Source organism: Brevibacillus jepli, from assembly GCF_047229145.1.
Classification (GTDB): domain Bacteria; phylum Bacillota; class Bacilli; order Brevibacillales; family Brevibacillaceae; genus Brevibacillus.
In genome coordinates this window covers 57672-115342 of the sequence record NZ_JBFEFW010000016.1, presented here as the reverse complement: position 1 = coordinate 115342, position 57671 = coordinate 57672, and the positions used below count along the sequence as shown (strand labels likewise).

Sequence of the window (57671 nt, the reverse complement as noted above, 5' to 3'; positions counted from 1 at the left end):
GCTTTTCAGCAGGTAGTCAAAGAAGACACCAAAAACTATCAGGTAGCACAGGCTAAGATCAAGGAGTTATCACATCAGGTAGCACAAATCAAATTGGAACGAGCGATCGTACTGTACGAACAAGAAAAATATAAAGAGGCAAAAAGTCTGCTTGAGAATGTGGTTGAAATAGACCCAAGCAGTGTCCAAGCACATTTGTATTATGGGCTAGTAAACCTGGAACCTTTTGAGGCAAGCATGAATGGGTATGAACATGTCAATCAGGCAATTGGGGCTTCCGTGATTCTGACTTATGGTGATCTTGCTTCACGGGAGGAATCCATTGAGAAGAATGAAGCCCTGCATAAGCAGGCAAGAGAATACATTAAGGCCATGCAGGATGCAGTAGATTCAAGCAAAAAGAACGTTGCAAAGGCAATCAAAATTGATCCGGCCTATAAAGAAGCACTTCAGACAACTGAGGTATTACAAACCCTAGAGCAATTATTGGCCAAGATGGATCAGTACCATAAAACATACATCCAAATCGCAGATAAACACCAATCCATTCTGACACTGGAGAAGAAATGGAAAAAGACCTGGGATTCAGGTGATTTTGAAAAGCTGGATGAGATTGACCCAGAAATTAGGCAGGAATATCAGGAATTACAACAAGACATTGAGAGAATGAAGGGAGAAGTAGCTACACTTTCCGAGGAGATTTCCGCACTGCAAAAGCAAGGACAAGACAAGATGAAAGAATTGAAAACGCTGTTCCCTAAACTTTGATAAAGCGGGAACCTTGCACTGTGTGCAAAGCATCTTTCGTCTAAACAGTCTGGACCGAAAAAACATCAGAAGGAGATTAAACCATGAAGAAAATCATGTTTTTCGTGATTGTTGTACTTTTGCTAACCGGATGTAGTTCCGCCAAGTATAAAGAGAATATGGAAGCGGGGAAAAAAGCAATCACTGAAGGAAACTATGATCAAGCAGTCACTGCGCTAAATGTGGCATTGCAAGAAGAGCCAAAAGATGAGGAAGCAAAAAAATTGTTCGATGAAGCCACAAAAATTGTTGAAGCAAGAAATCATGCAAAAGAGCAATTTGATAGTGCCAACAAAGCCTTTGTCGATGGCAATTACAAGGATTCAATTGCGAGCCTTTCATCATTGACTAATCAACAGCCAAAAGATAACGAGACGAAAAAGATAGTGGAAGAAGCAAAGGCGCTTCTCACTCAAGCACAGGCCCTTGAAAAAGAGCTACAGCCAATTCAGGAAGGATTGGATAAAGGAAGACAGCTAGTAAAAGAGGAAAAATACGACGAAGCAGTTGTGGGATTAATGAAGATCACAGACTTAAAGCCTCAAACCGAAAAAGGGAAAAAGATGCTGCAAGAAGCGCAACAGCTTCTGGATCAGGCTATCAATGAGTCATATGAAAAGAACAGTCCGGTTATCAGTACAAAGGATTCGATAAGGAGTAACCTCAAAGTTCTTGACCTAAAAGTAGAAAAGAAAAACGGTACATTTGTCATCGGATATAAGATAAAAAATGATTCCCAAGCTCGGGTTAAATCGATTCGACTAAAGGTAACTCTGTTAGATGTTGATAATAAACCTTTGACTTCAACCGAGGGCTTTGTTAATGAGATACCGGTTGGCGAATATAAAGATGGCGGTACTTATATTGAAAATGATGACATGAGTGTTGCGAGTGTTAATGTGGAGATTATTGATTTTGATATATCTCAATAAAAAATATTCGAGTTTTTTGTGATCCAGACGCAATTTCGTTTGGGTCATTTTTGTTTTGTACAAACATTCATTAAGGAGAGAATAACTATGAAAGAAGCTCATGAGTTAATTACCGAAAAAATTAGGGCTGAATTTGAACAGAATGAGTTGAAACCGGATAGTACTGAATTTGATACAAATGTCTGGGTCTTGGCTGTTGCAATCATTCCATTTGAAGAATGTGTTGAAAACTCGCCATTTCTTCCGTACAACATTAAAGGTGCTATAGGGTATGTACAACAAACAGACGAGCCTGCAAGAAGCCATTATCTCTCCCAAGGAACACCTACTTTCATTGCTAGAGTCGTTCTTGGCATGAATTCAAAGGCTGGAATGTTACCATATGTTGATGGAACGGATGTTTACCTTGTGATTGATGTCGAGAAACAACAAGCTGATTTTATATGGGAAGATGCTTGGGTGGAGGGACCACCAATGTTTCATGGTGGGACTATTCAAGATGCCCTGAAGTGGGTAAGGCAGATGACTGAACCGATTTATCTACTGACTGGGGATAGATAGGATCATATCGGTTATAGCGGAAGTAATATAACCCGCCTTTAGGCGGGTTATTAAGCACTACAAGAGAGGAATACAATTTAGGCCATATAGATACCGATCAGATCTTCAAATCGAATATTGATTTCTCGACTAGCTAAACCGTCCTTCTTAGCTTTCCATAGCTTAGTGAGAAGCTCTAGTTTGGCTTCGCCAACCCCGTAATGAATAAACCGATGGCAATTTGGACAAAGAGCAACAATATTTTCCTCGACGTCAAGACCAGCAGAATAACGTTCCTGTAAGGAAATGGGGATGAAATGGTGGCATTCTAAATAAGGTTTGCCTGTAACGCTAATAAACGTGGAGTGAGCTGGATCAGCTTCACATAAATAGTTGGATGCCTCGAGTGCTTTTAAAGCAACGGATGGATTTCTCGGATATTTCAGACTGTTTGAAGCGGTAGGCAATTTAACCGCTGCAGCCCCAATTTCCTTTTGATAGACATCATCTTCATCATCGATATTCTGTTGGGACTTATAGACAAGGCTTGTTTTATCAAGCCCCTTCATTGCTTGTTCCCATTTTTCAGGGTCCATGGCACCAATGTGGGGAATGTTTTCTCCTTCCTTTGTAAATATGTACCAAATATCATTTGTATTGGCCTCAAAGGAATCTTTGGAAAAGTAAAGTCGCAGTTCTTGTCCCGTTTTCTTTGGATAAACGATGGTAACTTGAGTACGTCGTGAATTGTTGTTCAGATCATGTACAAAAAATTCCTTAAGGGGATTGGCAGTTGAGATTACCCCACCTCTACGAGCGAATGAATCAGGTGGATAAACCGAGTAAATAATGTTTTTCTCGTGAATATCCAGAGTAACACTTCGATCACCAGTTGCCTCGCGATTAGTTACTTGTGAGTACGCACCGTCTTTTGCTCCAAAATAGTTTTTCAATGTGCTTGAGAATTGTGCCATATAATTCACTCCTTTGTTTGGTTTCTTTCTTGTTTGTATTATATTCCAAATGCACCGGATAATCAACCGGTATTTACAGGGTTAATAACCGGTTTGTTATTTGGAACATTATCGATTTAGGATAATGAAAAAAATATTGTAGCAATGACTGTGATATAAGAAGATAGATTTATAGAATTAGGCTACCATAATCCAATCATTGCTTTTATCTGAAAGCGATTATGTGATATAATGTAGTTTTAAAATAATCTAATTCTAATGCTTGTTTTGCAATCCATGATAAAACATACATTCAAGGCATAAAATGAATTGGAAAAGGTGATTTAGATGAGAGTTCTTGACCTGTTTTCCGGCTGTGGAGGGTTGAGCGAGGGATTTGTGCAAGCGGGTTTCGATGTAGCAGTATCAGTTGAAATAGATGAAAAAGCATGTGAAACTCAACGTCGAAATCATCCAGATACCATAATTATTCAGGGAGATTTAACTGAGGTAGGTCCAAACGAGCTTATTGAGCAAACGGGTATAAATGAATTTGATTTAATAATAGGAGGACCACCTTGCCAAGGGTTTTCATTAATTGGAACTAGATTAGGTACTAGTAAAACATTTGGGGAGTTTGGTGAAGATCCTAGGAATAAGCTTTACAAAGAATTTGTTAAGTATGTTCGATATTTTCAACCTAAAATGTTCTTAATGGAGAATGTCCCTGGTCTCTATTCAATGCACAATGGAGCTGTTAAAGAAAACATTGAGCAAGATTTTTCTCTGGATGACCCAGAAGGTAACTTTTTAGGGTACAATGTGAAGTCTCAAATTGTCAGGGCAATTGAATTTGGTGTGCCTCAGAATCGGGAACGTGTTATCTTCATAGGTGTAAGAAAGGATATTAATATAGAATTTGATTATCCAATGCCGATATATAATGAGGACAATTATTTTACGGTTCGAGATGCTATTGGGGATTTGCCACCTTTAGACATTAGAGATGGAAACCATGAAGTACAGCATTTTCCACAAGAAAATCCTTATTTGCACCTTTTAAATGGTAATGCCAACACAGTTAACCGAGATAACGGTTTTAGAGAGGGATTTCTTTATAACCACATATCACGCTTTCATAATGAAAGAGATAGGGAATTATTTCGAATACTCGAACCGTTTCAGAAGCTGAAAGATCTCGATCCAGAGGTAATACCTATTCGGCTTAGAAATGGATTTGAGGACTTTTACAGAAAAATGGATTATGATAAGCCCTCTCCTACGATAATTGCACACTTGCACAAGGATGGATTGGCTTTTATTCACCCAGATGGGAACCAAGCACGTTCAATATCAGTTCGAGAGGCCGCCCGGCTTCAGAGCTTCCCAGATAATTTTGTTTTCCATGGTCCGCAAACGGCAATGTATAAGCAAATAGGTAATGCTGTTCCTCCGCTATTAGCATACCATCTTGCAGTTCATATTCGTGGTATTCTAAATGAAATAAATGAGATGACTGAGCAGCTTACCATTGCTATTCGAAACTAAAAATATGTTGATAAACAAACGTTTTTGTTTGTGAATTCATATTTCACATGGCCTTACTAATGTTCCAGACAGAATACGACTCCTGTAACAACTACAGGAGTTTTTTTATTGTCCTGATTTTTCATCTATCTGTGCCCAAAAGAGAATCGGAAACGTTGTCTTGTGGAGTCAAAACAGGGTAGAAAGTTGATGTGAATGTAACAAACAGGAAAAATGGTTGACTTATTTTTGGATTTCGGTAAAATGGGTTTATAAAAATAAAAAAAGAGGTGCTGCTAGTGCATTTTAATCATTCAACAATTCCATTGTCTGATGAATATAAATATTCAATGATAGAAGCGATTTCTAATGCACATAAAAACGATCTGCAAGAATTTCTTATGGAGTATGACTTAGAGACATTTAATAGTGCTCATTTCCTGAAATGGGACTTCACAAATACAAACATTATAAGAAACCTGCAAGGGCACAGATTTCAGTGTTTAAAAGTTAAAAGAGGACCATGGAAGTTTGTATTAATTTATGACAAAGAAACGATGTTTTTATATTCTTTGATGAGAGATAAACGATTTTCACAATTGCAAGACAGAATTGTTAGGGAGAAAGTGCATTATTTAGACTCGCTTGCAAATATAAATCAAGGCTTTGAAGGAAAAGATAATAAAGAAAGATTCTACCAGCCCAATATGTTTGACATGGATGGTGGATCATGGGAAAGAGAAGTTCAAAATGTGCTAAATGAAATGATTCAAAATATAGATGGCAAAATTAAACAGTATGTTCTAATTTCTTTTTCAGTCGAAAGAAATGAGGTCACATCTGTTTCGGCATACATACCTACAGTAGATTTAGGAATTGCATATGAAGAAAACTGGAATGAATTTATTACAGCAGACTTCAATATACCGTACATTGTTGCGGAAATATCAGAGCAGGAAGAGGAAGAAGATATCGAGTTTGGCCTCCGTGAAGGAATCATCCCCCAGCAGAATGATGATCTTGTCCAACTTAGAGATGAAGAGAAAGAGAAGAGTAAGGAGGAAGACTTCTAGCCTTCTCTTGGGAGGAGTATTATAAATGCCAAGTATTAAAGTTTTTAATGGAGACAGGCTAAGAACGGCGAGAATATATAGAGGCAAAACAATTGCTGAATTGGCGGAAGAGGTCTCCGTTACTAAGCAGGCTATTTCACAGTTTGAGAATGGTAAGAGCCCTGGATTAGAGACATTATTAAGGTTAATTAATGCTTTAGGTTTTCCAAGGGAGTATTTTTTTGAAGAGGATAAGGACCAAATAAAAATAGGTAATACGTATTTTAGAGCGCTTTTAACAACTAATAAAAAAGATCGGTTATCACAAATAGAAAAAACAAAAATGGTGGCAAGAATCTATCACTTTCTTAATAAATATGTTGATTTTCCAAAGCTTAATTTGCCTGATCGGAATTTTACTACAAGTGATATTGAGCATATAGCATCTCTAGTTAGAAACTATTGGGGTTTAGGAAATGAACCAATTTCCAATATGGTTCGACTCCTGGAGAAAAATGGTTTTGTAGTTACCTCTTTTAATACAGGCAGAGATAATGTTGACGCCTTCAGTCAGCGACAAGAAGTGAACGGGAGCGAGTATTACTTTGTTGTGCTGGGGGAAGATAAAAATTCTGCAACAAGACGGCAATTTAATGCAGCACATGAGCTAGGTCACATTCTGCTACATGATTGGTCGCAAGATTTAGAGTTAGTTTCGCGAGATGAATTTCGCCAAATGGAAAACGAAGCAAATCAATTTGCAGCTGCGTTATTACTTCCTAGGGAATCTTTTGTAAATGATTTGATCTACCCCAGTAAATTGGACTATTACATTGAACTAAAGAAAAAGTGGAAAGTTTCAATTGCCGCAATGATTGTAAGGGCATACCAACTAAAAGTGATAAACTACAATCAATATCAGTATCTAATGAGGCAAATCTCAAAAAATGGTTGGCGTACTAAAGAGCCTCTTGATAATGAAATTCAGGTGCCAAAGCCATCAGTGTTGAGAAAAGCTATAGACATTCTTATAACCAATAATGTTTTATCAGGTGAACAAATTGTTCAACAGCTAGCGAAAAACAACAATTTAAGTCTTAACAGCAGTGAGGTTGAAATCTTATTGGGCTTGGAAGAGGGCGCATTAATAAACAAAAACAAAGGTAGTCTAGTAGTCAGCATAAAGAAAAACCAAGTGTTATCTGATAACGAATAGTTTGAGTGTAGAGAAGGGGGTTTCTCTACACTCCTTTTAATATTTTTACTTTGTTTTTGGAGGAGAAGGGTTTGATTAATGAAATAGAATTTAACAAAGGAATCAATAAACTGAAGAGGGACTCTTTTCAAAAGTTTTGCTTTTTCGGGCTCGGTTGCGAAAACGAGAAAATAATAAAAGCACACTCAATTCAAGAAAATAAAATTCTCAGTAATATTTCAGAAGAGGGTAAAGTCTTGCATGTGTGTCACGAAATTGATGAAGGTGGTCTATCATTTGATTTTAAAATAATCGGAAAGGGGATAGCTAGTACTTTTACTGGTTTTTGTAAAACACATGACACAAAAATTTTCCAACCGATTGAAATTTATGACTATCAATTTGGGAACAAAGAACAAGAGTTTTTATTTGCTTATCGAGCATTAGCAATAGGTCATTTTAAAAAAAAGTACCATGAACATGTCATAAATCTTCTGTATCGATCGATACTAGCAAATGATTTAGAAGCGATATATAAATATTTTCCACAGTTCAATAATTTAAGTTCAGAATACATGTTTAAGTTAGGACTTGCTAAAAGTGCAATTGAAGAAACGTGTAGGAAGCTTGAAAAGTTGAGATCTTCGTTTAATACCAATCTTAAAAATAAGAAATATCATCACATAGAAACAAAAGTAATTGTATACGAAATCGAGTATCATATAGCGGTTTCTTCATACATTATTCTCCCTTATGATTTTGAGGGAAGAAAATTGAATTCAAGTGTACCAATATTCTTATCAGTTTTTCCTGAGAACGGAAAAACATATGTTTTACTAAGTTATTTAAAAAAGGAATCAAATTTTTTGAACTTTTTAGATAGTCAACTATTCGAGCAGAGTCCAGATTTTCAGCGGAAAGCATTGTCCAATATAATTGCAAGATATGTAAGTAATTTTTACTTATCTCCTATAAGATGGGCTCATTTATCTAGAACAGAAAAGGAAAAAACACTGAGATTATTAAACAAATGCCTATCAAGTACACCAAACGATAATAGAATAGATATTAACTTATTCTATTAAAACTCCGCATCTTTTGTCTTACTTAAAAATACAACCAATTCTCTAAGAAAATTAAGATTGTTAGATTTGTGGAAACAGGGAGAACATCTTTTCCAAATGGAGGATTTATATGAGTAAGTGGGTATGGGAGAAAGGATACATCAGTAAGGCAGTGAAGAAATTAAGTATCAACCGGATAGTTATTGTATCAGCTTTCTTTTCAGAGTATGGGTTCGACCTCATTCGCGAGTTACAACAGAAAAACAACTTGCAAAAAGAAAGTATAACTCTATATTTATCTAAAGAATTCAGCCTGAAGAAACCTGGCGAATTGTTAGAAAAACTTACGGAGTACGCTACAGTGCATATCGTACACAGGTTGAAGTTGCATGCAAAGGTGTTTATCTTTTATACGGCAGAGGGCACACAAGTCTATCACGGATCGGCCAACTTCACTCGTGGTGGGTTGGAAGAAAATCTGGAGCTAACACAGGAATTAACTTCGGCTGACATTTGCCGGTTGAATGAATTCGTAGAGCATTGTGATACAGCCTCGGACAAGGTTGGAACCGAAATCATTCAGCATTACAAAGATATCACTGATGAATTGGAACAGTTCGCAAAGGTTAATCGAGATGCAGGTCGAAAAATCGATGAAATTTTTATTGATAGCGAGGACCCATTTATGGAATCAGACTACGACTTGACTAGATACTTTATTACTTTCGAGGACTACGAGACTTTTTTTCCAAAATATCAGTTAAAAGATGATTCGATCATCCGCAAAAGGAGGGATACGGTCCGCAAAAAATTGATTGAGTTGAATGCCGTATTGAAACACCAAGCAGTAAAGATGAACTTACATAATCATTGGGCATCTGGAAGAAAACCAGAATTGATTACGTCCCAAATCTCCCCCTCCGAATTTAACCACAAGCGTCTATCTTGGATATGTGTTCGTTACGGTAAGCACAAAAACAATGCCAGAATAGGGGGAGGTATGTCAGAGCATTACGAGAGCTTTATCAAGCATGCTTGTATGCAAGTTTCCATCGTAGCTGAGGGAGTACAAATAGGTCTTTTCCACGCAACGGCAAACGGAGCGATTGACAGGGATTATCTCAAGAGCAACATTGATAGGTTAAAAGATGACATTCATCAGCAAATCGCCAACTTAAGAGGAGAGCAACTGGTTTGGCAAATTTATGATCCGAAAACCAATAATGTAATCAAATCATTTAATATTGACGTGGAAGAGCCTAATAGTTTCGTTAATTTTTACAAAACATATGATGCTGAAGGGTACGAATCCTTTTGTATTTATCATATGCAACCTAACGATGAGAATTTGAAGACGAAAGCAAGTCTGGTTCGGATCGCTACGGATAAAATGGCGAAGCTACATCGCCTTTACCAGTTAATTACTTGGACAATTCCCAATTAACTAGTATGTAATAGGTGGGATTTAGAAAGGGTATTTGGGGAAAGTTGGTTGGGTTTTTGTGTCTATGTTTATTGGGTGTACCAGGAATGGTAGTTTTACTCTTAAATATCCCGCTATTTACAAAATACGCTAGGGACCGGTTTTATTCTAGCCACACATATTTTACCATTAAATGTTTAAGTACAGGAAGTTTTTACTCGGTTTCGTTGCTTTAAAGCGAATAATGTAGGGAGAATTTCAATTGTCTAAGTAATCAGTGTTGAACGTGCTACACGTAGAATGCTCGTTCTTTATTTTAGTCCTCGTCGTTCCATTGAAGGAGAAAATTGACCGTCCGACCCGTTACGGTGAACCGTATCACAAGTGATGGTACACAAAATTAAGAAGGAGTTAATATTGGATAAAAATTATATAACTAGACTAAATGATTGTAAGGGAATTGGAGTAAAGATGTAGCTAAAGATGTATATGTCGTTTCGTGTCTATCAGAAGATTACTACAAATGCTATAATTAAAATGGGTTATTTTGGTTAGGCATAAGTATTCATTTTTGGGAGGCACAAAATGAGTAATGCATACGAAATTGTTACTATAAAAATATCTGATTTGATTATTAGCATAGATAATCCTAGGTTTGAGCCAGTATCTAACCAACATGAAGCTATCGAGATGGTTATCGATAATCAAAAAGATAAACTAGTAGCTCTTGTCAAAGACATACTGGAGGAGGGCTTGAACCCATCGGATTTACCAATTGTTACACCTGATGATACACAAGAAGGGCGTTATGTAGTTTTAGAGGGAAATAGAAGGGTTACAGCATTGAAAATATTACTAGAACCTAAATTAATTCCCGCTCGTTTCAGTAGTATCTCAAAGAGAATTGAAGATTTGAAGAAAAAATTTTCCCACATAAAAATTACTGAGATAGATTGTGTGGCCTATGATGATCCGGACGATGCACTCCATTGGATAGAGCTTAAGCATACTGGAGAGGGAAAAGGTGAAGGGACTGTAAGGTGGGACGGTGTAGCAGTCCAGAGATTTAATGTAACACGGGGAAAAGTATCCCTTGCGCTTCAAGTCGTAGATTTTCTCAGTAATTATCAAGAAACTAGTGAAGAGTTGCGCGAGTATGCTAGAAAAGTTCCCATTACAAACTTGGATAGATTAATTAAAGACCCAGATGTAAGAGCCCTGTTAGGTATAGACTTAAAAGAAGGAACACTCGTATCACAAGTGCATCCAACAGAGGTCATTAAAGGGTTGAGTAAGGTCGTGTATGATCTATCAAATAAAGTGATAACTGTAAATGACATAAAATTAAAAGGAGACCGATTTGATTATTTGGCTTCTTTTAGTGAATTTGATTTACCAAACTTGAATTATACAACATTCAAAGAATGGAATTTTATTGAAGGCTATATTCCCGAAGAGCCTGGGGATGATACGACGGGTAAGGGAACAACAGGCGGCGCAACAGGCGGCGCGACAGGTGGCACAACAGGTGGCACGACAGGTGGCACAACAGGCGGCGCAACAGGTGGTACAACAGGCGGTACAACAGGTGGCACAACAGGTGGCACGACAGGTGGCACAACAGGCGGCGCGACAGGTGGCACAACAGGTGGCACGACAGGTGGCACAACAGGTGGCACGACAGGTGGCACAACAGGCGGCGCAACAGGTGGTACAACAGGTGGCACGACAGGTGGCACAACAGGCGGCGCGACAGGTGGCACAACAGGTGGCACGACAGGTGGCGCAACAGGCGGTACGACAGGTGGCACGACAGGTGGCGCAACAGGCGGCACAAGAAGTAGGCCACATTCAACTCAGAGGAAATATGTGATTCCTACTGGTTTCATTCTAAAAATTGATGATAAGAGAATTAACAATATTTATCTTGAACTTAGGAAGTTAAACGTGAATGAGTTCCCGAATGCGGCCGCTGTGTCTCTAAGGGTATTCATTGAACTAAGTTTAGACTATTATATGAATAAGGTTAGTCTCCCCCATGTCACTAATAATAGTAAACTTGTTCAAAAAATACAGGCAACGGCTAAGTATATGGAAGATAATGGTATTCTTACTAAGCATGAACTTAAGCCTGTTAGAACTGCAACGTCATCGCCAGAAAATATTCTGTCTACAGAAACGCTAAATGCATACGTTCATAATAGATTAATGCAACCAATTGCTAATGATTTAAAGATAACATGGGACAACTTTAGCCCGTTTATTAAGGCTATATTCATCTAAGAGAAAAGTTTGGTGGTGGACTATTTAATGCATCAATACTCTCCGTTAAGGTATCCAGGAGGTAAGTCAAAATTAACAAAGTATATTAAAAAGATGATTGAAACTAATAATTTGCTGGATGGCATTTATGTTGAACCCTATGCTGGTGGAGCCGGGGTGGCAATATGTCTACTTATGCAGGAATATGTTTCATCTATTTGTATTAATGATATTAATAAATCTATATATGCATTTTGGCATGCAGTTTTACATCAAACTGATGATCTGTGTCAACTAATTCATGACACTGAAGTCACTGTTGAAAATTGGGATATACAGAAAGAAGTTCAGAAGAATACAGACAATTACTCTATGTTAGAATTAGGATTTTCAACATTTTTTTTAAATAGAAGTAATAGATCGGGAATTATTAAAGGTGGGATAATTGGAGGTAGAAACCAGGATGGCAAATGGAAGATAGATGCAAGGTATAATAAAAAAAACCTCATTGATAGAATTGAGAAAATTTCATTGTATGGTAATAGAATAAAGTTGTATAACCTAGACGCATCTGATTTCATTAGTACTGTTATTCCAAGTTTTCCTGAAAAGACGTTTATTTACCTTGACCCGCCTTATTTCAATAAAGGGCAAGATTTATATGAAAACCATTATAAGCCGGAAGATCACTCTAATGTTTATGAACAAGTGTCAACCAAGTTAAAGCATAAGTGGATTATCACTTATGATAACGTTCAGGAAATAAAAGATTTGTACGGAAAGTACAGACAACAAGTATATTCCCTTAGCTATAGTGCGGCAAACCGATATCAGGGGAAAGAAGTAATGATTTACAGTGATAATATAATAATACCTGAGGAGAATATTTATAAGAACTGATTTTAATAGTTTACTTTTAATAAACAAGATCTTAAAATACAACCAACAAACTAAACACAAACAACTTTACAAATACTTGATAAACTTTTAAAAGCTTATTCCAACTTGAACTATGAGTTAGGAATGAGCTTTTTTTCATGCTCAAAATCAAAGGAGGAAGAAAACAGATGGCAAAGCGGGTACATGAAAAAGAGGGAACGATAGGATTAATTGCAGATGCCCAAGCAGAATATGAAGCGTTAATGGACGAGGTTCATGGATATTGGGAGCAAGCGAAGGAATTGAGAAAGCAGGCTACAGAATTAAAAGCTTCAAGGAGTACAGATTCGAGGACCGCAGTAGAGATCAGTCAACTACTAGAGCGGGCTAAATACATCGATCAGATGGGGGATGAGAAAGAGGCGCTCCCAAGACTGGAAATTCTCAGTCGAATCCATGTATTACAACGTGAGGCAGAAGGATTAAAGGAAACCATCTTATTTAACCACGGTGTATTAGAACGTAAGGAACAGGAACTCGTTGAAGTAGAACGGGAAGCTACTCTAATGGTAAAGAGAGCACAGGAAAGTATTCAGGAAACAAAGCAGTTGTTGGTGTCGCAACGCGCAAAGCTGAAAGAATTGGAGGGAAACAGAATTGAATAAGTATTTGACTAAAGAGCTTGAACCACTAGACGAAATTGTTAGTGCCATCGCAGAAGATGGATTCATTGAGATTGTGAACGATGAGGATATTATTGAATTGGTCATAGGAGGAATAAACGAATGAAACCATTGAGCCCAGCAGCATTGGAAGCACGACGTGAATATAGAAGACAATACGAACGAGAATATCGCCGTAAATGGATACAGCGCCCTGGCAATAAAGAGAAGAAAAAAGAATATGAGCGTAGATATTGGGAACGTAAGGCAAAGGAAGTAATGCAGTAATACGAGCACCAACGAGAGGGGGCAAAGATGTGTTGCGGGTAGCTTGCACCGTATTATTCTAGCCCCCGAACATTGAAACACGACATAAACCAAACTACATAGTTACAGGAGGGCATAACAAAGATGGACGAAATGACACAGCATGAAAAGTTCCTATGGGAACAACTAAGTTTGCAAACAGAGATCAACTTAAACACAGCATATCTGTTAGACGACTATATAGATTACATCAACGCGGCAGGACTGCGTGAAGAGTTTGAAGCATTCAGGAAAGTAAAGGCACAGCAAGAAATAAGTAAAAGCAGTTAATGTTGAAACATTGATATTGATAGAGATTGAGCGGCTGGGGGCGTGTAGACCTCCCCCGGTCAGGGAAACGAACCCCATGAATTGAGGTTAGGCGGTGAAAGTATGGAGAAAAAGCTATGCGGAGCGAAGACGAAAAGCGGCGAACATTGTAAGAAAGCTGCCCTAGCAAACGGACGTTGTAGATTTCATGGGGGAAAATCTACTGGACCGAAAGACCCCAACAAACTGAAAGGGAACAAGAACGCCTTGAAGCATGGACTGTATGAAACGATATGGCTAGATACATTGACGGATGAAGAGAAGGAACTGTTTGATCTGGTTTCAACTGACCCGACAGTGCAAGTTGAAAATAGGTTCAAATTATCGGAGATACGCATACGGCGCATGATGCATCGCATAAATCAAGAGCAGCAAAGGAAAAAACCGAATCCTGCTGTCATACGATCCATTGAAGAAGGAATAACGAGAATTGAAATGAACATGGTGAGCCTCGTAAGAGAGAGTAGCAGGTTGCTTGAAATGAACAAAGGTAAGAATGATGGGTCTTTAGATAAGCTAGCTGAAATACTTGAGCGCGCAAGGAAAGATCATGCAAGGAAGGAATACCAACGCTAACAGAGAGGGACAAACAGGTGACGAAGCTTGTTCGTTCCCTTTTTTGTGATTGAAACAGTAGGATGACAAAATTCAAAATAAATTTGTTTTACCACGATCACGGTAAAAGAACGGCAGGAAGGATAAAAGGAATTGTAATTTCCTTAATCTAGGTCGTATAGTGTTTACAAAAAAGGAGGCACTGGACATGGGAAACATGAAAATGAAGAGAGTGGTTGGCTACGCCCGAATTTCCTCAGATAGTCAGATAGAGAATACTTCGATAGCGGAGCAAGTGAAAAAGATTGAAGCGTACTGTATCAGTCAAGGCTGGGAATTGGCAGGAATATTTAAGGATGAAGGAGAAAGTGGAAGTACGACTGAACGTGAAGGATACAGAGACATGATGCAATATGTCCAGCAGGCTGAAAACGAAGTGACGGGAGTCGTCGTAGTGAAGGCAGACCGTATACATAGAAGGTTAAGAAACTTGATATTATTGATTGAGGATGAACTGGAGCCTAAAGGGGTTGCCTTCATTAGCGTGTCGGAAAACTTTGATACTTCCACACCGTCAGGGATGATGTTCCTGCAAATGATAGGCTCTTTTTCAGAATTTGAACGGAAGACCATTAACGAACGGACAAAAGGCGGACGAATCGCCACCGCCAAGGGAAATAAATATGCTGGCGGCGCTCCTGCCTTTGGGTATCAGGTACAAAATGGTATTATAATCATAAATGAGCAACAAGCACAAACGGTAAAGAACATATTTCAACTCTATGTAGAGGGGAATATTCCATACAAAATCGCTTGCAAATTGAACCGAGCGGGCATTCGCACTAAAACAGGGAAGGATTGGACTGTCGTACAGGTTCAAAACATTTTGAACAATGAGACGTATACAGGTTTCAATACCTACAACGGGGAAAAAGAACGGAACGGTATCAGACAGAAAGATGTTTTCCCTCGTATCATTAGCCGTCAGTTGTGGAACAAGGCAAGGCAAGTTAGCTAATCGTCGACTAACAATGGGAGGTTAGACAAATGAGCAAATTTCAAGAAGCAATGATGATGTGTTCAGAGGACTACGACGAAATGATTGACATGGCTCTAGCTTTGAAGGACAAGGAATGGTTTGAGGAACTAGTCAAAAAGCAAAAGTGGTTGCGTGAGCTGGAAATCCAAGCACGCCGTGAATTAGGCGTACTCGACTAGCACAGAGGGAACAAGTCAGAGACCAACGAGAACCGGGCGAGATAACGTTTTCAGTGGGTATTACCGTTAATTACGCCGCAGTAGGATAGCAAGCGGTGAGAGCGTGAAAGCTCGTTGGTGATAGTAAACAAAATGACTGACTACTATTGACTCCTGTCTGCCCAGATGTCATAATAACCTCACACAATATACGGATTTTTGTTTAGCAAGATTGACCAAACAAACTTGACACTCTTCCAACTTTTCAATTTTCAAACACTTGATTTGCCCGTCATGGGCGACAAGTGTTTTTTTACGTCTAAAGACCTGAAAATAGGCGAAAGCCTGATAATTAATAATTAGTCGAGTAAGTCTTAAAAAATACACAAGCATGGACAGTAACAAGCTAGTGAGAATGGGAGGGCAGCAAGTGATGAAAGCTAAAGTGTCCATCGACAAATTTGTGGTGGAATATACAGATGTTACGTTTGGAGCTTATTACGGCTTGGTGATTCGAGCGGCGAAAAGCGGCGAGCTATACAAACAGACGATGTACCATGGGGATGGATACAGTCATGAATTGCATCTGAGGAAGGCAGACGGAGCGTATTTGCATGTGTTTTATAGAAACTGGAGAGAGCCAGAAGGAAGCACGTATACATTGCGTTTAGAAACCCGCCCGGAATATTACTTTCATTTCAAGGGAGTTTTGGATAGATTGCGCCGTGTCGCAAACGGTATTTATTATGTGAACTGTGACCTAGCATATGATGTTCAAGCTTCTATGAAAGATGTGGTGGTTTTTCCTAATGACGGTCGGCGAAAGATGAAACATTACAAGGGAACACGTTATTTTGGGGATAAGCACCAACGTAAAACGAATGGTTTCTGTCGAAATTACAATAAGAGATTGGAGTTACTAGAGAATCAGAACGTTGTTATTGACCATGAATTAACCCGAATTGAGATTGTAGATAAGCCAGAAAAGAGGATACCAGTAGAAGAGTTACTCCATCACCCACCAAAACAGAACAAGCACTACTTTGCAGCGGTAGTTACTGATTGGGGTAACCTGCCAAAGAAGCGAGCACAACAGGCACGCCAATTAAGAGATGGAGTAGAGATTGAAAAGAAGAAAGATTGGTACACAAGGAAAGTAGTAAAAGAAACCCTTGCTCCTTCGTCTCAAGTGGATTTCAACGAGTTAGCAAGGGAAGCATGGGAGCCGCTATTAGAAGAACTGTGTGGGGTATTGCTTGGGCAGCAGGAACCACAAGTTCAAGAGCGACAGTTACAAATGGCAGTAACAAATACAGTATACGATGAACCGAGAGAAGAAAACGACAGCAAAAACGTAGGTTGTGCAGATTTTGGAAAATATCGTATACTTCGCAACAATACAGGAGTACGCAAACGATTAAACCAGCAAAGAATGACTGGGTTATTTGAGTTGAGAAAAAAGACAGGTGCTCGTTGGAGTGTGCCTTCTTCAAGAGCCCAACAAAAAAATTTCAACTTTTTTTATCCTCCACTTTATGAAAACGCTTTCTTTAATATATATAGGATGTCAGCAAATTTCTTGAAGGAGGAAGCGTTTATGAAAGACAAGCAAATCAAAGGACATTATGTGAGGGAAGAATACTTGAAGCAAAGGATTCAAGCGTTAGACGCTGCCATTGGGCATTTAGTTAGATTCAATGCTAAAGTTGGCGGTACAACTCTAAACCTCTGTGAGGTAGCCGATGTTGTAGACCTGTTAGACGAACAAAAAGCTAAAGCTGAGCAAGAACTGTATCATGTTAGACGCTGCATTCTCGATCTTCATATGAAGCAATCTACGAAAAGCGTTAGTTAAGGGGTGGCATTATGACTGGTAATCAAATTGTCAAGCCATCAGCAGAGAGCGTCAAGAGAACAGAAGTTGTTAGAGTTCTTGCTGAATTGATCAGAAAGTATGCTCATAGGAAATCGAAATAATTAAGTTTTTCAAAATAGGTAGGCGCACGGGTGTTTAGCGCTTACCTATTTTCTCATAAAAGAAATGCTGAGGTGAAAAATATGGGGAACGACAAGGCAGCCATTTATATTAGAGTCAGTACAGAAGAACAAAGGAATGAGGGGTGTTCCCTAGAAGCACAAGAGGAAGAGTTACGAGAATATGCTGCGTCAAAAGGTTATACAGTATTTGATGTGTACTGTGATGGAGGATACTCTGGCAAAGATTTTAATAGACCTGCAATACAACACCTTTTTCGGGATATGGTTCAGGATAAGTTCGAGGCGATCTTAGTGTGGAGGTTAGATCGTCTTTCAAGAAGCAATAAGGATATTCTGACTCTTATAGACAATGAATTAGAACCAAGAGATATGAAATTACTTGTAAAAACCTGTGACATCGATTCATCATCCACAAATGGAAAAATGTTTATTAGTTTGCAAGGAACTTGGGCTGAATATGAACGGAAGGTCACAATTGATAGGGTTAAGTCAGGGATGAAGCAGAAGGCAAAAAATGGAGAATTTAATGGTGGAATACTGTTTGGATATGATGTTATGGATAAACGATTAGTTATAAATGAACTGGAGGCACAGGTAGTAAAACAGATATTTGAATTACGAGCGCAAGGAATAGGCTATAAAGCCATTGCTAATACAATCAACTCTTCAGGATGCAAAACTAAGAAGGGCAACAACTTTGGTATAGACGCAATAAGACGTATCGTACACAACAAAGAGTATGTTGGAATCAATACATGGGGGAAAAAAGAAGACTGGAACATTAAGAGAAGAAAAGGGAAAGTAGAAGAAATGCCGGAACGGGAAGGTAGGCATAAGGAAATTATTTCTCTAGAATTATGGGAGAAAGTACAGGCAATTAACAATATGCATAAACAAACGTTTATGCCAATAAAGTCATACAGCGGGAATTTCTTTCTATCGGGAGTTATAAAGTGTCCACAGTGTGGGGCTGGAATGGTTATGCATAAGATCAAAATGCGAAGCAAGAATGATTACCACCGTTATTATATGTGCCAGAGTTATCATCAGAAAGGAAAGGTTGGATGCTCATCAAACTTGGTAAGAGCCGACTGGATTGAACAAGAAGTTCTGTACGTTTTAAGCGAGTCGATTAGCAATATGAATGTCGTAGATGATGTTCTAAAAAAACTTGAAGAGGATTCATTACAGGACAAAAGACCACTGGAACTTCAACTGAATGAGTTAAAGTTGCAAGCGGCCAAGCAAACAAAAAAGCTTGATTCGTTAGACAAAAAATATTTACTTGATGAATTGGATGCCAACACCTTTAAGAGACTTTCAAGTAAGTTACAGCAGGAAATAGACGAGACTAATGAAATGATGGTAAAGGTAGAAAGGGAGTTAGGTAAGCTTAATAACGGTACCCAGATTAACACTAAGATGGTAATCGAATTGCTCAAGGATTTTGATAGATTATTTGAAGTGGCTGACGAGCAGGAAAAGAAGGTATTGATTCGGTCTGTAATTAAAGAAATAAAAGTGTCGAAAGACAGAAAGAAGTTGGAACGAGTATCCCTTTGGATCGGTGACGATATATGTTTACCAGCAAACAACGAGCGCAGAGCCTTATCATAAATGACGGATAATTATTTTTTCATGACCTAGCAATGTGGTTAGAAATACAATTAAAATGGCGAGTATACAACAAACTCATGGCTTAGAGATAAGCCTATTTTTATTAGAAATAATTAATTGAGTCTGAAATGCAATTTTATCCTAATCACTTAATGTTTTGTACAATTTCACAAAAAGTTGAATAACCAATAGTGAATTTTACCGGTTGGTAATCCTCATCCTCATCCTCATCCTCATCTATTGGCGCATCAAAATCTCCCTTCACCTCTCAAAAAATCTGCATCCTATTGTTTCTGCCTCGTTTTTCCATCGGTCCTTTACCATCTCGACGATCTCATCAGTCACCTTTTGTTTCTCTCTGTTCTCAACAGGGTAAACAGAATGCTGAACAAGTTCTAATATCAGTTCACAGTTTATCACTTTCGGGTTTGGTTATTTCTGAATATTACTAGTCAGCCGTAATTCTACAGTGAGTTTCTAAGTACGAATGGAAATATTTTTAATAGGATTAAAAAATTATAACGATTGAACTGTGATAATTTGACAAGATTCTACATTTTCTACAGGAAAATGATATAATTGTAATAAACAATTACAAGGAGATGTAACAATGTGAATTCTAAAGCTATAGAAGTTTTTGAAAGATTAGCTGTTGATACATGGGAAAGAATTAAGTTTGGTGAGGAATTGGATTGTAGACAATCAGAAGAAACGATAACCGACATTAATTTACTAGAAATAAAGAGAGCAGCATTAGCTAATATCTTGGTATCTAAAAGTAATAAAGATGATGAGGGACTAACTGGATTAGATTGGGAATGGTGGATAGGTTCGAATTCCACAGGATGGTGGAGGTATGCAGTTCAAGCAAAAAAACTCTTCCCAAATGGCAAGTATAATAAGTTACGGCATAAGGTTGGAAATGATTATCAGATAGATATTCTTGAAAAGTATTCTAAAGCAAATAATTGTATTCCCCTATATTGTTTTTATAATTTTTTAGAAGACCCTCAATTATCACAGTACTGGAATTGTAATTTAAATTATGAGGAAAAACAATTAGGATGTACTGTAGTTCCAATTGATACTGTAAGGGTAGCATTTGGTAAAAGAGCTGATAAGAGTTTTAAAGCATTACATAGTGATTCTAGAAGTATTCCATGGAGGTGTTTAATTAAATGTCCGAATATTGGGACGCCTCATTTTACTAACTCAGTTCATCCTTTAGCGTGTAGTGGATATGAAGAGGTAAGGCCCTATCAAATAAATCTTAGTAATCTTCAAAGTGATTTTCTGTTTAATTCGGAGTTATATGATAAAAACATTGAGATCATGCCCAAAAGAATCCTAATTATTAATACTTTCTCTGATTAGTTGGAGATAAATAGAGTTAATTCAACAATAAATGAGTATATAAAATTAAAGTTAAAATTTCACTATGCGGCTATCCGGCTGCTTGAGCATTAGCCGGGTGCGGCATTTTTATTGTTCGAATATTTTAATAATGATAATCGTTATCGATTATGTGAAAAGATGAGAGTCCTCATGCCGGACGATCAATCTCAGGATTACCGGCCAACTACTATTGAAAGGAATGCCTATCATGTTGGTGGAGCCTAGAAGAGTAGTAAACACTGGCGGTACTGAGTCCGAATAATCAATAGATAGTCAGTACCATATGCTCGTATATGGAGATTGGGACTTTCATAGGAATAATGCTTATGGAGGAAACATTCTACTGCCTAAGGAACGGATCGATGGATGGCTTAAGCAGGCAATAGAAGATAATCGTTATGAAACGATAGAGTAGTATGGTGAGAGCATGAATCCAAAGTATAAGCCGGGGTACCGAAATAATGATCGAATATTCAGGGAAGAAGCTGTCCATCGCAGCTTCTTTTTTATTATTTACAGATGTGTTAGATATTGTCTTATGTTTTTTCATGTCGTGTTATGATAAATGGTAGGTAAATTATGTATGTGAAATGAAGGTGCGATATGGATGAGAGCGTATATACAGACAAACAAAAGTGGAGAATTTTACAATGTAAATGCATTTATTGCTTTTGAAGGTTTCACTTCATTAGGATGGGAGATCATTAAGTTTCATGATGTTCATGAAGTGAAAGAAAATAATCCAGAAGATATAGTAGTTGGCGGTATTGGCAACGTGAGAAGACGTCTTGAAATATTGGGGATAGAAAGAAGCCAAGGAGAGATAGATTATCCAGATTCTTTGTCTAGTTATTTTGGCAGGAAAATATGGACGACAACGATTCAACAGCTTTTTGAGAATAAACAGGATTGGAATGTTTTTGTAAAGCCAAAAGACATAACAAAAAAATTCGCTGGAAAAGTGGTTAAAGACTATAAAGATTTTATAGGATTGATTGAACAACATGAGGATACGAATATTTGGTGTTCGGAAATCGTTGATTTTGTGACGGAATGGCGTTGCTTTATACGATATGGAGAAATACTTGATGTCAGGCAGTATAAAGGTGCCTGGGATTCAAAATTAGATCTACGTGTTATACAAAGTGCTGTTAAGGATTTTATTGATGCGCCAGCCGCATATGGTTTGGATTTTGGAATAGATCGAGATGGGAATATGAAGCTGGTAGAGATTAATGATGGTCATTCTTTAGGGACCTATGGAATCGCTCCTATAAACTATGCGAAGTTTCTTTCAGCCAGATGGTCTGAATTAACAGGAACGAAAGATTATTTAAGAAGTTTATAGTTTAAAGTGTTCATGCCGCTCGTTTTATGTACGAACCTTGCTACAAAGCTATTTCGAAATTTCGGTTAGTAAAGCTTTCCTTGCAGATAGGAATCTCATAGGTTATTGATAAATTCAATATGGATCTTGTTTTCAAAAGCCTTGGAAATTAGACCAAATCGTCCGAGGCATAAGGCATAATAAAATCAAAAAGGCTGACTTTTCGCAGTGCCTTGGCACCGGAATCGTCAGCCTATCGTGCAGATTATCCATGTGTGCTTTTTAGAGAAAATCAGATGGAGAAAAGCTTCTCAAGTTTACGTTAACTTTCCCCAGACTCATCATTTTTCTTCTTCTTCTTGGAAACCCATTTCCATATCCCAATCACAATCAAGATGACGAGGGCAATATGAATCGCTCCAATGTGAGCAAAGCTGTTCATTAGCGCCGCAAGAAAAGTCAAATTCGTCCGCTCCTTTTTTAGCAAAGTGTGTGTCAACTTTGGGAAACAAAGGGTGACGCTTGCAGATTATACAAGCTGGCATACTTTTGTTGTAAACGGATCAATTCGGAGTGTGTGCCAAATTCAACGATTCTCCCTTTATCCAGCACCATGATTCGATCAGCATACTGAGCGGATGAGTAACGGTGAGAAATAAAAATTCCCATTCGCTCCTTGGTCAACAGGTTAAATGCATCAAATACTTCTTTTTCTGCCACAGGGTCCAGGGATGCACTTGGCTCGTCGAGAATATAGAGATCAGCATTTCGGAGGAAAGCTCTAGCAATGGCAATGCGTTGCCACTGTCCACCCGATAACTGGAGACCTTCCGTGAACCATTTTCCCAACTGAGTATCCAATCCTTGTTCAAGACCTTCTGCCAAGCTTCGCATGCCTGATTTTTCAAGTGCGTGATAGAGCTTGTCATCATGGTGAAGAAGAGAAAGATCACCGAACCCGACATTACTACGAATAGACATCTCATACTGCATAAAATCTTGAAAGACAACCCCGATTTTTGCTCGAATCTGCTCTAAATCAAAAGCGTTTAAGTCGGTTCCATTTATTAGTATTTGTCCTTCATAATCCTTATATAACAAGGTAAGCAGTTTAACTAATGTCGTTTTGCCAGACCCATTCTCTCCTACAATCGCCAGCGACTCTCCTTTGTTTATCTTGAAAGAGAGATTTTGAAGCACGGATCGTTCTGTTTCCGGATATGTAAATGAAACATTGACGAACTCAATACTTTCAAGGACAAAAGGGTCGTTCGGTTGAGGAGTGGTGATAGTCACTTTCTGTAGCTTGACAGGATCAGACGAATCTCTTTCCAAAAAGAGAAACAACTGTTCCACAAACATGTTGTGCTGAGACAGTCCAATCAGGGAATGCATCAATGACTGCGATGTTGTTTGGGTTAATGTAATCCCCTGAATATAGCTAACCAAATTACCTAGCAGAATCTCTTTTAGAAAAGCTGCTTTTATAGCGATAAAGCTCATAAAACCAATCATCGCAATCGTCAAGCTTTCGAAAACAAGTGAGGTCTTCAAACGAGTTGTGGCGATCTTTTTGTCTTCATAAAAAAACTGTGTGATCATATCTCGAAATTGTGTGATGAGGTAGGAGCCAAGCTTATAAATTTGTACTTCCTTAAATGCACGATCGTGGGTTAATAAATGACTGATGTACCAGCCTCTTCTCTCCCTTTCAGCTCTGCTCCAACGAATATAGAACTCCTGTTGGCTTAATCGCAAATAGGAATAGAAGGAGATAAGCGGAAACAACACCAGGATGAAAACAACCCACCACTTCCAAAAGATCAGAAACAGCGAAGTAGATACCAGAGAAATAACACCGGATACAATACTAAGAACCAGCTCAAAAATCTGATAGGGCCGGTAGCTCGTTTCTTGTTGTGCACGTTTTAGCTGATCTTGCACCTCTGCATTTTCAAAATCAGCTAACCCCATCGCATTTGCTTTTTCCAAGACCATTTCACGGAGGCGATTTGATAGCAGGGATTGAAACAATCCTTCGACATAATTCTGAATGAGGGTAACGAGCTGTTTCACTAAAATGAAGGAAATGAAGAAAAGGAAGCTGATTAAGACAGTATCCCCTTCTTGGCTTGCTCCACTGGAAACAGCGTTAACAAGTTCCTGGGTAACATACAGCATACCAACAGGAAACAGCCCTTGGAGTATATTCAGAATGACAATGGTTACAAAATATCCTTTTTGTACAGTCCAGAAAAGTCGAAAAATTTTTGGCCAGTTTCGAAAAGACTGGATGACAGTCTTTAGGGTAAACAAATCCTCTGTTGGTCCGTACATGTAGTCTCCCCTAACTCAGCTATTTAAGCAAAAAAATGCAGTCCCATTCGGGTTCATCCAAACTCAGGCAGCTTAGTAAGACAAGTGCTACTCCTGCTGCACCGACCAACAATCCTGGCAGGTCCCGAAATTGTCCATGCTCAATGTCTTGAAATCCGTAAGCATGGTTATCATTGAAATCGCTCAGAATCTGGTTTACCAGTTTCTCGCGATATGCTTCAAAAGCATCAGGGCCCGTGTCCATCATCATTCGTTGGAGCATCCAAAGTGTGCCTGCATAGCCGTGACAAAAGGTCGGGGACTCGAAACTGAGTGATTCCACTGATCGCTGGACGAGTGAGTGATAAGTTCGTTGTGCCAAAGACTGGATCTTAGTGTCGCCCAATGCTTCACCAGCCAGCCACAATACTCGTGCTATGCTTGGTTCTCCGTAGCACCATGATGCATTATGGGCAAAATGGTTCTGCATCTGTCCGCATGTTTCTTCTTCAAAACTGATTCTCTCCGGCCAAATAGGTCCATGCTCGTCTTGCGCCATCCATTTACCATAATAGGAACTAAGCTGGCGAATGGCATCTCGTTGTCCCGCCACTTCTACTCCCTCTAGTAAAGCAAGAGAGAGCAAGGCAAACGGACCGGCAATCCCGTGAGAAATCCCGAGATTAAAGTTGCCATTTGGGTATCGTTTTTTTTCAAATTCCAAGAACTGATTCTCACTTCTGATATGCCAGCCAGGAACACTCTTGTCATTCAATTGGATATTTTTAGTTAATTGTATAATATATGACAATACTTTGTTAAGGTTTTCTTTGCATGCAGGGTGCTCTTTAAAGAAAAGAAGATAGCGACCGATACCAGCTAATCCTTCTATTACATCGTAATCAGGCATGTGTACATTGTTCCCGATTCGCCCTCGGGCTTGGTCAATGAACCCATCAATCGCAGGCTGTATAAGAATATGCAGTTTTTCGATGAAGTTTTGATATCTGCCTCGATCACGGGCAAGAATGGAGGCGACCACAGGTGCTGCGGATAAACCACTCCACAGGGAAAACGAGTCAAACATATCTGTGTTAATCACGGTTTGTACATGTACCAAATAGTTATGTGCGACGACATCCCATTGCTCATCGGGGTACAGGCGATCCAATTCCGCATAAAAGAGGACGATGCCCAATGCACCGGAGGCAAGCGAGTCTGTACCAGGAAGAGGTTGGCCCAGAACCTCGTGAGGAAATTGAAGCTTACGGGCTACCTGCTTTACTACGTACTCCATATTTTTAATCAACGTAACGTCTTTAATCGGTTGCCAGCTCTTTGTATTAGAAAGCATGCGCGGTCTCCTTTGTGCGACTTTCCTCTTGCAACAGGGAATATCGCAAGTTGTGCAGGGTATGGCGGGCCAAGGTCATCACTTTCCTTTCCCGTTCACGATCTACTCCAAGCAGCCTATTTACATGAAGATGGATGATGCTGCCTATGATTTGCTCCTGCGAATTATACAGCTCCGATTGGGCTTTCAGTGAATGCATGACCGTAGAAAAGTTTTTGATCGCTTCTGATCTAACCTGGAAGAGCTGATGGAGAACGGAACCACCCTCCAACAGCTTCAGCTCTTGCCAATCATTCGTATAGCGTCCCGCCTTCAGGTAGAACTCTCTGTCTGCGCGGAAATCATCCAGGTAGGCTTTATACGAAATAATATTGTTCAGGAAGCTTAGCTTTTCGTCGATCGAATGCAAGAATTGATGCAAAAGGTCGATGATGCTGATTACCGCAATCTTCTCCAATGGTAGATTCATCTGCTTCGTACGATGCAGTTGTAGCCAATGAGCCACAACCAAACTGTCCATTGAAAATAATTCCTCAGCCAGGGGGATCAATTTAGGTCCACCATAACGTTCAATTTCAGGGTCATAAGTATCGATAGTTGTTTTGGATAGGTAGCCCTGTTTTTGCATTTCATACGTCCATTGATACATTTCTGAGAAAATGGATTGCAGTCCTTCGGTGGATGCCGCTTGAAAACGCAAACGGATATGTGGTTTCGGATCGGTGTACCTCATGAAGAATACCTTTTGACAAGCTCCTTTTGTATGCATCGCTTCGCATAAGGACTGAAGCGGAAAGGCAATGAACTCATCCATTCTTGTTTCGTCACAGTAAAGCTTGTAGAATAGCCAATCACTGCCTGGCATTTTCAACCGTTCTTGATCAGAAATAACTGTGCAACCCGATTTTACACCTGTGGCCACAGAAACGGATTCGGTTGCAGATGCTTCGACTGGCGTATTTTTTACAAGTGGGAAGACACATTCCATGTGAAAGGCACCGTCTTTTCCGTGAACGACACAGTCCTTCAGCTCAGCGCCTACTTCTGTCAGAACGAGAGTCTCGCCAGAATTCAGCTTTTGAAGCTCCCGTATCAACTCGGCCAGATGTCTTTCACTTTTCAGATCGAGCAGCATTTTGTTGTCATGGTCGGTGATATACACGTAATCTGGCACTTGGTATTGGCGTTTCCAGTTTTGCACGGCTTCCATCCAGTCTTCTTTTCCATCTTTTTTGGAAACAGACAATAATTCTGGATCTACATTCCACGTAGCTGGTGCGAATATAATCTTTCCGTAACGCAGACGAGGCAAAAAAGGGGCATGACGAAAGCTGCTCCAGCTAAAAGGCATCCAATTTCGCTGCTTTTCCATCCCTAATTCACACAGAAACCGATAAACATTGGGAACAGAGCCCACGTAGTTAAGCATATGGCCTGTAACAGGAATGACTTCCTTATTCATTGATCGTGATTTTAAATAGAAGGAATGCGATGTAGTCCCTATAACCAAATCAGATAGGGGAATACTCGTCGAGTGATGCTCGTGGGAAGGGGCACCAATCAAAATTTCGTATTCCCGTTTGCTTTTCGAAAGAACGACGTTGGTGACCCTTCCGTGCCTTGGAAAGTAAACAACTTCAGCAAATATACTGTCCGGGTATGCCTTCTGGTGTTCCTGATTGATCTGCTCCAGTTTTTCTTCGAACGACTCTCCAAGCATGTCAGCGAATCGTCCAAATGATTTTCCTGCCAACATGGATCCGGTATTTCCACCTATATGAACAGTGTACTCACCGTTATCCAGGGCTTGTGCTGAAGGGGCAAACAGGGAGGCATACAATTCCATCGAAAGCGGGACATGTTCCCATTTAGGTGATACCGGCTCCAGCTTCTTGATCAGATCGTCTGTCAGTTCTATTTCCTTGCGTCCTGTCAAAAGCGAGTGGGACAACAATTGCAAAAGAACTTTCTCATTTATTTTGTCGTGGCTAGACGGGGTATAGTTTCTTTTGCTCATGGGATTTTCATAGGTGGCAGGAGCACCTAACCCCCTGTTTTCATCTAGCAAGTCAAGCAAGGGAATCTCTCGTTCAAAACCGTATCGTTCAATAAAAGAGTCCCGATATTCCGCCAAATGAGGCCATCCAACATGATTGGGTGATAGTCTCCACAGCAGCTCGGCTGCTTTGCTCAAATCCTTGGCAATCGATTTCGGAAGCGTCACCTGCTCAGTTGACAACGATAAATCTACCTGTAACTGTGACGATGATGACTCTACCGATTTCATTTGGGAGAGCGTGGAGAGGAAATGTGTTTCTCCCTGGCCAATCTCTAACTGGTCATAGGCGATGATTGCCTGCTTGATCGACAGCAGCTGCTGGCACAGTTCATCAATACCTTCAACACGATTTAATACATTCAGCAGATGATCAAACGGCGATGAATGGGTGAGACGCGGACGAAGGCTTGTGTACAGAAGCTCATTTTTAACCAGCTGAAACAAAAAGGATTCGATTCGGCTGTCTTCCGTATCCGGGTATGATTGTTTAATGATTTGCAATAATTCCATAAACAGGTTCGGTTCTCTTGCCTTTTGTAAAACGAGAGCGATCAAATCATTCATCGCAATCGAGGCATTTTCTATTTGATAGCCATTGTGATTCTGACCGTACCGCGTCATATACGGCAGTGAAACCCGATTACCCACTACCTCACACATCGTGTTTGCTTGAAGGTGAAGCTGCTTGACCACATCAAAATTCTCTTCCAGAGATTGAACGATTTTCAGCAGCCATTCCATGTCAGGGCGGCTTCGTTTTTTATGCTGCTCCATTTTGTTTACGAGGAGATTGGTGTTTGTATCAAAATGCCCACAGGCTATTCCGGAAAATAGCCCAAATGGCGTCGAACGCGTACTCATTCGGATTCCATATCGTAGCAAGCTCCTTGCAACCTGCTCATGCTGCTCCCGGTCAGACTGCTCCCGTTTGTTGTTTAGCGATTCAAGCAATGAAGGACTGGCAACGGCAAGGCACTCTCGAATGATAGCTTGTTTTCTAGGATCGAGCTTGTCCAGTTTCCAATCGGCTTGACATAACTCCAAAAACATATGTATAGGTAACAATGGCGTTCGTAGCATGAAAAAATCCATCGTTCGAAAAAAGGATCGGGATTCTTTCTTTGCGTGTTGTTTCACTTTTGACTGACGTTCCACTTTAGATCCCTCCTTTTGTAAATGGGGAAAGGATAGTAAATGCTGGTGAAAGAAACGTCTTGCACCAAGCATTTACTACCCATATAGCTGGGGCTAACTGCCCCAAGAAGATTTGTGCTCCACATTGGTTTTTAGTTCGACGCTATCTTATTTCTCGTCGGAGAATGGGCAACCTGGTGTGCACATAGCCGTACATACGCAAGTGCAAGTACTTCTGCAAGTTACTCTGGTAACCCAGCACAATGCAGTTCTTATTGTGTTTGGTTCAGCATTATTAGTGCCTACTGCGTTTACTTGTACATCCAAATCAAACATGTCTTTGTTCATTTTCGGTTCCCCCAGTTTTTAATAGTTTTAGATGAGTGAAAGAGCTGACAATGTGGAGCACAAAGAGTAATGGGTAAAAGGGAAATATACCCAGTTATTCCAAAATGATTAAAACAAAGAAAATGATAGAATTCAACACAATAATTTCAACATATTTCGATATTTCATAAAATTTAGAATATGATATTAGTTTTTGGAAAAAATATGACGGGAGTGGGTTGATCAGAGAACCGAGTAAGAGCCATAATGGGATCACAGCAAGTTTTTTATGCAGCACGCAAGCTCGACAAAAGTGTTGTAAATGAGAATGAATGGTTAATCAACTGCATGAATTTGTATTTGTATAAAGTTATTTCGGGACAAGAAATAATCAAAAAATGTCGAATAATGAATGGAAATATTACTCAAGAAAATAGAGTAATCGAGTAATTTCGGGGCACTTTACCAGTAAGTTTCCGTTGTTTCTTTTCATACGTGGTATCGTATTTATGTATATTTGGGCAGGAAGAAAGTAAGCAAGATAGGCTTGGCTCCGCCGCACCATGAAATGAAGGGGAAGATGCATCATGTCAAAAACAATCGTTGAGAAGCTGAACCTGCAAAAATATCAAAAAACGGCTGTCTTACATACACCGGAGGGTGAGGAGAGCTTAGCCGTTCTTATAGAAGCGGACCATGAGTTGAAAGACGTGCAATATGAGATGATCTTTGCTTTCGTATTGGATATGAAGTCATTGCAGGAGCTCATGAAGAAGGTAATCGACCATAGCTACTTATTGGAGGGAGGGCTTCTATACGTTGCTTATCCCAAGAAAGGGAATAAAGTCTATCCGACTTATATCCATCGGGATGAATTATTCGATGGATTAGGAGCCGACGAAGATGGCTATATCGGGACAAGCACGATCAAATTTAATCGAATGGTCGGCATGAATGAGGTATTTACGGTTGTCGGATTTAAAAATGAGAAAAAGAAGGCGGCAAAAGCTTCTTCTAAACCGAGTCAATGCGTCGATGATTATATTGACTATGTGCCGAAAATAGAAGAGGATCTGCGCCATGCGCCAAAAGAGCTCGCTTTTTACCAATCACTCACACCCGGGTACCAAAAGGATTGGGCTCGGTATGTATATAGTGCCGTACAAGAGGGGACACGGGCAAAGCGCCGAGCCGAAATGATTGCGGTCTTGGCTGAGGGCTTTAAAAGCATTGATCTCTATCGGAGGAGTAAATAAGACGCTGTTTGAAGATGAAATACAAGAAGAGCCCCCGGATCGTGGGCTCTTTGTTGTAAACTCGCCAGCTAGCGTTTTTCTTTAAGAGAATCTATCATATACACCCATCCAATCAACCCACATAAAACAAACCCAAACGCATGCAGCGATCCGTAAATCGGAATGAAATCGTGTATGGTTAAGGAAAACAGGTTTTTCAGTAACGGATAGCAAATGGAAATGACGACAATTGTGTAAAAGGAAATGCAAGAAAGGACTAAAAAGAAGGCTGACTTATTGCGAAAAGAGCCTTTCTTCAAGTAAGCAAGCAGATAAGTGGTGTAAATCGCAATATTACAGGCGAACAAGGTGACTCCAATATACTCAATCGGCTTCGAGAAAATAATACCGACAGCAATCAAAATCGGCCCGATGATATCGATGGCAACGACCCAGGGATACCAGCTTTTCTTCGTCATGATCCGACCCAGTAAGCCGATAAAAATCGGAACGATGGCAGAGGAGAAATGAAAGTGGACCGAGCTCAGGGCGTGCGTTTCGTACTTAACTTGGTAGAGGTCAACCTGATACTGATACAGGGTGAACCAAATGCCCCCGATAAAAAAGTAAACGAGCCCTGCGCCAATTGCTATTTCGGCTGCTCTTCCCTTGCGATTCACTATAATGGACAGGCCATAGATGCAGAGAAGTAATGTGAACAGTAGCCACCCGAGGGAGAGGGTTCCTGGTATTGCTGTGCTTTCGAGTCCCCACATATTGCTGCCCATTACAGAGGCTAAGGCAAGCAGCGCTGCGGGAAATTGAAGCAGCTTTATCGCAGAATACATAATCCGTTGATGCTTATTCTTTTCGTCATAGCTCAAAAGTATAATCACGAGAGGTACAATGACGAAAGCCGCAAACAGGAGAAATTTATCGACAAGCTCGATTTGGAAGTAGTCTAAAGAAAAGATAAGGATGGTAATGATTGCACCGGGAATCGCCGGTACTAGCAATGGTTTCATCACGTGCCCCCAGAAAGTCATTCGTGAATGTTCATTTCTTACTGTGATAGCCTTTTAATAGCTAGGCGGTTGCTTTAGTAGTTTAACACATTTTTTGAGGGCTATTATTAGATTACGTGCTAATCCACCGCCATAACCGCCTGGTTCACCATCCGAATTAATCACTCGGCTAAAGGCACTTGCTGCAATGGCAATCGCACTTCAAAAAGTGTACGAGCCAAATTGCTTTCAGCGGTAATAGTTCCGTTATGCTGCGCTACAATATTCTTCGCAATGAATAAGCCAAGACCTGTACTTCCCCCTTGATGGGTCCGGGATTGGTCGCCAGTGAAGAACATATCAAAGAGATGCGGCAACATATCCGGCGGGATTACATCCCCATAATTTATTAATTGAATCACGACATTTTCGCCATCCGTATACGCATTGATATCAACATATAGACCTTCACTTCCATAACGGATAGCGTTGGTCATTATATTTTCAAATACCCTTGCTAACAGGTCGCCATCACCATAAATAGGCAAATCCGCAGTTACATCTAATCTAGCTGTAAGATGGTGCTTCTCAAGGGCGGGATACATTTCCTCGTTTAATTGGATCAGCAGTTCGCTCAGATTGAGTTGCCTTTTATCAAGCGGAAGCATTCCGTGACTCATTCTAGTTATTTCGAATAGCTCATTAACAAGCTTTTCTAATCGTTGGGATTTGGTAAAAGCAATCGTTGAATAATGCTTTACTTGTTCACGTGTCAATTGATCGTCGTTCAGGATGAAATCCAAGTAACCTAAGACAGAAGTCAAAGGTGTACGTAAATCATGGGCCAAGTTCAAGACTAATTGATCCTTACTGCTTTCTGCAAAATCTCCTCTTTCCATAGCGTATTGCAATTGTTTAATGGCCAGATTAATGTCTTTGGCAATATCGCCGAACTCATCATCGGATGTGATGTGAACGCGGCTTGTAAAATCGCCATTGGCGAGGCGATTAACTCCAGTGGAGATTTCTTCAAAATATGTCGTGTAACGTTTGGTGAGGAGAAAGAAAAAGAAGATCGCAAGCGGGATAAAAATGATCAAGAAGACATTAATATCTCCCATTTTTCTGATGAATTGGCGTACAGCGAGCAGCGGTTCTACATACCGATAAAAGGATTGATAAAAAAGCTGGAGAAGGGAATAGATTAAAAAAGAGATTGCCCCCGATATTAGCATACTTAACCCTAAAGACTGAATCATTTTAAATCGAAAGCTTCGCAGTATCTTAGCCATTGAATGAATACCCCACGCCCCATACTGTTTTGATCAAATTGTTTTTGTTTTTTTCGTCTCCAAGTTTTTTCCGTAAGGTGCGAATATGAACCATGACAGTATTTCCACCTTCAAAGTAGGCTTCTCCCCATACCTGTTTGAATATATTTTCGGCACTGAAAACTTTTTTGGGATAACGGGCCAGTAGATACAAAATATCAAACTCTTTAGGAGTTAACTCTATAGATTTACCATAAAGGCTAACTGTGCGTTGATCAGGAGAAATGACCAATCCACTAACCTCCAGCGCTGGACTGCACACTGTGTTAGGTTGATTCAACTGTTTGGAACGACGTAATTGGGCATTTACGCGAGCGACCAATTCCATTGGGTTAAAAGGCTTGGTCATATAATCATCCGCCCCCATTACAAGCCCGGAGATTTTATCCATGTCTGTCGTTTTGGCACTCAAAAAGATGATAGGCATGTGATAGTGTTCGCGAATTTGTCGGGTTACTTCATAGCCATTTAATTTGGGCATCATGATATCTAGAATGGCTAGATCGATAGAATGAGTACGAATGGTGTGAATAGCTTCTTCGCCGTTAGTTGTGATGATAGTTTGATACCCTTCTTTTTCCAGGTGTAATACAATGAGCTCCGCGATCTCCACCTCGTCATCGGCAATTAAGATTGTAGTATGATTCATCTGATACAACTCCTTACCCGAAAATCGCTTTGTTTTATTATATCAGGTTCATTACGAGCCTACTCCTCATGTGTAAACTAGTCCCCACCTTTTATAAAGAATGAGGACTAGTTTACCTTACCGGCTTATTTACTTGTGAAGCCCGAACAGCATGAGGACATCCTGGTCGCTGCTCTCATACTCTTTCACTTCACCTTTAAAGGAAGTTTCTTTGACAATAATTTTATCGCCTGTCGCATTTGGTTTCATTTCAATCATACGTGAGGATAGATTAAGATCTTCTGCCGTTATACCTAACTTCTTGGAGAGATCTTCACGTGTGGCCTTATGTTCACCTAGTTGACTGTCTTTAATAGTGACAGACTGGCCATTCTCAGAAAAAATAAATGAAATGGTTAGGGCTAGGTTCTCTTTTGGCGCTACATTTACTGTTGCTTCTGTTGCTGCATTTGCATACGCATACGGTATAACCGTACCCATTACTCCTGTAAGTAACAAAGCTGATGCAGTTGTCATCCATTTCTTTTTCATTTCTCTCGCTCCTTCATTTTTTTTGTGCAAGTAAATCTCTTACTTGCTTTATCTAGGGTAAAAGGAATTGTTTAAAAAAACTGTGGGGTGAAATTAAAATTTTTCTTAAGTCATCATGCAGCTGACTTACTTCAGATCGAAAGTACGTTAGAACATCCCCTGCCCGGCTCCTTATCTTAGGTCCGGGCTTCTTCATGCTGTTATCCAATGATTAGGAAAACTTATGATGACAATAACGAATTCCAATTGCTCGGGTTCTCTTCCTGTGGTAGCTTATAGTAAATAATCAGATAAGAATACTCGGATTAATTTTTGTCCTGTGCGAGGTGCATATCGTTGGTACTTAAGGTAACAGACAGTCCTTTTAGTCAGGAACAAGTGGAGCTCCTGAATCGGTTGCTGCCCACGCTTTCGGAGGTGCAAAAGGTTTGGCTGAGTGGTTATCTTGCTGCTCTTCATAAAGTGGACGCACCGATGGCCGCTGGGATTCAAGCCGCTTCAGTAGCAAATGGGCAAGTCATATCCAAGGACGTGACTGTGCTTTTCGGATCTCAGTCCGGGAACAGCCAAAAGCTGGCCAAGGTGCTGTCCGGAAAGCTTCAGGAGCACGGCTTCCACGTAACTCTCTCCTCCATGAGCGACTTCAAGACGAATGCGTTGAAAAAGGTTCAGAACCTGTTTGTTGTGGTAAGCACACACGGGGATGGGGAACCACCGGACAATGCGATTTCCTTCCATGAATTCCTGCACAGCAAGAGGGCGCCTCAACTGGATAGCCTACGGTTTTCCGTGCTGGCATTAGGCGACACCTCCTATGAATTTTTCTGTCAAACCGGTAAAGAGTTCGATCAGCGGTTGGAAGAGCTCGGCGGCAAGCGTCTTACTCCCCGAGTCGATTGCGATGTCGATTACGATGAGGGTGCAACTGAATGGATGAATCATGTCCTGGCCGCTCTCAGTGAAACCTCGGCAACGCAGGTTGCTGCTGCAAGCGCAATCGTCGAAGGTACAGCGATCGAGGCAGGGACACAGATTGAATATTCAAGGTCGAATCCGTTTCACGCCGTGGTGCTTGCGAACCTGAATCTGAACGGACGCGGGGCGGATAAGGAAACCCGCCATCTGGAAATCTCCCTTGAGGGCTCCAATCTCGAGTATGAACCTGGCGACTGTTTGGGGATCTATCCCAAGAATCATCCCGGCCTTGTCCGTGAGCTGATGGACGCAATGGGCTGGAAGCCGGAAGAGCTCGTTCCGATTAATAAGAATGGGGAAGAGCGCCCGTTGGAAGAGGCTCTTTCCAGCCATTATGAAATCACGGTTCTCACCAAGCCCCTTTTGGAACAAGCAGTACAGCTTTCTTCAGGAAACGGGCTGCAGGAACTGCTTGCGGAAGGACGCGAGCAAGAGCTTCGAGATTATGTTCGAAATCGGGATTTGTTAGATCTGGTGGTGGACTACGATTTGAAGGGCGTGTCTTCCAAAGAATTCGTATCCATACTTAGAAAGCTGCCGCCTCGTCTCTATTCGATCTCAAGCAGCTTAAAGTCCTACCCAGACGAAGTTCATCTGACAATTCGCAATGTTCAATATGAGGCTCGTGGTCGAGAGCGTTACGGTGTTTGTTCGAGCTATATTGCGAATCGTTTGGAAACGGGTGATACATTGCCGATATTTGTGCAGCACAACCCCAACTTTAAGCTTCCGGCAAACCCGGACATCCCCCTAATCATGATTGGTCCCGGCACGGGAGTCGCTCCATTCCGCTCCTTCCTGGGAGAACGGGAGGAGCTGGGGGCAACAGGCAAGACATGGCTTTTCTTTGGTGATCAGCATTTCTCCACAGATTTTCTCTATCAGCTCGACTGGCAGCGCTGGCTCAAAAAGGGTGTACTGACGCGCATGGATGTCGCGTTCTCTCGTGATACAAGTCAAAAGGTGTATGTTCAGCACCGGATGCTTGAGAAGAGTAAGGAGCTCTACCAATGGCTGCAGGATGGGGCACACGTATACGTATGCGGAGACGAGAAGAAGATGGCGCATGACGTTCACGCAGCCATGGTCACCATACTCCAACAAGAGGGTGGACTTGATTCGGAGGAAGCAGTTGCGTATTTGAAACGGATGCAGCAGGAAAAACGTTATCAGCGAGATGTCTACTGAGTTTCGAGCAAGAATGAGAGGGGAGATAGGGAACCATGTCACAAAATCATTTGCTTTCGCCAAACAGTGCTCCTCACAGCGATGTAGAGGACATTAAACGCCAAAGTGATTACTTGCGGGGGAGTCTGGCGGAAACGCTGGAAGACAGGATATCAGGGTCCATCCCTGAGGATGATAACCGCCTGATGAAATTTCATGGAAGCTACATGCAGGATGACCGGGATCTTCGCAACGAACGGAGTAAACAGAAGCTGGAGCCAGCCTATCAGTTCATGGTACGTGTGCGTGCAGCTGGTGGAGTTGTTACGCCAGAGCAATGGCTCATGATGGATGATGTCGCCCAGCAGTTTGCAAACGGAACGATTCGCCTGACGACTCGTCAGTCTTTCCAGCTGCATGGCGTGATTAAGTGGAATATGAAGCAGGTGATTCAAGAAGTAAATGAGGCCTTGTTAAGTACTCTGGCTGCTTGTGGGGACGTCAACCGCAACGTCATGTGCAACCCGAATCCGTACCAGTCGGAGGTTCATCAAGAGGTTTACGAATGGGCCAAAAAAATAAGCAATCATCTGGATCCCCGGACCCGCGCCTATCATGAAATCTGGCTCGACGAAGAGAAGGTCATCGACAGTCGGGATGGGGTAGAGCAAGAACCGATCTATGGGCCTGTCTATTTGCCGCGCAAGTTTAAGATCGGCATTGCCGTTCCACCTGCCAACGATGTCGACGTTTTTTCGCAGGATTTGGGCTTTATCGCTATTCATGAACAAGGTCGATTGCTAGGCTTCAACGTAGCGGTCGGAGGCGGAATGGGAATGACCCACGGTGATCCGAAAACGTATCCACAGGTTGCGCGAGTGATCGGTTTTGTCTCACCGGAACAAGTTTTGGATGTTGCCGAGAAAACGGTCATGATCCAGAGAGACTACGGAGATCGCGCGGTGCGAAAGCATGCCCGGTTCAAATATACGATCGACGACCGCGGCATTGAATGGTTTATCCATGAACTGGAGCAGCGACTGGGATGGGAGCTGGAGCAAGCACGCCCGTATCACTTCGAGCATAATGGCGATCGCTATGGTTGGGTGAAAGGGAGTGACGATAACTGGCATTTTACCCTTTTCATTCAGAATGGCCGTGTGAAAGACGAGGACAACTACCTCCTGATGTCCGGCTTGCGCGAGATTGCCAAAGTGCATTCAGGGGATTTCCGCCTGACGCCGAATCAGAACCTTCTCATTGGAAATGTCACCAGTGAAAAGAAGCCGGAAATTGAACAGATCATTCAAGCATACGGGCTCACCGATGGAACGTCCTATTCTGCGCTGCGAAGAAACTCCATGGCTTGTGTATCGTTGCCGACTTGCGGACTCGCGATGGCAGAGGCAGAGCGTTATTTGCCTACGCTACTGGATGAGATCGAGCTGATCTTGGATGAGGCGGGCTTGCGCGACGAGGAGATCGTCATTCGCATGACAGGATGCCCAAATGGTTGCGCAAGACCTGCACTGGCGGAACTCTCTTTTATTGGGAAGGCTGTCGGTAAATACAACATGTATATGGGCGGCGGTTTCTCCGGGAATCGATTGAATAAGCTGTATCGTGAAAACATCGGAGAGGCAGAAATACTGAAAGAGCTGCGGCCGATCTTAAATCGTTATGCGAAGGAACGTGAGGAAGGCGAACATTTCGGGGATTTCGTCATTCGGGCAGGGTATGTGAAAGAAGTAAGGTCGGGACTCGATTTTCATGAGTAGTAAGACAAAGGCCATTCCGTTAAAGGATGGCCTTAAACTGTATCCGTAGTGCTATCCCATCACGGCACCTTATTCAGGTGTCTTTTTTATGCACGTAAGAACCGCCTCTTAAGCAGGTACATTTTTTTGTTTTTGCATGTTCCTAAGGCCTTGTGTAGGGAATCCTTACTTTTTTACCAACATTAAATAGTGATTAATCCTCTGATTATAATAGATAATTGAATCAATAAATAATTTCTATGATATAGTTATAGTTGTGAAAGGTAAGATGTTTTCGTAGCGTCTTGCAACGGGGCAAGGAGCTACTACTTCTTTTTTACAAAAACAGTAGATAAGGAAGGGTAATATGAGCTCCATACAGCAAAACACAGACGTTATTTTGATTGGTGCAGGGGTCATGAGCGCTACTCTGGGAGCATTACTGAAAGAGTTGGCACCAGAGTGGGAAATCAAAGTATTTGAGAAACTCGCAAAAGCAGGAGAAGAAAGCTCTAACGAATGGAATAATGCGGGTACAGGCCATGCTGCACTGTGTGAACTGAACTATACATCCGAAAAAGCTGACGGATCTATAGATGTTAGCAAGGCTATCAAGATTAATGAACATTTTCAGCTTTCAAGACAGTTCTGGGCTTACCTTGTAAAAAACAATCTCATTCAAAATCCGCAAGACTTTATCATGCCAATTCCTCATATGAGCATGGTACTAGGTGAAAAAAATGTATCGTTTTTGAAAAAGCGTTTTGAAGCGCTATCAAATAATCCTCTGTTCCAAGGGATGGAGTTTTCCGATGATCCTGAAAAACTGATGGAATGGATTCCGTTGATCATGGAAGGCCGTACATCGAATGAACCGATCGCGGCAACCAAAATCGACTGTGGAACCGATGTCAACTTTGGTGCGTTAACACGTATGTTGTTTGATTACCTGAAGACGAAAGATGTCGAGGTTAACTACAACCATTGTGTTGAGGATATTAAACGCACGAGTGACGGCTTGTGGAAATTGAAAATTTATAACATCAATACTGGTAACATCGAAGACCATACTGCCAAATTTGTCTTTATCGGCGGAGGGGGCGGAAGCTTGCATTTGCTCCAAAAAACCGGTATTCCAGAGTCCAAGCATATTGGTGGATTCCCGGTAAGTGGGCTATTCATGGTTTGTAAGAATCAGGAAGTGGTAGAGCAGCATCATGCAAAGGTGTACGGGAAAGCCAAAGTTGGTGCTCCTCCAATGTCTGTGCCACATCTTGATACCAGATATATCGACAACAAAAAATCATTGCTGTTTGGACCTTTTGCCGGCTTCTCGCCAAAGTTCCTAAAAACAGGTTCCAATATGGATTTGATCACTTCAGTTAAACCGAATAATGTCATCACGATGCTGGCGGCAGGCGTAAAAGAGATGGGACTGACAAAATATCTCATCGAGCAGGTCATGTTATCGCATGAAAAGCGCATGGAAGAACTACGAGAGTTTATTCCGAACGCGAAAAGCGAGGATTGGGATATCGTGGTAGCCGGCCAACGTGTGCAGGTTATCAAAGATACGGAAAAGGGCGGAAGAGGAACCCTGCAATTTGGTACAGAGGTTGTTAGTGCCGCTGATGGTTCGGTAGCTGCATTGCTCGGTGCTTCTCCGGGTGCTTCAACTGCTGTTCAAGTTATGCTTGAGGTATTGGAAAAATGCTTCCCACAACAAATGGCAGAGTGGGAGCCGAAAATTAAAGAAATGATTCCTTCTTATGGTGTGTCATTGATGGATAACCCAGAGCTTTTCGAAGAAATTCATCGCTCTACAGACCAGGCGCTGGGTCTAGTCGAAAAAGAACTGGTTCATAGTTAATTGGGATCTATTAATAAAGAACCTTCGATCCGTCTTTGGATTGAAGGTTCTTTTTTCAAATTTGGCAGTTAGAGTGGATACGATGAGGAAGGCCCCACCACAAGATCATGGCGGAGCCTTCACTCATCTTCATACATTCAAGCTAGTATTACTCAACTGCCTCCAACGTCACTTTTACCTTAATCGTACTTGTGATCGACTCATCTTCTTTGGAGGTAATTGTCACGTACAGCGTAACTGTCTCTTCACCTTCAGCAGGCAGCTCCTTCAAAATACCCTCGTTATCGATCAGAGTCTCATCAGAGCTCTTCGTCACCTGATAGCTCACAGCATCCGTCTCTTCTGGCAACGCAAGCACTGGCTGATCCAGCTCTGTGGTATTTGCAATCTCCACCTCGAATTGCTCCTCGGCCTCCTCAATCACTTTCGACAGGACCGAAATTTTTTCCGATTTTTTAATCATGAACGATTTCCATGCCTCGTATTCTTTTACAATCTGTTCACCCTCCGGCTTGCTTTGGTCAACGCTTCGACCGACGAGTTTCAGCTTGTATTTGCCTGGATCCAGCTTCTTCGCTACTTGTGTACCATCGTAGTAGGTACCATCCAGGTTGGAGAAGGTGATAGGGCCTGGCTGAATCAATGCGTAGTTGTTAAACACGGATGCGAGAGTACCGATGTATTCATCGTCCATATTCCAAGCTTCGACTGCGATCAGGTTCACGTCTTTTGCTTGCAGCTCAGCTTCAAGCGTGAACGAATCTTCCTTGCCATCACCGTCCGGAGTGATCGTCGTATCGGACAGCTTCAGGTTGTCGAAGCCGAAGTTGGTATCTTCACGCTTGTCTCCTACGTGTACAGCAAACGGAAGGCGCAGATCAGGATTGTCTTTGTCGCCTTTCAGCAAGACTTCGCCTTCATAGACGCCGTCTTTTGCATCGGAGTCAACGGACAGGCTCAGCTCAAATGTAGTCTCATCGCCTTTGTCTGCGGAGATGGAATCATCGGAGATATCTACATCGATGTCATCGACATCAGGTGTCTTGGAGCCTGGCTTGTACGGATCGGTCGTGACGGACGGATGCATGATCACTTCCGCATCGTACGAAACATCCTTCTTGGACAGATTTTTCAGCTGGAGCGTTTTCGTGACGGTATTACTGCCAGCCTTCAACAAACCGAAGGAGACGTTATCTGCATAGTACGGAATGGTCTTCGGCTCGAAATCTTCGCCCAAAATGGTGAACTGCTCTACGGTTGTCAGCACAGCCGGTGTTTTCAAAGCAGCGTAACCGTTTACGCGGCCTGCACCCTGGGAGTACACATCGTACAGCGTACCGTCTGGGGCGTAGAGCGGCTTCGAAGTGTTCGCGAGCGCTGCCTTGATATCAGCAGGCGTCCAGTCTGGATGGGCTTGTTTTAACAGCAGAGCAAGACCGGAAACGTGCGGAGCCGCCATGCTAGTACCGTTCAGGCGGGAGTAGGCCTTGTCGTATTTAGCCTTAGGCAGTTCCTTACCCCATGCAGGATAGCTGGACAGAACGGCTACGCCAGGCGCTGCGAGATTTGGCTTGATGCTGTAGTCATCGCCCATGATTGGTCCACGTGAGCTGAACGCAGCGATCCGGTCGCCAGGATCGTTCGTGCTCGGATAGTTTTCTGAGAACGTAAAGGTAAGCGTTTTTGCCTTTTCTGGGTCGGACACCAGCTCTTTTGCCAGCGATCTGCCTTCCAAGCCCTTCATGTCAAAGGTAGGGATGGCTTCGATTTGGTCACCCAGAATCGTGTTGACATAGCCCTCGCGATCCTTGAGATCCAGGTCAGCTTCGCCATCGCCGTTGGCATCGTTACCGTTAAAGACAACGATTGCCACGGCACCTGCTTTTCGTGCGTTATCGATTTTTTCCGTGAAGCCGAGTGTGCCACGGGATACGAGTGCGACCTTGCCTTTTACATCTACCTTGTCAAAATCATTTGTTGAGCCAAGGTTAGCATAGACGACTGGCAGCGGTTTGGTTCCGATGATGGAGGCGAAATTGTCCTTTTTTACCTGCCATGCCATCACGGGGAATTCATAATTGCTACCGAAGGACGAGGAAGCTGAGCCGTCATATTGCACGGTCGGAGAGTCTACCGCTGCAACCGTAATTGGCAGTCTTGCACCAGAAGGTGTTCCGGCGGTGTAATAATGTCTGCCGCGTTCATCGTCGGCTGCATTCCCACCAGATACGACTGTGATGACACCAGACAGCACCGCGTTATTGACGGCGATGGCATCGGGGGAGTCTGAATCTTTTTCCTTGGCGGAGCCAAGCGACAGGTTAATAACGTCCATGCCGTCTTTCACCGCTTTTTCGATACCGTCGATGACCTGAGCGGAGCTGCCGCCTTCACGGCCCAACACGCGGTAGACATAGAGATCGGCACCATAGGCAACGCCTTTTACCTGCACATCGGAGGTTCTGTTCTTGGCCCGTCCAACGATGGTTCCGGAGACGTGCGTTCCATGGCCAGAGCCTTCATATCCTTTTCCTTCGCGATCATCGTCAACTGGAATTGGCGCTTCTTCATAAGGGTCTTTGTCGTTGTCGAAGGAATCATAGCCGCCTCTATAGGCATCCTTCAAATCAGGGTGCTTGTAATCGACACCAGTATCGATGACACCTACCTTCAGCCCCTTACCTGTCAGCCCATCCTTCCACATATCGAGAACGCCAATTTGCTGGAGCGGGGCTTGATCCCATTTGGTGGACGATTTTTTCTCGCTCACTTCTTCTATTGCAGGGAGTTCGTAATACGTATTTTGATAAATCCGCTTAACCTGCGGCAGTTCAGCCAGCTCTTCCAGCTTGTCCGCTGGCACGGTTACTTCCATACCGTTGAACACATGCTCAAACTGGCGCTTTACCTTCAGTTTGACTTTGTTGTCTTTTGCTTCATCCAGAAAGGACGCTTGCTCATCCTCTACTTTCGCTCGCAATGATCTGACGGAAGATTCGGAACCTTCCGAGCTGTGCTTCGCCACGATAGAGGGCTCACTTTGCAGTTCAATAATGACACTGACATTTTTGCTGGAACTGGTGTTCAACAAGGGGGAGATTTTCGAGATTTCTGAGCCAAACTCTACTTCCGCGTTGGTAAGCTCGTTCACTTTCTCCCAATCTCGTTCGCTGAACTCTGCTGCTGCCAATGCATTGTAAGGCAGGCCACTTAGCATGAGGGTTGCAGCGAGCGTGAGAGAAGCGAGAGTACGCATCTTCTTCATCAGTCCACTCTCCTTAAAGAAATTATGTATAAGACGATTTGCATAAGTATTTCTCTCCTAGTAGAGTTACTCCTTTTATTGGGAAAAAACTTTTTAACGAGCAAATCCGTCAAAAATAAACATAATTCCCTAAATTTTCAACGAAATTAAGGAGAACAATGCAAACGTATGTTGTTTTTTGCCAGTTAGTTTTCTATATTTTTCATAAGATAGAGGTCAGGAGAGGATAATGGATGATCAAGTTGAAGGATATCGGGAGGTTCGAAGAGCTGCCAGAAATCGCGATGCATATTTACCAAGGAGATATTCCGGCTTTGCAAGATGCTATTGCAGCCGGCTGGGATATAGAAGAGGGCATCATGCTTAGCAAATATACGACAATAAGCCCGTTGGATCTGGCAATTGTATCGGAGAAGCTGGAGGTTATAAAGCTGCTGGTAGAGCACGGCGTCAATTTGAATGTCAAAAATAATCCAGCTTTTTTGCTGGCCGTACGCTATTGCAAGGAAAATATCGTTCGTTATGTGGTAGCGCAAGGAGCCAAGCTGGACATGCTTAACAACGTTCGGTCTGGCGCATATTCGCAGGCATACTATGGCAATAAAAAAAATATCCCGCTCATTCATGAGCTCGGTTTGGATGTGAAGCTGCATGGCGGGGATGTACTGCGAAAGGCAGTGTCAGATCACGACCTGAAGACCACCGCTTATTTACTCGATCATGGGGCGGATATTAATTACAATAAACCGGATATGGTCTACCCTTATCAAGCGACCCCATTAACAGTGGCTACGCGTATGGGGCATGTCGCTATGGTCAAGTATTTGATTGAGCGTGGTGCGAACGTTTCGCTAGCGGAAAAGGGCGGCGAGCGGCCGTATACCATTGCCGTCAGCAATAAGGATGCCGTGCTGGCTGAGTATTTGAAATCGCTGGAACCTGCCGAGATGCATGATGTGGAGAACAGGAAGTACGAGCTGCAAAAATATAAATTGACCGAAGAGTTGATCAGCTTTCTTACCGGAGAAGAGCTGCGTCTTGAGCTGGCGGAAAATGAATATGCTATCGGGTACATCGACTTTTTCACATTGACCGATACGATAGAGATGAAGGTCGGTCGGCAGAAGCTGCTGCGTCTGTCAGCCGAAATCGACAATTACTCCCATCTGCATCTTGTATGGAATCCGAAGAAAAAGGGTGTCATCGGCTGCTATGATGAGGAGCATCAGGAGTATGCGGATTTGTGCGGCTTTGCGGAATTACTCGTGCAGCTGGAAGTGTATCTGATCAAGTTTATGGAAGGCGAATTGTAAATGGAGAACCAATTAACAGCAATCGGATAAGCCAGATGGCATTAACCGATTGCTGTTATTGACGAGGCTGTGTGGATCAGCAAACTGAAGCTACCGCTTGTTCCCCGGGTTCCGTTGCATGAGTTACTTCCGGGGCACTACGGGACTGGTTGTTACCTCCGCGGGAGCCGGAGCGGGTATAAGGACCAAACTAGGAGAGTTGCTATTTGTGGCAGCTACGGGACTGGCCGTTATCTCTGCGGGAGCTGGAGCGGGTATAAGGACCGAACCAGAAGAGCTGCTATTTGAGGCAGATGCGGGACTGACCGTGTTCTGTTCGGGAGCCGGTACGATTTCTAAAGAAGGCGAGGCTTCGGGACTTGAAGTATTGCGTTCCTCAGAAGCGGGTTCCAAAGCGGTCTCACTCTGATTCTCTTCCTGTTCCGCCACATTCCCGGATGCTGTAATGGACCTTGGTGGTTCGGGCGTTGCGGTATCCGCTTTTGTTGGGCTTAGCTTTAACATCACGCCTGTACCTATCGTAGCCAAAGCGATGACCATCAAAAGCGAAATGCCCCATTTCTTGCTTCGAGTATCCATAATGGAAATCACCCTTTTCTTCAAGTCTAGTTTGCTGTCGGAGAAGCTTGTGGAGAATACGCTTTGTCCCCGTGATTGCTTCTTGATAAGGCCAATAATGGCCTCTACATACTGCTGGCGATTGCTCATATCGGAATGCTTGATGACTTCCTCGTCACAAGAGAGCTCGCATTGAAGCGCGATTTCCCGGGCCATTCGGTAAACAAATGGATTAAACCAATGCAGGGCGGTGGCCACAAATACAAGTGTTTTGTAGCCCAAATCTCCGCGTTTCAAGTGAATCAGCTCATGCGTAAGGATGAACAGAAGCTCATTGGGCGGGATATTTTCAGACGGAAGCAAGATGACAGGACGGACAAATCCGACCAGCATCGGGCTGGGAATACCCGGATAAACCCGCAAATCCACCTGCCGGGTTATGTTCATGTTCGCTTGAACATCCTGCAACAGACGCAGTGCTTGTTGGTCCGAGCATTCCACGCTCCAGCGTTTCACCATGTGTAACAAACGTCTGTGCCGGATGGCATGGTAAGTGAAGAACACGACAGCTCCGGTAATCCAGAATCCTCCAGCCAGTACATACCATGGCAATGCCGCCGCAGTTGCTGTTGCAGGAGAAATCACCTGGTCAAGGGAGGTGTGGCCGACATTCTCCAGCACAGGGAGCAGCATTTCCAAGGAAACAACAGATGTGGGGAGCTGGAAGCGAAACGGAATAATCAGACCGATGACAATTACCAGCCATGCATAGTAGCGCCCCTTGGCCGTAAAACGGTTCTGCAAGAAGGGTGTAGCAGCCATATAGAGGAATCCGATTACCGACATGGCGATTGAGCATTCCAGCAATGCTATCAGAAAGGTCTGCATCGGTTATTCCCTCTGTTCCTTCGCCCATTTCAGCAAGTCGTCCAGTTCTTTTTCGCTTGGCTGTTTGCCGTTGTACAGTGTGTTGACGAAGCTCAAAAAAGAATTCTCATGATATTGCTTCATAAAATGCTCCGTTTCCAAAGCAAGGTACTCCTCTTTTCCTACCAACGGAAAGTAAGTACGTTCTTTTCCATCCTTCTCTGTATGCAAAAAGCCTCGTTCCACCAAACGCAGCATAAGGGAAATCACTGTAGGTGCTTTCCATTGGCGTTCTTTTCCCAATTGCTCCATCACCGTTGCAGTCGTAATGGGTGGCTCGTTTGCCCAGACTACCCTCATGATTTCAAATTCGGCATCAGGTAGCTTCTTTCCATTTTTCATGAACCGCACTCCTTTTTTGACAATTGTCTTATTTATATTTTACAATTGCCAAAAATCAGATGTCAACCTATTTTGGGCAATTGACTAAAATGAAAATCTATTGGTCATTTCAGTAAGCGCTTGTGACCTTTTCTCCAGTTGTCTCGACTTTTCAATGAGAAAAATTACTGGAATTGAGGGTGGAGGGAATTACATGAAAAGAATGAATTCTATCCTGGCTTTGTTGATTGCAGCGCCCCTGTTATGTAGTACAACGGTTTGGGCAAAAGATAAAAATGAGGTCAAACTCCCTACACGAGTGAATGAAACGTATGAAGAAGTCTTGGTATCGGTTCCGCAATTAAAACAGTACAACCTGACGTCCGTTGAACGGGAAGACGATCGTTTTGAGCTGATTTTGCAGGGGAAAGAAAAAGGGCAGTATCGTTCTGCCGCGATCAAAATCGATGAAAAGTCAGGTGAGTTGGTCTTATTCACGCATATTTCCACGGTAGAGGAATCACGTAAAGAACCATCCGATGAACTCGCCAAAAAACAGGCCACCAAGATTTTGAAAGAGATATGGGATGAGCAGTTTCACCGATACCATTTTACTGCTGTCGAGCCTGCCGAAATATCCTTTTATTATGAGAATGAAAAGGGAGAGGAAGTAGACGTAGAGCGGAAGGCGAAGCGAGTCGTGTTTTCTTCTGAGCATGGCAATGAGTCTATTCTTTCTGTCGTGGTGGAAGCTAGCGGAGAAATCTACCGTGTAGAAGAACAAGAAGTTTTCAATGCAGCCAAGCTAGATGAGAAAGTGAAACAGACGGCCCAACGGTTATTCGAGGCGGTTCCTGAAATGACAGAAGAAACCTATGAAATCGGCAGGGACGATAATCGCAACGTGAAATGGTTTAAGGGCCCGGTGACAAGTATACATCGAGATGTCATCCGTTATATCTCGGAAAGTGGAAACAGATCCATTCATATTAACAATCGAACAGGGGAATTGAACTACTTTCACCTTTTTCAGAAGAGAGAACCATCCAGTCACCCTATTAGCAAAGAAGTAGCAAAAGAAAAGGCGGCGCAGTTCATTCAGCAGGTGATGCAAGATAGTGGCAAATATACATTCGTTGGGTCTGCCAAATGGTTGCTTGGCGATGGGGATATCGAGACCGAAGTCGGGTTTGTTACACCGTTGCCCGAATACAATCAGTATGTCAAGTATCTTGAAATCTCTGTCGATCAAAATGGAAACATAGTAGGTGTTTCGACGGGTGTGCACGAAGCCGCTTATGATTTCAAAAAGTACTATGAGGAAAAGGAGAAGGAACTAGAAGAAGGAGGAGCTGAGTAGATTGAACAGCTCCTGGATATTGCATCTTACGCTATAAAAGAATCACATAACGAACTCGCTGCTACGGTGGCTCCAAGATATTCCAAAGATAAGCACTACCTTCACTCCAAAGATATAGTGGAAATCGATTTAGTATACGACGAGCCTTTGACGATTTCACTGGGCTAGTTTTCGTTTTTCTTTTAAAAAAATTGCGACCTTTTCTCTCATTGTTACGACTAATCAATTGTAGGAATAAATTTCCTGAAAATATATATGGAGGGAATCATATGCAAAAATTAAAAACGACTTTAGCTATGCTGGTTGCAGCGACTATGCTGTCCAGCACGCCGGTTTGGGCAAAAGATGTGGAGGATTCCAAACTCCCGAATCATGTAAAAGAAACGTATGAAGAGGTGCTGGATTCAGTGCCGCAATTAAAAGAATACGAGCAATTAGCAATAAAAAACAAAGAAAGCAAGTATCTCATTGGTCTGGAGAAAAAAGGGGGTAATAGCTATCCAAACGCATGGATAGAAATCGATAAGGAGAACGGAGAATTGATTAGCTTTGTGCATACTGCCAATGTAGAGCGATCAACGAATGCCCCATCAGACGAATTGGCGAAAGAGAAAGCATCTGCCTTTTTAGAAGAACTACTGGATGATAAATTTGATAGGCTGGAAATCAAGGCTGTGCTTGAGAGAGAAATTACTGTTGAATATGAGGATGCAGAGGGGAAAGACAGCGAAGTGAATCGGAATATGAAGCTCGTCTTGTTCCGTTCTACATTTATTAGAGATATGGCTTATTCGGTAGTGGTTGACACTAATGGGGAAATCTACAGCTTCACTGATGAAATGAATATCGATTTAGACGAAGAAGATGTGAATCCAAAAGTGCAGCAAGGTGTCAAACGATTGTTAGAGGTAGTTCCTAGACTGAAAGAAGAGAAATATGAAATAAAGAGAAATGACAGAACGAGCTTAAAAGAGTATAAGAGCCCGAAGTCGAGCTTATTTCGAGATGAGATTCGATACGCATCGGAAAATTTTACCTTTACGATTAGCAACATCACTGGGGAACTCCTCCATTTGAGTATCGGAGGCGAAAGAGAAAAGTCTAATAATCCCATTGCGAAAGAAGTTGCAAAGGTAAAGGCGGCTCAGTTTATTCAGCAAATGATGAAAGATAGTGAGAACTACGATTTTATTGGAATTGCACAAACGATTAGTAATAATGAAGACGACACAACAGTTGGTTTTAAAACTCCATTAGTCGAGGACAATGATTATGTGAAGCATCTCCGAGTTTATGTAGATGATAATGGAAACATAGCAGGTGTTAGGACTGAGGTAGAAGAATCTACCTTTGATTTCGAAGAATTCTATTATTTATTGGAGACGGAAATAGTAGAAGAGTGAAAATGATGAAATAACACGATAAACGTAAGACGTGTATGGGAATCCTGCATCGAATTGGAGGATCAGCCCAGGCACGTCTTTTTTGCTGTCTGATGTGCCGTGAAAGCACGAATGGAAAGACCGACATTTGGTTTTTGGTGAAGCTAATGGTTATTTGGATAATAATCTAGAATATAGTGATTTGGGGGTTTTTTATAAAAACTTGTGACGATTTCGCTCATTTTTACGACAAATACAATTAAGGGTGCATGTAGATCAACGAAGAGTAATAGAGACAATGAATGTCGATGTGGTAAAAGCCTCTTTTGATTTTGAAGAATACTATAAAGAAGTAGAGAAAGGCTATATTTTGACCTTGCCTCAATTATTTGGAAGTTTTTCTCATTTATTTTGCGACCTTTTGCCAAATGATATCGACTTATTGTTGTAGGAAAAATTTTGCGAATAATGATGTGGAGGGTTTCCCATGAAAAGAGTAAGTTCTACCTTAGCTGTGCTGATCGCAGCCACCTTGATGTCGAGCACGCCGGTTTGGGCCAAAGACAAGGATGTTCAATTGCCTGATCGTGTGAAAAAGACATATGAAGAAGTGCTGGAGCAGGTGCCTGAATTAAAAAAGTATGAAAATGCTGACGTAAATGACCAGGGAGGAAGATATACGATCAACCTGGCAAAATCGAACAGAGGGGATCATCCTTCCGCGTTCATCGAAATTGACAAGAAGACGGGAGATATCGTTTCTTTTAAGCACACTTCCTATCTGGAGCACTCAACGAATCCGCCTTCTGATGATTTGGCAAAAGATAAAGCAACAGATTTCCTGCAAGAAATATTGGATGATCAGTTTGAATCATACAAATTGGATGGCGTCAAAGAGGTGGAAATCTTCATTAGCAATGAGGATGAAGAAGGAAACGAAGCCGATGTTGAACGTAATGCCAAAAGGGTATTGTTTACGACCAACAATGACGAAGCCGTTAATTTTGCTGTAGTGGTAGACACGGATGGTGTCATCTATAGCGTAGAACCCGTTTTAACGGAAGCCAAGTTGGATAAGAAAGTACAGGAAAGTGTCGAGCAGTTATATGAGGTAGTTCCTGAACTGGAAGGACTGTCATATGAAATAGAAAGAAAGGACTATAAGGGCAGCGAGAAGCATGAGAGACCAGAGAATAGCTTATTCAGGGATGAGGTCACGTTTCGTTCGGAAGGAGCGATCTTTAGGATCGACAATATCACAGGGGATCTGAACCATCTAGACCTGCATGATAAAGAGGTAAAATCCAATAATCCCATTAGCAAAGAGGTGGCAAAGGTAAAAGCGGGTCAGTTTGTTCAGCAGGTTTTCGAGGATAGTGAGAAGTATAAATTCGTGGGACTTGGAACACCGTATTCTGAAAAGAATGATACGGGAACAATCGTTGGATTTACCACACCTTTAAAAGGTCATTCTGGGTATCTCAAGTTTCTTAAAGTTGTTGTCGCGCAAAATGGAGAAATCTACGCGGTTAACGTGGAAGCAGTAGAAGAAGACGACTACAATTTTGAAGAACATTTCAAGAACATAGAAAAGCCTTGGAATGAAGAAAATAAATAGATACAAGAGTGGCCTCCGATGATGATTCGGGGGCCTTTCTTTCTTGTTCCGAAAGACAAAATGCTGCGACCTTTCATGAACAAAGCCTCCGATCATTCGGAGGCTTTCTCATATATTGCGGTTTGTTTCCTACCATTTCACTCTTTTACCTGATCCCGCATCAATCCCGGTTCGAGCAGTCTCTTTTTTAATAATCGTATAAACCAATTGTGGAGTTGGAGTAGCACCTGGTTGCTCGGTGCTGTTGGCGTACACCAGCTCAAGCGGATCATCTTCCAATAAACGCCCGATTGCGGTTTCGCGTGGGATAACAGTATCGGGATCGGGTAAGGAAGCCGTGTTAGTCGTCAAATCTCCATTCATAGCAATCACTTGTTGCGTTTCAAGGTCAATCGAAATCTCAAAGAAACGATCGATAATAGCAATGTTATGGTGCATAGCATAGAACTGGATGGTAATTTTCTGGGAGCCCATGTGGATATCCTTGACACGTAATTGCTGAATGCTTTCATCCAAAAACTTCTCTAAGAAGAGAGCAGCCGATTGAATATACGCTTCGGTAGGCAATGGCTTCTGAACGGATGGCTTCTTATCGTCCTTTTCTCTGTCCATATACAAATAGCTGATGACCTGCCCTGTCTTAGCATTCACTTCCAGTGAAACACTTTGTTCATTATCGCGAGAATTCCATCTATAATCTTTACTATTTTGAGGTTCATTGGTGCTAGGCTTGAATGACTCTCTCCAAAGGGTCATTTCATCTAGGGTTACACCTAACTCCTTGGAGAGCAAAGCAGCAGCCTCCATTTCATTTCGTACACTTCGATTTCCTTGTGGAGTAACGGAAATAATTTGCTTATGCCCTTCCTTTCTAACGGTTCCGTCAACGGCATTGATGTTCCCGAATAAGCGTGGTACATAGAGTAGCTTCGACTGTTTTCTTACATAGACGAGTTCCACGGATTCCGCAAAGATTTGTTTGGCCTGTTCCAACGGAATGGCTTTAGCCGGGTCAGGAAACAGCTGCGTATTTAGTTGTTTATTGCTACTTAGAGCCAAAGACTGACTTTTCTCCCCCTGCACATGTATGAGATAGCCGCTATCCAGGTAAGGAATCCCGTTTACCATTTTGGTGAAGTAATATTGCCCCGTTTTCTCATTGGAGAGAGAGGGATGAACCTGATATTCACTGGCCTTTTCTCCCGCGATTTTTTGAAAATGGGCCCATGCCGGAGCTGGGATATCAGGCGGGTTTACTGGCCGATTTACAGGTGGGATGACGGTGACTGGTGGTCTCATTTGGCTTTCTCCAGTTGGAGGTGGAGTCTGCCTGTTCTCTTCAGTCTGGGTTTTATTAACTGGCTCGGTCCGTGCTTTGTTTGTGTTTGGTGGAGTCGTCTTGGCCGGGAGATTCGTTTTTTGTGGCGTAGGTTCTGTCGTCTTTTCTTGATTGGGTTTAGTGGGCGTCTGGTTTTTGGGCTGCTCGACGACCTCGGTCGGTGGAAGAGAAACCGTTAGTGGTTTTTCAACACCCACGTCATGCATATTCGCAAGTCCAATGACCAAAAAAGCAGCCGCTGCGACTCCACCTGCTTTGGAAAGCACCAGTAATTTTTGTTGTTGCTTTAATTTTCGTGCTCTTGTTTGCAAATCGTTTTGCAGATACGTTACGAAATCTTCCCGGGGCTTTTCAGAAAGGGACATCTCTTTTAGTTGGTCGAGAAGCTCTTTTTCACTATCATTTAAAGTTTTCAGTTTGCAACCCTCCCGGATAGTAATGGGGCTTGAGCTTCTGCTGTAAGATCTGCAATCCGCGGCTATAATCAGTTTTTACCTTGGATTCTGTACATCCGAGGATTTCTGCCGTCTCTTTGGTGCTGAATTCCTTGATTCCACGCAAATAAACTGCCAGGCGGTACGCAGGCTTTAACTTTCTGATCGCACTCATCAATTCATGCTGCGTTTCTTTTCTCTCCCAAGAGGTCTCTGGAATGTCATCTTTGGAATGAAGCCTTTTTAGCCACTCGCTCGGTAGCAGCTCGTACATTTTTCTGCGGCGGTACGCATCAATCGCTGTATATTTGGCAATCGAAAAGATCCACGTCTTCATCTCAGAGCGCCCATCGTAGGTGGGGAGAGCTTTTAACAGACGAATAAATACTTCCTGTGTCAGATCCTCAGCTTCGGTGTGGTTTCCAGTAAAGTAGAGAAGGAACTGATAAATATCCAAATGATACTGCTTATGGATGGACAATATCTGTTGCTCTATATCATGCAAAAAAGCTCCTCCTAAACCACGAAATATAATGCTCATCTATTAGTCGTAAGAAACTGGAAAAAGGTCGCGGGATTTTTGAGAAAAAAAAGAGACCGTTCAAAATTAAACGGTCACTCCTTGTACTTCACTCACTAAGGCATGCGTATTCTCTTCTGTGTCTTTGAAGAAGGTCATCCATGTTTCCGTTTGCCCCATTTTGGCTACGAGATGTGGCTGATCGATAAAAGTAACGTCTTTATTCTTTAATGCTTCAAAAGCGGATTGAATGTCTTCCACCTGAAAGTAAACGACGGAGCTGGCGTGAGCAAATTGCTCCTTTTCAGGAAGGCTCAGCATGAGGCGAAGTCCGTTACAGTCAAAAAACGCCATGTTGCTGGTTTGAAACAAAAGAGGAAGCCCGAGCTGCTCTTTATAAAAATGGATGGCTTTTTCCAGGTTTTTGACAGGTATGCCGATTTGCCCTACTTTTTGGATCAGATTCGTTTGCATGGATAGTAGCTCCCCTCTGTTATCATGTCTTCCTCATCATAAACAAGCCCACGGATTATTTCTTATCCAAAATCACTTTTTTTCTGTATTGTAGAGGAGAGATGCCTACATGCTGCTTAAACATTTTGCTAAAGGAAACGGGATTATGGAAGCCAAGCTCAAAGGTGATGTCCGTCATACTGAAGTCCGGCTTGGTTAAAAGCTGTTTTGCTTTTTGTATCCGATATTCCGAAATATGCTGGTGAGGTGTTTTGCCATACACTTGGGCGTATGCGCGTAGCAAGTGGTTGGGAGATAGACAAGCAATCTGCGCGATCTTATCCAGCTTTATGGGTTGATCGTAAAATGCGCGTATATAATCATGGGCGATACTGACTCTTCTATATAATTCTTCGCGTGTAGACTGTCGGAGCGCATGCAAAGAGTCGATTTCTTTCCTAATATCCAAATGGCCGAGCAATATGGTTTGCATGATCTTGTGAAATTGTTCTTCATAACCGAGCGAGCCCTGCTCTAGTATGGTGAAGCTCTCTTTCAAAGTCGTTATCTGAGAAGCGAGTGTGTTGCTCGTATGGTAGGTTTTTTCAAAGAAACCGACAGAAGCTGCTTCCTTAAAAGGATCACTAAGAAGTCGATCCATTGATTCCACAAGCGTGCTTACAATCTCTTCAGCAAAACCATGCTTGAAAAAGAGACAAAACGATTCTACTTCCTCCGATTCATCGATGGAAATAGTATACTCCCCTTCGTTTAGCAGCAAATACCTGCTTTCTTCCACAGCAAAAAAGCCTTTATTCGTCTTATAATGAGCCCTTCCGTTGCTGAAGGTTTTAATGGAAAGCTGCCCATCCCCTTCCCAGTAAAATTGCTTGCTTTTTGCGTGTAGCACATAGTTGTTGGAAGGTTTGCCGGTCATTTCAAAATAGCCTGCAAGGTCTTATCAATATGGGCAAAGCGGAACTGGTACCCTTCACTCTCAAGCCTTTCTGGTATGACCCAACGACTCTTCAGCACCAACTCTGTTTCCGTTCCGATCATAATCGCTCCCATTTCCAGCATCCACTTGGGAGATGGCAGGCCGAAGCTTCGATTCATTACGTTGCGAAAATGCTGCATGAACTCACGATTTGTAATCGGGTAAGGAGAAGAACAATTGAATACGCCGCTTAAATCTGTTCTCTCCTTCAAGAAGAGAATGATCTGGTAGATATCCTCGACATGAATCCAGCTAAAGCGCTGATTTCCCGACCCTTGAACGCCGCCAAGCCCAAAGCGGACGAGGTTTTTGTAAGGCTCGATCACACCGCCATTTTCGCCCAGCACGATCGCCATACGTAAGGCTACTTGTCTGGTATGCGGCAAATCAAAGGAAAAGAAGGCTGTCTCCCACTCTTTGGCGACATCTACGGAGAAGCCTGTTCCGATCTCCCCTCTTGCTTCTGTCATGGGACGATCCTCGGCATGTCTGTAAATTGTGGCCGTACTGGAATTGATCCATAGTGGTGGCGGGTTTTTGCAGGCCAATATGGCTTTGCCGAGTATGTGGGTGGTCTCTGTCCGCGACCGCAGGATTTCTTGCTTGTTCTTCTCATGATATCGACAATTGACGGATTTGCCCGCCAGATTGATGAGCAGCTCGGAATCTTCCAAAGCTTCCACGATCTTTGCGTGATTGTCCCACGCTATATGAGGGGAAGTTCTTGCAATGATGCTTACTTCGTAGCCAAGTTGATTGAATTTGTCTGCCAGATACTTGCCAATAAAGCCAGTGCCGCCGGCCAGGATGACTTTCTTTTTCATAAGATCAACTCGCTTTCTTCGGTGTTGAATTTCTTACAATAATTGTAACATAAACCGTCATCCTAGCGATTTTTTTGATAGACCATACAAAACACATGTACCTGATCCATTTTTGTTGTCTCTCGTAACGTAAACCCGAGTTTTTGATACAAAGCTACATTCTCTTCGTTTTCCGTATCAAGTGCGATTCCTTGCGATTCTGGGTCATCCTTTATCGATTGAAACAGGTGCTGCATCAGGATTTTGCCGATTCCCTTGCCTTGAGCCTCTGGTTTTACGCCAATCATAATAAGGTAGTGATGCTTCCAAGGAGGAGCGGCGGTGTCATGTTTGGGTCTTCAGATAATTACTACATGACAATCACCTCCTAAATTATTTGGGTAATTCCTTTGCGTTAAGCTTCTTTGATTCGAGATAAAATGCACTCGATTAAAAATCGTACTCTGCATCTTTTTGCTCCCGAATCCGCGTATAGGCTTCGACTAGCAGTAACGTATCCTCAACCAGTCGCTCCAGACGGAAGTGAATATCATCATTGATGATTTCTTTGCGGTTGAAGTCCTTCTCTTCGATAAAGACATAAGTGGGAACAATGTGTGCCTTCATATAAGACAGGATCGGCTTCAACTGTTGTTCTGCCATGAGATAGTGCTTGGAGGTTCCTGCCGTAACCAATACGCTGACCACTTTATCGCGGAAGGCGTTGACGGGCAACAGGTCAAATATGTTCTTCAATGTGGCTGGGATGGATGCTTGGAACGTCGGGGTTCCGATGATAAGTGCATCTGCTCCCATGATGGTTTCGGTCACGAACTTGGTATCGCCTTCGTAATCCGTGTAATTCCGACCGTCACTGAAGACGAGATTGTACTCCGCCAGGTCAAGCAGCGTAATTTCTGCATCCGGGTATTTTTCCTGTGCTTTTTTGAGTGTCAAATCCATGACTGTTCTTGTTTTCGAGCCTACGTTAGATCCTGCAATTCCGACGATTTTCATAGGTGCCACTCCTTTTTTGTTAGGATTTGGTTGTATGCTTTTTCACTTCTGGCAAGATTTTCGTTGCGATCAGCTCAATGTTTTTGGCAATCTTATCAAACGGAACGCCACCAAAATCGATTTGCGCCATGAAGCGCTGTTGCCCGTACATTTCGTACTGATAGAGCATTTTCTCAACGATGACATCTGGGCTACCGATCATTAGCGCATCACGGTAATCGACAGCTTGCGCGAACTGCTGCTTCGGATATCCACCGCCACGCAGTGCGATAAAACCACCGTTTAGATGCGGATAGTACTCGCGTAGCGCATCCGAAGTTTTGTCAGCTGTATAAAACAAGCTCGTTGTCGCGACTGGCAAGGTGGCTGGGTCATGGCCATTTTGCTTCGCAGCCTCCCGATAGGCATCGACAGAGCCTTTGAAGTTGATGGCAGGACCTCCGAGTGTCGTCAGCATCATGGGCACCCCTGCTTGACCGGCTTTGATCGCACTCGCAGGCGGTCCCCCTACTGCTCGCCAGATGGGCAAACGTCCTTGTAGTGGCTGCGGCAGGATTGTCGCATTTTCTAACGGTGCGCGGAATTGCCCTTCCCACGTAATGCGATCTTCGTTATTCAGCTTAAGGAGCAGCTCCATTTTTTCTTCGAACAGTTCTTCATAGTCGCGCACATCGTAGCCGAGGAGGCTGTACGCCCCTACTCGGGAACCTCGTCCTGCGACAATCTCAGCCCGACCATTGGAGATCAAATCCAAGGTAGCAAAGTCTTCATAGACACGAACTGGATCGGAGGTGCTCAATACTGTCGCAGAGCTGGCGATTTTAATGTTTTTCGTTGCTTGTGCGATTGCTCCGAGAATGACCGTATGGGCTTGTGTCGTAAAATGCGTCTGGTGACTTTCGCCGACCGCGAATACATCAAGTCCTGCTTCATCTGCCAGTTTGCTTGCCTCGATTAATTCCTTGATGCGCTGTTCGGCAGAGATTTTTGAGCCAGTGTGCGGGTTCGGGGTATGGTCCCCAATGGAATACAAGCCGAATTCCAGTCCCTTTTTGGTGTCGATACGATATTGTTCCATGTGGATTCGCTCCTTTTTAGTCAAGTGGTGTCAATTTTGCTTCAATTTCTGCACGACGTCCTTCGAGGAATGGAGGTAAATCCAATGCTTTTCCAAGCGCCTCGACGGTTGAATCTGCTGTGAAGCCAGGGCCGTCTGTTGCGATTTCGAACAAAATGCCGTTTGATTCACGGAAATACAAGCTCTTGAAGTAGAAACGATCGATCACTCCGGTTGAACGGAAGCCGCGTTTTCGAACGGCGTCATCCCAATATTGCAGCTCTTCATCGTTGTTCACGCGGATCGCCAAGTGATGGACACTCCCTCGTCCCGGTTTTTCAGGTGTTCCCTCTTCCTGCTTGATGACAATTTCCCCGAAGGACTTCCCAGGGACGGATTGATAGATCGCTTCTTGCCCCGAGCGCGCTACTTCGGTATAACCGAACGTGTCTTTTAACAAACTGGCTAATTTGTCCAAGGAACGAACGGTGATCTCAACCGTGCCGATTCCCAAGATGCGATGCTGTTCTTCGATTGCAGATTCGCCCCATGCTGCCCATTGTGACGGAACGTCTTC

At 42.4% G+C, this 57671-nt stretch carries 51 protein-coding genes and 1 pseudogene (2 of these 52 cut by a window edge); 30 read left to right on the top strand and 22 right to left on the bottom strand.

Going from position 1 to position 57671, the window contains the following annotated elements:
• The 3 genes from AB1L17_RS18460 to AB1L17_RS18450 form a co-directional block, all read left to right on the top strand.
• Window positions 1-768, top strand: partial view of a tetratricopeptide repeat protein gene (locus AB1L17_RS18460; protein ID WP_412846415.1) — the 3' portion only. It extends 261 nt beyond the left edge of the window; the window shows 768 of its 1029 coding nt (coding positions 262-1029); the start codon falls outside the window, past its left edge; it ends in the stop codon at window positions 766-768.
• A gap of 83 nt (window positions 769-851) precedes the next feature.
• Window positions 852-1739, top strand: coding sequence for a COG3014 family protein (locus AB1L17_RS18455; RefSeq protein WP_412846414.1), 888 nt, complete (start codon window positions 852-854; stop codon window positions 1737-1739).
• An 87-nt stretch (window positions 1740-1826) separates the two neighbouring features.
• Window positions 1827-2300 (top strand): hypothetical protein, encoded by a 474-nt coding sequence (locus AB1L17_RS18450; RefSeq protein WP_412846413.1) that lies wholly within the window; start codon window positions 1827-1829, stop codon window positions 2298-2300.
• A 77-nt stretch (window positions 2301-2377) separates the two neighbouring features.
• Here AB1L17_RS18450 and AB1L17_RS18445 read toward each other — a convergent pair whose 3' ends face one another.
• Window positions 2378-3253 carry an HNH endonuclease gene (locus AB1L17_RS18445; protein ID WP_412846412.1) on the bottom strand — a complete coding sequence of 292 codons (876 nt, stop codon included), beginning with the start codon at window positions 3251-3253 and terminating at the stop codon, window positions 2378-2380.
• Between the two features lie 327 nt (window positions 3254-3580).
• On the opposite strand from AB1L17_RS18445, the gene AB1L17_RS18440 reads away from it, so the two are divergent.
• The 18 genes from AB1L17_RS18440 (at window position 3581) to AB1L17_RS18355 (ending at window position 22042) form a co-directional block, all read left to right on the top strand.
• The gene (locus tag AB1L17_RS18440) at window positions 3581-4780 is read left to right on the top strand and encodes a DNA cytosine methyltransferase (RefSeq protein ID WP_412846411.1); all 1200 of its coding nucleotides are present in this window, start codon (window positions 3581-3583) and stop codon (window positions 4778-4780) included.
• 278 nt (window positions 4781-5058) lie between these two features.
• Entirely contained in the window at window positions 5059-5832 is a 774-nt protein-coding gene (locus AB1L17_RS18435; RefSeq protein ID WP_412846410.1) for a DUF5986 family protein, read from the top strand.
• 25 nt (window positions 5833-5857) lie between these two features.
• Window positions 5858-7027: a type II toxin-antitoxin system RelB family anti-toxin gene (locus AB1L17_RS18430; RefSeq protein ID WP_412846409.1), complete on the top strand. Its 1170-nt coding sequence runs from the start codon at window positions 5858-5860 to the stop codon at window positions 7025-7027.
• Between the two features lie 71 nt (window positions 7028-7098).
• Window positions 7099-8091: a hypothetical protein gene (locus AB1L17_RS18425; protein WP_412846408.1), complete on the top strand. Its 993-nt coding sequence runs from the start codon at window positions 7099-7101 to the stop codon at window positions 8089-8091.
• Window positions 8092-8200: 109 nt separating this feature from the next.
• Entirely contained in the window at window positions 8201-9514 is a 1314-nt protein-coding gene (locus AB1L17_RS18420; protein WP_412846407.1) for a phospholipase D family protein, read from the top strand.
• A 564-nt stretch (window positions 9515-10078) separates the two neighbouring features.
• Entirely contained in the window at window positions 10079-11776 is a 1698-nt protein-coding gene (locus AB1L17_RS18415) for a ParB/RepB/Spo0J family partition protein (protein ID WP_412846406.1), read from the top strand.
• A 12-nt stretch (window positions 11777-11788) separates the two neighbouring features.
• A complete protein-coding gene (locus AB1L17_RS18410) occupies window positions 11789-12655 on the top strand; it encodes a DNA adenine methylase (RefSeq protein ID WP_412846405.1) in 867 nt (288 codons plus the stop codon).
• A gap of 167 nt (window positions 12656-12822) precedes the next feature.
• Window positions 12823-13299 (top strand): hypothetical protein, encoded by a 477-nt coding sequence (locus AB1L17_RS18405; RefSeq protein ID WP_412846404.1) that lies wholly within the window; start codon window positions 12823-12825, stop codon window positions 13297-13299.
• On the top strand, window positions 13292-13423 hold the full coding sequence (locus tag AB1L17_RS18400) for a hypothetical protein (protein WP_412846403.1): 132 nt from the start codon (window positions 13292-13294) through the stop codon (window positions 13421-13423). Before AB1L17_RS18405 ends, AB1L17_RS18400 begins: the two co-directional genes overlap by 8 nt.
• A complete protein-coding gene (locus AB1L17_RS18395) occupies window positions 13420-13584 on the top strand; it encodes a hypothetical protein (protein WP_412846402.1) in 165 nt (54 codons plus the stop codon). Before AB1L17_RS18400 ends, AB1L17_RS18395 begins: the two co-directional genes overlap by 4 nt.
• Window positions 13585-13707: 123 nt before the next feature.
• Window positions 13708-13893 (top strand): hypothetical protein, encoded by a 186-nt coding sequence (locus AB1L17_RS18390; protein WP_412846401.1) that lies wholly within the window; start codon window positions 13708-13710, stop codon window positions 13891-13893.
• A 102-nt stretch (window positions 13894-13995) separates the two neighbouring features.
• Entirely contained in the window at window positions 13996-14508 is a 513-nt protein-coding gene (locus tag AB1L17_RS18385) for an HGGxSTG domain-containing protein (RefSeq protein WP_412846400.1), read from the top strand.
• Window positions 14509-14695: 187 nt separating this feature from the next.
• Window positions 14696-15505: a recombinase family protein gene (locus tag AB1L17_RS18380; protein WP_412846399.1), complete on the top strand. Its 810-nt coding sequence runs from the start codon at window positions 14696-14698 to the stop codon at window positions 15503-15505.
• A 29-nt stretch (window positions 15506-15534) separates the two neighbouring features.
• A complete protein-coding gene (locus AB1L17_RS18375; protein WP_157696755.1) occupies window positions 15535-15705 on the top strand; it encodes an IDEAL domain-containing protein in 171 nt (56 codons plus the stop codon).
• A gap of 412 nt (window positions 15706-16117) precedes the next feature.
• Entirely contained in the window at window positions 16118-17539 is a 1422-nt protein-coding gene (locus tag AB1L17_RS18370; protein ID WP_409176441.1) for a hypothetical protein, read from the top strand.
• Window positions 17540-17742: 203 nt separating this feature from the next.
• Window positions 17743-19299, top strand: a complete 1557-nt coding sequence (locus AB1L17_RS18365; RefSeq protein WP_412846398.1) for a recombinase family protein — start codon at window positions 17743-17745, stop codon at window positions 19297-19299.
• 612 nt (window positions 19300-19911) lie between these two features.
• Window positions 19912-20673, top strand: coding sequence for a DUF6615 family protein (locus tag AB1L17_RS18360; protein ID WP_412846397.1), 762 nt, complete (start codon window positions 19912-19914; stop codon window positions 20671-20673).
• A 628-nt stretch (window positions 20674-21301) separates the two neighbouring features.
• The gene (locus AB1L17_RS18355; protein WP_412846396.1) at window positions 21302-22042 is read left to right on the top strand and encodes an ATP-grasp domain-containing protein; all 741 of its coding nucleotides are present in this window, start codon (window positions 21302-21304) and stop codon (window positions 22040-22042) included.
• Window positions 22043-22343: 301 nt separating this feature from the next.
• On the opposite strand, the gene AB1L17_RS18350 is transcribed toward AB1L17_RS18355, so the two are convergent.
• The 5 genes from AB1L17_RS18350 to AB1L17_RS18330 all read right to left on the bottom strand — a co-directional run bounded on the left by AB1L17_RS18350 (window position 22344) and on the right by AB1L17_RS18330 (window position 29220).
• Entirely contained in the window at window positions 22344-22484 is a 141-nt protein-coding gene (locus tag AB1L17_RS18350; RefSeq protein ID WP_412846395.1) for a hypothetical protein, read from the bottom strand.
• 32 nt (window positions 22485-22516) lie between these two features.
• The gene (locus AB1L17_RS18345; protein ID WP_412846394.1) at window positions 22517-24358 is read right to left on the bottom strand and encodes an ABC transporter ATP-binding protein; all 1842 of its coding nucleotides are present in this window, start codon (window positions 24356-24358) and stop codon (window positions 22517-22519) included.
• Between the two features lie 19 nt (window positions 24359-24377).
• Window positions 24378-25691, bottom strand: coding sequence for a lanthionine synthetase C family protein (locus AB1L17_RS18340; RefSeq protein ID WP_412846393.1), 1314 nt, complete (start codon window positions 25689-25691; stop codon window positions 24378-24380).
• Window positions 25681-28905, bottom strand: a complete 3225-nt coding sequence (locus tag AB1L17_RS18335) for a lantibiotic dehydratase (protein ID WP_412846392.1) — start codon at window positions 28903-28905, stop codon at window positions 25681-25683. Before AB1L17_RS18335 ends, AB1L17_RS18340 begins: the two co-directional genes overlap by 11 nt.
• 147 nt (window positions 28906-29052) lie before the next feature.
• Window positions 29053-29220 carry an FDLD family class I lanthipeptide gene (locus AB1L17_RS18330; RefSeq protein WP_412846444.1) on the bottom strand — a complete coding sequence of 56 codons (168 nt, stop codon included), beginning with the start codon at window positions 29218-29220 and terminating at the stop codon, window positions 29053-29055.
• A gap of 578 nt (window positions 29221-29798) precedes the next feature.
• Here AB1L17_RS18330 and AB1L17_RS18325 point away from each other — a divergent pair.
• The gene (locus AB1L17_RS18325) at window positions 29799-30467 is read left to right on the top strand and encodes a YdeI/OmpD-associated family protein (RefSeq protein ID WP_412846391.1); all 669 of its coding nucleotides are present in this window, start codon (window positions 29799-29801) and stop codon (window positions 30465-30467) included.
• Window positions 30468-30535: 68 nt separating this feature from the next.
• Here AB1L17_RS18325 and AB1L17_RS18320 read toward each other — a convergent pair whose 3' ends face one another.
• The 4 genes from AB1L17_RS18320 to AB1L17_RS18305 form a co-directional block, all read right to left on the bottom strand.
• The gene (locus AB1L17_RS18320; protein WP_412846390.1) at window positions 30536-31471 is read right to left on the bottom strand and encodes a YndJ family transporter; all 936 of its coding nucleotides are present in this window, start codon (window positions 31469-31471) and stop codon (window positions 30536-30538) included.
• Window positions 31472-31632: 161 nt separating this feature from the next.
• A complete protein-coding gene (locus tag AB1L17_RS18315) occupies window positions 31633-32742 on the bottom strand; it encodes a HAMP domain-containing sensor histidine kinase (RefSeq protein WP_412846389.1) in 1110 nt (369 codons plus the stop codon).
• Window positions 32735-33430: a response regulator transcription factor gene (locus tag AB1L17_RS18310; protein ID WP_412846388.1), complete on the bottom strand. Its 696-nt coding sequence runs from the start codon at window positions 33428-33430 to the stop codon at window positions 32735-32737. The genes AB1L17_RS18315 and AB1L17_RS18310 overlap by 8 nt, the downstream gene beginning before the upstream one ends.
• Before the next feature lie 129 nt (window positions 33431-33559).
• Window positions 33560-33961, bottom strand: a complete 402-nt coding sequence (locus AB1L17_RS18305) for a hypothetical protein (RefSeq protein WP_412846387.1) — start codon at window positions 33959-33961, stop codon at window positions 33560-33562.
• Window positions 33962-34297: 336 nt separating this feature from the next.
• On the opposite strand from AB1L17_RS18305, the gene AB1L17_RS18300 reads away from it, so the two are divergent.
• The 3 genes from AB1L17_RS18300 to AB1L17_RS18290 all read left to right on the top strand — a co-directional run bounded on the left by AB1L17_RS18300 (window position 34298) and on the right by AB1L17_RS18290 (window position 39730).
• Window positions 34298-36124: an assimilatory sulfite reductase (NADPH) flavoprotein subunit gene (locus AB1L17_RS18300; protein WP_412846386.1), complete on the top strand. Its 1827-nt coding sequence runs from the start codon at window positions 34298-34300 to the stop codon at window positions 36122-36124.
• A gap of 35 nt (window positions 36125-36159) precedes the next feature.
• A complete protein-coding gene (cysI, locus tag AB1L17_RS18295; protein ID WP_412846384.1) occupies window positions 36160-37881 on the top strand; it encodes an assimilatory sulfite reductase (NADPH) hemoprotein subunit in 1722 nt (573 codons plus the stop codon).
• Window positions 37882-38227: 346 nt separating this feature from the next.
• Window positions 38228-39730 carry a malate:quinone oxidoreductase gene (locus AB1L17_RS18290; RefSeq protein WP_412846383.1) on the top strand — a complete coding sequence of 501 codons (1503 nt, stop codon included), beginning with the start codon at window positions 38228-38230 and terminating at the stop codon, window positions 39728-39730.
• A gap of 148 nt (window positions 39731-39878) precedes the next feature.
• Here the strand turns inward: AB1L17_RS18290 and AB1L17_RS18285 are convergent, their stop codons facing one another.
• A complete protein-coding gene (locus AB1L17_RS18285) occupies window positions 39879-42995 on the bottom strand; it encodes a S8 family serine peptidase (RefSeq protein ID WP_412846381.1) in 3117 nt (1038 codons plus the stop codon).
• 233 nt (window positions 42996-43228) lie between these two features.
• Here AB1L17_RS18285 and AB1L17_RS18280 point away from each other — a divergent pair, with 233 nt between their 5' ends.
• On the top strand, window positions 43229-44308 hold the full coding sequence (locus AB1L17_RS18280; protein ID WP_412846380.1) for an ankyrin repeat domain-containing protein: 1080 nt from the start codon (window positions 43229-43231) through the stop codon (window positions 44306-44308).
• Between the two features lie 123 nt (window positions 44309-44431).
• On the opposite strand, the gene AB1L17_RS18275 is transcribed toward AB1L17_RS18280, so the two are convergent.
• Together AB1L17_RS18275 and AB1L17_RS18270 are read right to left on the bottom strand one after the other, a co-directional pair.
• Window positions 44432-45754 carry a M56 family metallopeptidase gene (locus AB1L17_RS18275; protein ID WP_412846379.1) on the bottom strand — a complete coding sequence of 441 codons (1323 nt, stop codon included), beginning with the start codon at window positions 45752-45754 and terminating at the stop codon, window positions 44432-44434.
• 3 nt (window positions 45755-45757) lie between these two features.
• Window positions 45758-46135 carry a BlaI/MecI/CopY family transcriptional regulator gene (locus AB1L17_RS18270; RefSeq protein WP_412846378.1) on the bottom strand — a complete coding sequence of 126 codons (378 nt, stop codon included), beginning with the start codon at window positions 46133-46135 and terminating at the stop codon, window positions 45758-45760.
• 193 nt (window positions 46136-46328) lie between these two features.
• On the opposite strand from AB1L17_RS18270, the gene AB1L17_RS18265 reads away from it, so the two are divergent.
• The 4 genes from AB1L17_RS18265 to AB1L17_RS18250 all read left to right on the top strand — a co-directional run bounded on the left by AB1L17_RS18265 (window position 46329) and on the right by AB1L17_RS18250 (window position 50474).
• Entirely contained in the window at window positions 46329-47474 is a 1146-nt protein-coding gene (locus AB1L17_RS18265) for a YcdB/YcdC domain-containing protein (RefSeq protein ID WP_412846377.1), read from the top strand.
• 269 nt (window positions 47475-47743) lie between these two features.
• Window positions 47744-48877, top strand: a complete 1134-nt coding sequence (locus AB1L17_RS18260) for a YcdB/YcdC domain-containing protein (protein ID WP_412846376.1) — start codon at window positions 47744-47746, stop codon at window positions 48875-48877.
• 277 nt (window positions 48878-49154) lie between these two features.
• Window positions 49155-49307 carry a hypothetical protein gene (locus AB1L17_RS18255; RefSeq protein WP_412846375.1) on the top strand — a complete coding sequence of 51 codons (153 nt, stop codon included), beginning with the start codon at window positions 49155-49157 and terminating at the stop codon, window positions 49305-49307.
• 36 nt (window positions 49308-49343) lie between these two features.
• On the top strand, window positions 49344-50474 hold the full coding sequence (locus AB1L17_RS18250; protein WP_412846374.1) for a YcdB/YcdC domain-containing protein: 1131 nt from the start codon (window positions 49344-49346) through the stop codon (window positions 50472-50474).
• Window positions 50475-50603: 129 nt separating this feature from the next.
• On the opposite strand, the gene AB1L17_RS18245 is transcribed toward AB1L17_RS18250, so the two are convergent.
• From AB1L17_RS18245 to AB1L17_RS18205, 9 genes and pseudogenes are all read right to left on the bottom strand, one after another.
• Complete coding sequence (locus AB1L17_RS18245; RefSeq protein WP_412846373.1) at window positions 50604-52178, bottom strand: YcdB/YcdC domain-containing protein; 1575 nt, start codon at window positions 52176-52178, stop codon at window positions 50604-50606.
• 34 nt (window positions 52179-52212) lie between these two features.
• Window positions 52213-52752 (bottom strand): RNA polymerase sigma factor, encoded by a 540-nt coding sequence (locus AB1L17_RS18240; protein ID WP_412846372.1) that lies wholly within the window; start codon window positions 52750-52752, stop codon window positions 52213-52215.
• A gap of 102 nt (window positions 52753-52854) precedes the next feature.
• The gene (locus tag AB1L17_RS18235; protein ID WP_412846371.1) at window positions 52855-53241 is read right to left on the bottom strand and encodes a VOC family protein; all 387 of its coding nucleotides are present in this window, start codon (window positions 53239-53241) and stop codon (window positions 52855-52857) included.
• 55 nt (window positions 53242-53296) lie between these two features.
• Complete coding sequence (locus tag AB1L17_RS18230; protein WP_412846370.1) at window positions 53297-54157, bottom strand: helix-turn-helix domain-containing protein; 861 nt, start codon at window positions 54155-54157, stop codon at window positions 53297-53299.
• Window positions 54154-55041, bottom strand: coding sequence for a TIGR01777 family oxidoreductase (locus tag AB1L17_RS18225; RefSeq protein WP_412846369.1), 888 nt, complete (start codon window positions 55039-55041; stop codon window positions 54154-54156). Before AB1L17_RS18225 ends, AB1L17_RS18230 begins: the two co-directional genes overlap by 4 nt.
• 62 nt (window positions 55042-55103) lie before the next feature.
• Window positions 55104-55334, bottom strand: a pseudogene (locus AB1L17_RS18220) (GNAT family N-acetyltransferase); the annotation flags it as partial.
• Between the two features lie 136 nt (window positions 55335-55470).
• Window positions 55471-56037 (bottom strand): NADPH-dependent FMN reductase, encoded by a 567-nt coding sequence (locus AB1L17_RS18215; protein ID WP_412846368.1) that lies wholly within the window; start codon window positions 56035-56037, stop codon window positions 55471-55473.
• A 19-nt stretch (window positions 56038-56056) separates the two neighbouring features.
• Window positions 56057-57115, bottom strand: a complete 1059-nt coding sequence (locus tag AB1L17_RS18210; protein ID WP_412846367.1) for an LLM class flavin-dependent oxidoreductase — start codon at window positions 57113-57115, stop codon at window positions 56057-56059.
• Between the two features lie 16 nt (window positions 57116-57131).
• Window positions 57132-57671: the 3' portion of a ring-cleaving dioxygenase gene (locus AB1L17_RS18205; RefSeq protein WP_412846366.1), read on the bottom strand. The gene runs 402 nt beyond the window's last position; 540 of the gene's 942 nt are visible here — the last part of the coding sequence; its start codon lies off the right edge, out of view; the stop codon is at window positions 57132-57134.

Excerpts from the sequence above, each read along its gene's own strand:
- AB1L17_RS18455 (WP_412846414.1), top strand. The coding sequence starts at position 852 with ATGAAGAAAATCATGTTTTTCGTGATTGTTGTACTTTTGCTAACCGGA.
- AB1L17_RS18450 (WP_412846413.1), top strand. The coding sequence starts at position 1,827 with ATGAAAGAAGCTCATGAGTTAATTACCGAAAAAATTAGGGCTGAATTT.
- AB1L17_RS18445 (WP_412846412.1), bottom strand. The coding sequence starts at position 3,253 with ATGGCACAATTCTCAAGCACATTGAAAAACTATTTTGGAGCAAAAGAC.
- AB1L17_RS18440 (WP_412846411.1), top strand. The coding sequence starts at position 3,581 with ATGAGAGTTCTTGACCTGTTTTCCGGCTGTGGAGGGTTGAGCGAGGGA.
- AB1L17_RS18430 (WP_412846409.1), top strand. The coding sequence starts at position 5,858 with ATGCCAAGTATTAAAGTTTTTAATGGAGACAGGCTAAGAACGGCGAGA.
- AB1L17_RS18420 (WP_412846407.1), top strand. The coding sequence starts at position 8,201 with ATGAGTAAGTGGGTATGGGAGAAAGGATACATCAGTAAGGCAGTGAAG.
- AB1L17_RS18415 (WP_412846406.1), top strand. The coding sequence starts at position 10,079 with ATGAGTAATGCATACGAAATTGTTACTATAAAAATATCTGATTTGATT.
- AB1L17_RS18405 (WP_412846404.1), top strand. The coding sequence starts at position 12,823 with ATGGCAAAGCGGGTACATGAAAAAGAGGGAACGATAGGATTAATTGCA.
- AB1L17_RS18395 (WP_412846402.1), top strand. The coding sequence starts at position 13,420 with ATGAAACCATTGAGCCCAGCAGCATTGGAAGCACGACGTGAATATAGA.
- AB1L17_RS18390 (WP_412846401.1), top strand. The coding sequence starts at position 13,708 with ATGGACGAAATGACACAGCATGAAAAGTTCCTATGGGAACAACTAAGT.
- AB1L17_RS18385 (WP_412846400.1), top strand. The coding sequence starts at position 13,996 with ATGGAGAAAAAGCTATGCGGAGCGAAGACGAAAAGCGGCGAACATTGT.
- AB1L17_RS18380 (WP_412846399.1), top strand. The coding sequence starts at position 14,696 with ATGGGAAACATGAAAATGAAGAGAGTGGTTGGCTACGCCCGAATTTCC.
- AB1L17_RS18375 (WP_157696755.1), top strand. The coding sequence starts at position 15,535 with ATGAGCAAATTTCAAGAAGCAATGATGATGTGTTCAGAGGACTACGAC.
- AB1L17_RS18370 (WP_409176441.1), top strand. The coding sequence starts at position 16,118 with ATGAAAGCTAAAGTGTCCATCGACAAATTTGTGGTGGAATATACAGAT.
- AB1L17_RS18365 (WP_412846398.1), top strand. The coding sequence starts at position 17,743 with ATGGGGAACGACAAGGCAGCCATTTATATTAGAGTCAGTACAGAAGAA.
- AB1L17_RS18355 (WP_412846396.1), top strand. The coding sequence starts at position 21,302 with ATGAGAGCGTATATACAGACAAACAAAAGTGGAGAATTTTACAATGTA.
- AB1L17_RS18345 (WP_412846394.1), bottom strand. The coding sequence starts at position 24,358 with ATGTACGGACCAACAGAGGATTTGTTTACCCTAAAGACTGTCATCCAG.
- AB1L17_RS18340 (WP_412846393.1), bottom strand. The coding sequence starts at position 25,691 with ATGCTTTCTAATACAAAGAGCTGGCAACCGATTAAAGACGTTACGTTG.
- AB1L17_RS18330 (WP_412846444.1), bottom strand. The coding sequence starts at position 29,220 with ATGTTTGATTTGGATGTACAAGTAAACGCAGTAGGCACTAATAATGCT.
- AB1L17_RS18325 (WP_412846391.1), top strand. The coding sequence starts at position 29,799 with ATGTCAAAAACAATCGTTGAGAAGCTGAACCTGCAAAAATATCAAAAA.
- AB1L17_RS18320 (WP_412846390.1), bottom strand. The coding sequence starts at position 31,471 with ATGAAACCATTGCTAGTACCGGCGATTCCCGGTGCAATCATTACCATC.
- AB1L17_RS18315 (WP_412846389.1), bottom strand. The coding sequence starts at position 32,742 with ATGGCTAAGATACTGCGAAGCTTTCGATTTAAAATGATTCAGTCTTTA.
- AB1L17_RS18310 (WP_412846388.1), bottom strand. The coding sequence starts at position 33,430 with ATGAATCATACTACAATCTTAATTGCCGATGACGAGGTGGAGATCGCG.
- AB1L17_RS18305 (WP_412846387.1), bottom strand. The coding sequence starts at position 33,961 with ATGAAAAAGAAATGGATGACAACTGCATCAGCTTTGTTACTTACAGGA.
- cysI (WP_412846384.1), top strand. The coding sequence starts at position 36,160 with ATGTCACAAAATCATTTGCTTTCGCCAAACAGTGCTCCTCACAGCGAT.
- AB1L17_RS18290 (WP_412846383.1), top strand. The coding sequence starts at position 38,228 with ATGAGCTCCATACAGCAAAACACAGACGTTATTTTGATTGGTGCAGGG.
- AB1L17_RS18285 (WP_412846381.1), bottom strand. The coding sequence starts at position 42,995 with ATGAAGAAGATGCGTACTCTCGCTTCTCTCACGCTCGCTGCAACCCTC.
- AB1L17_RS18280 (WP_412846380.1), top strand. The coding sequence starts at position 43,229 with ATGATCAAGTTGAAGGATATCGGGAGGTTCGAAGAGCTGCCAGAAATC.
- AB1L17_RS18275 (WP_412846379.1), bottom strand. The coding sequence starts at position 45,754 with ATGCAGACCTTTCTGATAGCATTGCTGGAATGCTCAATCGCCATGTCG.
- AB1L17_RS18270 (WP_412846378.1), bottom strand. The coding sequence starts at position 46,135 with ATGAAAAATGGAAAGAAGCTACCTGATGCCGAATTTGAAATCATGAGG.
- AB1L17_RS18265 (WP_412846377.1), top strand. The coding sequence starts at position 46,329 with ATGAAAAGAATGAATTCTATCCTGGCTTTGTTGATTGCAGCGCCCCTG.
- AB1L17_RS18260 (WP_412846376.1), top strand. The coding sequence starts at position 47,744 with ATGCAAAAATTAAAAACGACTTTAGCTATGCTGGTTGCAGCGACTATG.
- AB1L17_RS18255 (WP_412846375.1), top strand. The coding sequence starts at position 49,155 with ATGAATGTCGATGTGGTAAAAGCCTCTTTTGATTTTGAAGAATACTAT.
- AB1L17_RS18250 (WP_412846374.1), top strand. The coding sequence starts at position 49,344 with ATGAAAAGAGTAAGTTCTACCTTAGCTGTGCTGATCGCAGCCACCTTG.
- AB1L17_RS18245 (WP_412846373.1), bottom strand. The coding sequence starts at position 52,178 with ATGTCCCTTTCTGAAAAGCCCCGGGAAGATTTCGTAACGTATCTGCAA.
- AB1L17_RS18235 (WP_412846371.1), bottom strand. The coding sequence starts at position 53,241 with ATGCAAACGAATCTGATCCAAAAAGTAGGGCAAATCGGCATACCTGTC.
- AB1L17_RS18230 (WP_412846370.1), bottom strand. The coding sequence starts at position 54,157 with ATGACCGGCAAACCTTCCAACAACTATGTGCTACACGCAAAAAGCAAG.
- AB1L17_RS18225 (WP_412846369.1), bottom strand. The coding sequence starts at position 55,041 with ATGAAAAAGAAAGTCATCCTGGCCGGCGGCACTGGCTTTATTGGCAAG.
- AB1L17_RS18215 (WP_412846368.1), bottom strand. The coding sequence starts at position 56,037 with ATGAAAATCGTCGGAATTGCAGGATCTAACGTAGGCTCGAAAACAAGA.
- AB1L17_RS18210 (WP_412846367.1), bottom strand. The coding sequence starts at position 57,115 with ATGGAACAATATCGTATCGACACCAAAAAGGGACTGGAATTCGGCTTG.